Below are 54,175 nucleotides of genomic sequence, written 5' to 3' on the forward strand. Positions count from 1 at the left end.
CTCCCACAAGGGGGAGAAGGGGGAGCCAATCGCGAACGTCAGCGATTTGCGTGACGATGGTGCTGGACGGAGCGCCAAGGCCGGGTAATCTCGACCGATGCCGCATCAGCCCGTCGCTCCGACCAAACGTCGTTTCGCCCGCTCGATGCGCCGCGAGTCAACGGAGGCGGAGGACCGCCTGTGGCACGAACTGCGCGGACGCAGGCTCGACCGCATCAAATTCCGGCGTCAGGTTCCTATCGGCAGATTCATTGCCGATTTCGTTTGCGCCGAGGCCAGGCTGATCGTCGAGATCGACGGCAGCCAGTATGCGGATTCAAACTATGATCGGGAGCGAGACGCCGAATTGAAGGCGAGGGGCTTTCGTGTGCTGCGCTTCTGGAACGACGACGTGCTGCGCGATTTGAACGCCGTCTGCGACACCATCATCGCTTATGTCGGCGACCAGAGTTTGCAGCCGTGGCGGTAATAGGGGAGCCAAATCACTTACGTCGCGGAATCTCGGCAGCGTTCAGCTGTCGTCTTCGCCCGCTGCTGGCACAGCCTGTCCGGCCGCCTTGCGGCGCAGCATCTTGGTCAGCTTCCAGATTGTCGGGCTGTTCTTGACGAAGGCTTTCAGGCGCGCGCCCTGCCGCAGGACAAACACCAGCGCGCGGCCTTTTGCCGTCAGCGGAATCAGGACCTCGAAATGCCGGGTTTCGATATCGCACCACAGCCGCTTGTAGGGTTCGTCGCCGACCGAGAAATCATAGACATCGAACCCCTTCTCGCAGGCTTCCTCGATGTTGTCGAAGAACAGGAAGTCGCCGGGGCTGGCATGGGCAAGGTCGTCGTCGGCAATCGCTCCGAACTCGCAGATCAGGCGTTTTCCCGAGCGGCTCGATCCGGTGACGGCGCGAAGCTTGCCGGCGACTTCGAGACCATGCAGCACGAAGGACGGCTTGTCGTCGGAAAGCGCTTCGACGAACAAGGCGCGGAAGAAAGCGCGAACCTTCGGCTCGCCGAAGACGTTGGCGATGCCCATCTTGCGGAAGCGGAACTCCTTCATCTCGAAAAACGCATCGAGCAGCCTGTTCACCTCGTCCGCCGTCCGGGCCTCGATGCGGCGGTGGCTGCCGACGGCCCCAAACTTGCGCGCCTGCGAGCGATGCCTCTTGCGCCTGCGCTTGCCGCTGGCGCGGGAGAGCAGTGCATCAAAACCTCCCGCCAGGTCGACGGCCAGCGACAGGTTGGGGCTGGGAAAATGCGGGAGGGACAGGAGCGGATTGGCAACGCGGTCGAGATCGGGCAGCAGCCGTTCCAGCGAGACGAGGTCGATGTCCGGCCGCGCCCTGGCGATCGCCGCCAGCATCGAGCGGATCGCCGCGCCCTCCGCCCTGGTCAGCCAGGACGGGTCGGCGGCGGCGAAATTGCCGTTGGCATGGCGGCCGCCCATGAAACGGGCGACGCGTAACGGACCGCGGCTGGTGACTTCCAGCGCCAACCAAAAAACCGGCCGGCCGTCAGCGCTCAGCATCGCCAAGACGGTGTCCGCTTCGGCATGTCTGGCCCAGTTCAGGATCCAGGCCGGGCTCTGCGCCGGCGCGAACAGCGCCGAACCGCAGAACTCGGCATAGGCCGCAAGTGCCGCACCGTCGGCGACCGACACCGACAGGCCGGCATGATCCGCAGGCACCGCGCGCGGCGCCGCCTGCATGGCCTCGAGCCGATTGCCGTCAAATGACGCGGTGGCGTCAACCATACCTCAATCCTTTAGGGCGTATTCACCGCGATTGGGGGCGCGCATAGGCGCATTCCGTGCTTGGATGAGCCTAGGCGCAAAAGGTGAATGAATGATCGACGGGGGCGAGGCAATCCGCAAGCTGGCGCTCAACGTCGTGCGCTATACCGGTCTTGCCCCGCTGGCCAAGCCGTTCGTCGGCGGCATCGGCGCCATCCTGATGCTGCATCGGGTAACCGCCACGCCGGAAAAGCCTGATAGCGTCAACCGGCATCTCAATATCGCGCCTGAGTTCCTCGACGCTGTCATCGCCGACATGAAGGCGCACGGCTATGCATTCGTCACCCTGGACGAGGCGATCGAGCGCATCAAGGCCGGCGGCAAGGGTGGCCAGTTCGCGGCGATCACCGCCGACGACGCCTACCGCGACAACATGACCGAGGCGCTGCCGGTGCTGGAAAAGCACGGCGCGCCGATCACCATCTATGTCGCGCCGGGGCTGATAAACGGCGCCGCCGATCTATGGTGGGAGGTGGTCGAGGACATCGTCAGCGCGCGCAACCGGCTGGTTTTGACGACACCGAACGGTCCGGTGACGATCGACTGCTCGACCCCGGGCAAGAAAATCCAGGCCTTTGCGCGCCTGCACGATTATCTGACGCTGAAGGTCCGCGAAGAGGACCAGCGCGCGGTGCTGCGCCAATTGGCGCGGTCGAACGATATCGAGTTAGGCGCGCGCCAGGGCATGTTGATGAACTGGGACGAGCTCCGCGCCATGGCAGGGCATCCGCTGGTGACGATCGGCGCGCACACCGTCAATCATCGCAATCTGAAGCGGCTTTCCGAAGCCGATGCGCGGCACGAGGTCGACGGCGTCAGGGGCATATTGCAGGCCGAGCTTGGCGAGGCGCCGCGCCATTTCGCCTATCCCTATGGCTATGCCAGCGCCGTTGGCGACCGCGAAGTCGGCTTTGCCCGCGACGCCGGCTATGTCTCGGCGGTGACGACACGCCACGGCGTGCTGCGCGCCGAACATGCCGGCTTCCTGCATGCGCTGCCGCGCATTTCGGTCAACGGTCGCTATCAGAGCGTTGCCCATATCCGCACGATGCTGTCGGGCGTAACGACGCCGCTGGCCAATGCCGGAAAGATGGTCGTCACCATCTAGTGGTCTGACACTCTGGTGGACGGCAAACCCCTTGCGGGCCATCCCTGATGGGAGGTCAAGGGAACGTCGTGACCCAATCAAGTCGCCCAATGAGGCGAGATCGAACGTCTCGAACAGGTATCCCACATTTGGCGGTCACCAAATCAATTAGGTCGTCCGCTTTTGGAAACTGCGAGGATTTCCGCCTAAGGTGGGGCTGGCTGAAAGCTTTGCCCTCGCCACGAGCGCAGATAGGGCGTATGATTACCGATCGCTGGTCGGGGCTTAACGACGAGCCAGCGACTGAGAGCGTAAGACTCCCGCCTTGAGACAGGGCGCGCTCCAAATAGCAATTGTTCGGCGCGCTTCTGAGAATGTCCGCCTTTGCCGGGATCTTTTACCAGATTCCGACCGCGATCATTATTTGCGGTTCGGAGAGCGAGCGTTCGATGCAGATCGTTCAAAATCGCCGCACGTTATTGGGGAGGCCTGAACTCGCGACTCCTCTCGACGATTTGAACCGCGAGCTGCAGATCTAAGCGAGCCGCAGCGCACTCAGTGCTTTTTCCAAGGAGGAGAGCACCATGCAGATCATGCTAAGCCGACGCCGCTTCCTGGCAAGCGCCACGTTGGCAGCCGCCGCCGGACTGGTCGCCACACCGGAATCGTCCGCGGCCGAGGCACCGTTAGAAACAACCACCATCCGGCTGGTAAAGAACAGGGGCATTTGCCTTGCACCCCAATACGTTGCAGAGGAGCTGCTGCACTTGGAGGGATTCACCGACGTCCGCTATGTGGCCGCGGAACCAGGCTACGGTCAGTCGGAGAAGATGGCGCGCGGCGAGGTGGATTTCAGTCTGAATTTCGCTGCGCCGCTCGTTCTTGCGATCGATGCCGGTGACCCGATCACGATGCTGGCGGGCGTGCACCCCGGCTGCTTCGAACTGTTCGGAAACGAAAGCATTCGCGGCATCACGGACCTGAAGGGCAAGACCGTCGGCGTACAGGGCCTTGGTTCAACGCCTTACATATTCGTGACCAGCATGGCCGCCTATGTCGGGCTTGACCCACAAAAGGACATCCGCTGGATCACCAGTCCATCCGTCAGGCCCATGGAGCTTTTCGTCAAAGGAAAAGTCGATGCGTTCCTCGGCTTTCCGCCGGAGCCTCAGGAACTGCGCGCCCGCAGCATCGGCCATGTGGTCGTAAATAGTGCGGTCGATCGTCCCTGGTCGCAGTACTTCTGCTGCATGCTAGCGGGCAATGCGGAGTTCGTTCGGAACAACCCTGTCGCCACCAAGCGCGTCTTGCGCGCCATTCTCAAGGCGGCAGACCTATGCGTGGCAGAGCCGCAGCGCGTCGCGCAACAGATCGTCGATAACGGGTTCACCGCCAACTATGACTATGCCCTGCAGACGATGAATGAAGTGCCTTATGGCAAGTGGCGCGAATACGAGCCCGAGGACACCGTACGGTTTTACGCCTTGCGCCTGCATGAGGCCGGCATGATCAAGACGAGCCCCCACCAGATTATCGCCAACGGAACGGACTGGCGCTTCCTCAACGAGGTGAAACGTGAGCTGAAGACGTGAGCGGGGGGCGGGCACTCAGTGCCTTTCCAGGGAAGGAGAGCACCATGCAGATCATCCAGAACCGCCGCCGCTTCCTGGCCGGCCTCACGGCAGCCGGCGCCGCGGGCCTCACCGGCACGGCGACACAGGCCTGGGCTGAGGCGCCACTGGAAACGACCTCCGTCCGTCTGCCGCGGTACATCGGCGGCGCCTATTGCTGGGCGGGCTTGTACATCGCCGGAGAGATGCTGCGCGCCGAGGGCTTCACCGATGTCCGCTATGTGCAAGGCGACACCAGCGTCGATCATTCAGTGTGGATTGCAAATGACGAGATGGATTTCAGTTTGAACTACGTGCCGATTCATGTGGCGTCGATCGATGCCGGCGTGCCCATCAGCGTGCTTGGCGGGCTACACTCCGGGTGCCTCGAGCTGATCGCCAACGACAGCGTCGAAGGCATCTCGGATCTGCGGGGAAAGCGAGTTGGCGTGTTTAACCTCGATTCGCCGCAATACGTGTTGGTTTCTCTGATGGCCGCCTATGTCGGGCTCGATCCCGTCAACGACATCGAATGGGTCATCGAAGAACACAATTTCGCGGAAGGCTTTGTCGAAGGAAAGTTCGATGCATTCCTCGGCCAGCCGCCCCGTACACAGGAGCTGCGCGCCCGGAAAATCGGCCATACGATCCTCAACTCGACCACCGACCCGCCGTGGTCGCAGCATTTCTGCTGCATGATCTCCGCCACTGCGGACTATGTGAACAAATACCCAGTGGCGACCAAGCATATCCTGCGGGCCATATTCAAGAGCGCCGACCTCTGCGCGTCGGACCCACCATTGGTCGCGCGGCAGATGGTCGATCGAGGTTTCGTCCCTAGCTATGAATACGCACTGCAAACGCTGAACGACATCCGGTACGACCGGTGGCGGGATTATGATGCCGAAGCCTCTTTGCGGTTCTACGCGCTGCGGATGCATGAGACAGGTATGATCAAGTCAATTCCGCAGGCGATCATCGCCGAGGGAACTGACTGGCGGTTCGTCGACGAGCTGAAGCGCGAGTTGAAGACGTGAGCGGGGGGCGGGCACGTATTCTGTTGCTGGCGGCGCTATTTTCCTGGCCAGTGCAGGCGCACGACGCGCCGCAGGATCAGCGCCTGCCGGTGATCGGGCCGGCGCCGGATTTTAACCTGATATCGCAGGACGGCGCGCGCGTGTCGCTTCGCGACTTTCGCGGCAAGGTGGTCGCGGTCACCTTCATCTATGCTTCCTGCACTGACATCTGCCCGATGCTCACCGCCAACATGGCGAACGTGCAGGACAAGCTAGGTTCTGCGTTCGGGCCCAGGGTTGCCTTCGTTTCGATCACGGTCGATCCGGAGCACGATACGCCCGAAGTGCTGAAGCAGTATGCACAGGACTTCGGCGCTGATCTGGACGGTTGGGCGTTTCTTACCGGCGATCCGACGATCATCCGAGAGGTCGGACGCAAGTACGGCATGTTCGCGAGGAAGGTGGCGGAGGGAAACGTCGATCACACATTCCTGACGTCGCTCATAGACCCGATTGGCACCTTGCGCGTACAATATCTCGGCGTCCGGTTCGACTTGGAGGAGTTCCGGGGTGACCTTCTCAGCCTCTTGGATGAATCCAAATAATATCACAAACCGGCTGGTGGGCTGGGTTGCGCGGCTGCCGGCCCGCGTCCAGACCAAGCTGCTGATCGCGTTTCTGTCGATAGTCGGCCTGCTGATCGTGCTCGGGGCCGTCGGGTTGCAGGTGTTGAGCGGGGTCAACGATCAAACGAACGAGTTGATCAAGCTGCAGCGCCGGATCGCAGCCTACCGCCAGGTTCAGCACGATACGACGAACCAACTCTACAGCATCTCGACTGCACTTTTGCTTCAGGACGACCGGATGCTGGATGCAGCGCTGCGCCAGCTCAACCAGTTTGGCTACGACCTCGACCGCATGGAGTTCGTCGCCGAAAGTGAGGTGCAAGTGCTCGGCCAGGTCCGGCAAGAGTACGACCAATTTACGGCCGACGTGACGCATGTAGTGGAGCTCTTCCGTGCCGGCCGTACGGAGGAGGCGCGTACGGTTCAGCAGGCTGAGATCATGCCCTCAGCCGACCGCCTCGAGCGGCTGACCAACCAACTGGTCAACACGGCCGAAGCCGACATGGTGGCGGCAATCGAAACGACTGAGGGGGCGTACGGAACTTCCCGACTGATCGTGGTCTCTTTTGCGGTGGGCAGTATTCTGCTGGCGCTGGGGCTTGGCTACATCATTTCCTGGTCATTGATCGAGCCGGTCAAGAAGATCGAGACGCGATTGCGCCAGATCGCGGCCGGCGATTTTGCTCAACAGGTTGCCGTCGCCAATCGAGACGAGCTTGGAGTGCTTGCCGGCAATGTCAACCAGACCTCCGAGCAGCTGGGGCGGCTTTACCAGGAGGTGCAGGCGCGCACGGCAGAGCTTGCGCGATCGGTCGACGAACTGGAGGCACTCGGGGAAGTCAGCAAGGCGGTCAATTCGACGCTCGATCTCGACACGGTGCTGCAGACGATCGTGGCGAAGGCGGTTCAACTCTCGGACACGGATGCGGGCACTATCTATGTGTTCAGCAGCACCAGGCAACAATTCCGCCCGCGCGCGACTTATGGGATGAGCGACGAGCTCATTGCCGCAATTTCCGACCAGGCCATCGGGCTGAACGATCCGGGGATTGGCGACGCCGCACGGCGCCGTGCACCTGTCCAGGTACCCGATCTCAGCGAAGGCACGCCCTCTCCCGCTCAGAAGATCGTCCTCGACGCCGGATATCGCAGCGTCCTGGTGGTTCCGCTGCTCAGGCCGAACAAGCTCGTCGGCGCGCTCGTCGTCAGGCGCCGCAAGTCAGGTGAGTTCGACCAGCAAATCGTTCATCTGCTGGAGACGTTCGCAGCGCAATCGGTGCTCGCAATCCAGAATGCCAAGCTGTTCCGCGAGATAGAGGAAAAAGGCCGGGAGCTTGAGGCAGCCAGCCGCCATAAGTCTCAATTCCTCGCGAATATGAGCCACGAACTCAGGACGCCGCTCAATTCAGTTCTGGGTTTCACCGAATTGCTGGTCGACGGCATCTACGGCGAACTCCCGGACAGGGCAAAAACGACGGTTGCGCGCGTGCAGGCAAACGGCCGTCATCTCCTGGGGCTCATCAACGATGTGCTCGATCTCTCAAAGATCGAAGCGGGCCAGCTCACGCTGGCGCTGGAGGATTATTCCGTTGGGCAAATTGTTCGATCGACCATTACAGCTGTGGAGCCGCTGGCGCGTTCAAAAGGGCTTTCGCTCGCTGCGACCGTCGGCGAAAATCTTCCGCTGGGCCGCGGGGACGAACGACGCCTGACCCAGGTCCTGCTCAATCTTGCCGGCAATGCCGTCAAGTTCACCGAGACGGGAGCGATCGACATTCTCGCCGACGCGGTCGACGGGCACTTCGAGATCACAGTGCGCGACACCGGCCCCGGCATTGCACCCACAGACCAGGGGCTCATCTTCGATGAATTCCAGCAGGTCGATAGCAGCAGCACCAGGCAGAAGGGTGGCACGGGTCTCGGCCTGGCGATCTCGAAGCGTATCGTGGAAATGCATGGTGGAACCATAGGCGTCGAGTCCGTGCCGGGTACAGGCGCGACATTCCGCATCAAAATACCGGTCCGAGTGGGAGAGGATGTGAAGGCAGCATGAGCAAGCGACTCCTGATGGTGGAAGACACCGAGGACAACCGGCAGATCATACGCGATCTCATCGCCACCACCGAATACGAGCTGATCGAGGCCGCGGACGGTGCAGCCGGTGTCGCTGCCGCGGCAGCGCAGAAACCCGACTTGATCCTCATGGATATTCAGCTTCCGGTGATCGACGGGTACGAAGCTGCTCGCCGCATAAAAGCTGACCCGGCGCTACGGCACATTCCGATAATCGCCGTCACCTCCTACGCATTGTCGGGCGATGAGGCGAAAGCCCTCGCGGCAGGGTGTGATGGCTACATTGCCAAGCCATTCAGTCCGCGCCAGCTGCTTGCCAAGATACGCGAGCTGCTTTCCTAAGGAGACAGGGCATTGCACGATCCGCCTCGCATTCTCGCCGTCGACGACACCCCGGAAAATCTCGAAATCCTGCGTATGCGCCTCGAGGCGAACGGCTACGAAGTGGTGACAGCTGCGGACGGTGAAGAGGGGCTTGCGAAGGTGCGCAGCCTCAGGCCGGACCTCATCCTCCTCGACGTCATGATGCCGAAGCTCGACGGGATAAGCGTCGTGCGGATGCTCAAGGCAGACGTTTCGCTGCGCTCGATCCCGGTTATCCTGGTCACCGCAAAGGCCGATACGCGGGATGTAGTCGAGGGATTGGATGCCGGTGGCGACGACTATCTAACCAAGCCGTTCGACCACAGGGCCCTGGTGGCGCGGGTGCGGTCGATGCTGCGCCAGAAGGCGCTTTACGATACCGTAGAGAGCCAGTCGCGACTCCTCGAAGACCAGGCAGCGCAATTGGCTGCATGGAATCGCTCCCTGGAGCAAACAGTGGCGGAGCAGGTTGCGGAGATCGAGCGGATGGGCCGGCTCCGACGGTTTCTGCCCGCGCAGGTCGCCGACCTTATTGTTGCAGCGGGGAATGGCGACGCGCTTCTTCAAAGCCACCGTCGCGAGGTGACCGTCGTTTTCTGCGATCTGCGCGGCTTTACAGCCTTCGCCGAGACTGCCGAGCCCGAGGAGGTAATGACGGTGCTTGGCGAGTACCATTCCTGTCTTGGCGAACAAATCGTCCGTCACGACGGGACTTTGGAGCGGTTCGTGGGCGACGGCATCGTTGTGGTTTTCAATGATCCGCTACCCTGTGCCGATCACACCGAGAGGGCTGTCTCAATGGCCGCGGCGATGCGTGACGCAATTGACGAGCATTCGGAGCGATGGCGCAAACGGGACTACTTGCTAGGCTTCGGAATCGGCATCGCCCGGGGCCACGCCACCATCGGGCGGATCGGTTTCGATCAGCGCGCGGACTATGCGGTGATCGGCACTGTGTCGAACCACGCGGCCCGATTGTGCGAGGAGGCCAGGTCTCGCCAGATTCTCGTCAGCCAACGGGTTCTTGGTGCCGTCGAATCATTGGTCGAATCCGTTCCAGTTGGCGAACTGACGCTGAAGGGGTTTCGCCGCCCTATGCTGGCTTACGAAGTTGTCCGGTGGCTTGGCCGGTCAAGTTAGGGACGAACGCAGCCCGACTCGCGGGCGGACCGAACGACGGCATGAAGTGACCGCAACGGTGGAAAGCAGTCGTTCCGTCGGCAGCAAGCGAACGGCAACTCTTGGCGCTGCCTGTGCGTTGCGATCGGCGACGCGGCAGGCAGAAAACCATCCTGAGCTGCCTCGGGCGTCAGGCTTTCACCATCTAGGGCGGGGAGCCTCAGTTCTTCGGCCGCGGCGGCTCCAGGATCAGCCATTTGATGATGCCCATGGCCGGCAGCACCCAGAGCATGCCGCTGAGCAGGAAGAACAGGAAATGCGCCCACGGTCCCGATTCCGCCAGTTGGGCAACCGCCACGATCGATGCGACCAGCGCATAGACGATGACCAGCGCCACCAGCAGGATTGTTCCGATCAGCTTTTTCAGGCGAATGGGCATTTCGCGATCCGGTTGATCCCTATCGCTTAGGCCCAACGGAAATGGCACGCAACAGCCAAGAAGCGGCGCGACGGCGTGCCGCGCTGTCCGGTCTTGCCAGTTGGATTGCGATGGTTCACCAATCCGCGACTGCAACCTGCCGGGACAAGACCATGGCTGCCATATCAGCTGCCGCGCCTTTCGTGGCCCGCGACCGCGACCTGCGTAACCGGGCGCTGGTGCGCGGCTGGCTCTACGTCGTGCTCCTGGTGCTGTTTGTGCTGGTGCTGGTCGGCGGCGCCACCAGGCTCACCGAATCCGGCCTTTCGATCACCGAATGGAAGCCGATCCACGGCGTCATCCCGCCGCTCAACGACGCCGAATGGCAGGAGGAATTCCAGCGCTACCAGCAGATCCCGCAATATGCCGAGCTCAACAAGGGCATGAGCATCGAAGCGTTCAAGTCGATCTTCTGGTGGGAATGGTTGCATAGGATCCTGGCGCGCGGTGTCGGCGTGGTTTTCGCCGTGCCGCTGGTGTTTTTCTGGGCGACGCGCCGCATCGAACGCGGTCTTGGTCCGAAATTATTGGGCATTCTTCTTCTCGGCGGCCTGCAGGGCGCGATCGGATGGTGGATGGTGGCGTCCGGGCTGGTCGACCGGGTCTCCGTCAGCCAGTACCGGCTGGCGACGCATCTGACGCTTGCGGCGCTGATCTTCACCGCGACCATGGTGGTCGCGCGGGGGTTGGCCCCGCACTCCGAGCCCGCGGCCGACCGCTCGACCCAGCGTCTGGCCGGCTTTCTGGTGCTGCTGGCGCTGATCCAGATCTATCTCGGCGGGCTGGTCGCCGGGCTCGATGCCGGCCTGAGCTACAACACCTGGCCGCTGATGGACGGCAAGCTCATCCCAGGCGACCTGTTGATCCTCGAGCCGGCATGGCGCAATTTCTTCGAGAGCCCGAAGACGGTCCAGTTCATCCACCGGCTCGGCGCCTACGCGATTTTCGTAGCAGCACTTTGGCACATGATCGTGACGCACCGCCGCCAGCCCGGCGCCACCCATGCGCGCCGCGCGACGCTGCTGTTTCTGCTGGTGCTGCTGCAGGCCCTGATCGGCATCGGCACGCTGCTGATGCAGGTGCCGCTGCACATGGCGCTGACGCATCAGGCTTTCGCGCTTGTCCTGCTGGGCTTTGCCGCAGCGCATTGGCGCGGCACCAAGGGCGCTTACCCCATGCCCAACCAGATCGCCGTCAGAGGCTGAGCCGCACCGTCTTGATCGCCGTGGCAATGGACAATTCGCGGCTTTCGTCGATCGCATTGCCGTCTTCATGATGCCATGACGCCGACAGGCAGCCATAGGCGATGGCATGATCCAGGATGGCTGGCGGCGTCTGGCCGAGCGTTCTGGCGAAAATCTCGGCCATGTCGGCAATCCGCCGGGGATCACGGCAAAGGTCGTCGCGGTCGAGCGGATTGTAGAACATGTTCGCCGCATCGAAGCCGGGATCGCCGAGAACGCCCTTCGGGTCGATCGCCAGCCAGCCGCGCGCTCCCAGCATGATGTTGTCGTGATGCAGGTCGCCATGCAGCGGCAGCACCTCGACAGGATTGGCCAACAGCCGTTCCGCGGTCGCAGCCGCTTCGACGTAAAAGCTCTTCTCGCCAGCGTCGCGATCGATCTTCGCCTTGTTGAACAGACTGGAAAACCGCACCCGCAGCGGCTGAAGGTCTGGTGGGGCAGGGTGGTCGGATGGCGAGAACAGTCTTGCCATCACTTCGGCCGCGATTGCTGTAGCGGCATTGTCGCCCTGCTCGGCGAGAACCTGTGACAGCAAGGTTTCACCGGCATGTTCGAGCAGCATGCAGTGGCCGTCGCGGCCGAGCAGCCGTACCGCGCCTTCGCCGCGCCGCCAGGCGAGGAAATGCTCGCCGCGCAACTCGTCTTCGACGTCGTCGAAAGCCTTGAGAGCCTTGACGATCGCCGGCGAACCGTCCTCGCGAACAACCTTCCAGATGCGGCTGCTGAACGTCTCGGCAATCAGTTCTGGCGCGCTGACCTTCCAGCGGCCTGGGAATGCCGGAGCGTCCATTCAGTGCTTGAGGCCGAGCATCAGATCCATGTTCTGCACGGCAGCACCCGAGGCGCCCTTGCCGAGATTGTCGTAGACGGCGAACAGCAGCGCCTGGGCCCTGTCGTCGTTGGCGAAGACATGGAGCATCATCCGGTTGGTGCCATTGTAGATTTCCGGATCGATCTCCGGCGCGCGCTCCAGATGCGCATAGGGCGCCACCTCGACCACACCGCCATCGATGGCGGCGAAATGGTCGGCGATCGCCGCATGAAGCTCGGCGCCGGTCGGCACATAGTCGAGGCCACCGAGTTGCAGCGGCACCACGGTGATCATGCCTTGCGCGAAATTGCCGACCGCCGGCTGCATGATCGGATCATGCGACAGCTTCGCATAGGTCCTGAGCTCCGGCACATGCTTGTGCTTCAGGGTCAGCCCGTAGGGCAGGAATTCCGACGCTTCCTCGCCCTTGGCGACATAGTCCTCGATCATCGGCCGGCCGCCGCCCGAATAGCCAGTAATGCCGTTGACGGTGACCGGAAAATCCGCCGGCAACAGCCCGGCCGCCACCAGCGGCCTCAGCGTCGCGATCGGCCCTTGCGGCCAGCAGCCTGGATTGGTGACGCGCTTCGCCGAAGCGATCTTGCGACCCTGAGCCTTGTCCATTTCGGCAAAACCATACTCCCAACCTTCTGCCACGCGATGCGCCGTCGAGGCGTCGATAACCCTTGTCGTGTCGTTGCTGATCAGCGAGACGCTTTCTTTCGCGGCTGCGTCCGGCAGGCACAGGATCGCGACATCGGCGGCGTTGAGGAACTCGGCTCTGGCTGCCGGTTCCTTGCGGCGCTCGGTCGGAATCGAGATGATCTCCAGGTCGCCGCGCTCGGCAAGCAGCGCCCTGATCTGGAGACCGGTGGTGCCGTGCTCGCCGTCGATGAAGATTTTCGGTTTCATTTGCCTGCCTGAACTCCCTGATAGTTCGAAATTATATGCCACTTGCCTGGTTCAATCCGGCAACAATGTGATTGCCGTTGTTCAGCTCTTCGAGCCGGGCCTTTCGTTCCGCCAGCAGCCCGAGATAGTGCATGGCCACCGTCGACCCGGCAATTGCCGTTATATCGGCGTGATCATAGGCCGGCGCAACCTCCACGACATCGGCGCCGACGATATCGAGCTGATTGATCTGGCGCAGCACCGACAGGATCTTTGCCGAGGACGGCCCGCCGGCGACAGGTGTGCCGGTGCCGGGCGCGAAGGCCGGGTCGAGGCAATCGATGTCGAAGGTGACGTAGGCCTTCTTGCCGCCGGTGCGGTCGACGATGGCATAGGCGATATCGGACGCGCGCATGTCCTCGATTTCGTGGCCGTACAGGATCTTGATGCCGAAGGTGTCAGGCGCATGGGTGCGGATGCCGATCTGGATCGAACGGTCGGGATCGATAATCCCCTCCTTGACCGCACGGCCGACGAAGGAGCCGTGATCGATGCGCTTGCCGTCGTCCGGCCAGGTGTCCTGGTGGGCGTCGAACTGCACCAGGGCGAGCGGGCCGTGGATGGCGGCATGCGCCTTGAGCAGCGGCCAGGTGACGAAATGGTCGCCGCCGAGCGATAGCAGGAAGGTGCCGGATTTCAGGATCTTTGCCGCCTCGCGCTCGATCGTCCCCGGCGTCTTCTGGTGATTTCCGCTGTCAAGCAGACAATCGCCATAGTCGACCACGGCGAGATGTTCGAACAGATCGCGCGAAAACGGGTATTGCGGGTCGTTGTCGAGGATGGTCGAGGCGCGGCGAATCGCCTGCGGTCCGAAACGCGCGCCCGGCCGGTTGGTGACGGCGGCGTCGAAGGGGATGCCCCACACCACCGCGTCCGCGCCCTTCACGTCCTTCGAGTATTTGCGTCGCATGAACGACAGCGCGCCGGCATAGGTCGGCTCGAAGGACGCACCCGTCCTTGCCCGGGCGGTGAAGGCGTGGTCGATGTTGGTGTTCGGCATGAAGCGATCTCCTGTGCGTCGAGGCGCAACCTTATTGGATATAATTCCAGGAAATGCGACCCCTTCCGAGGGCCATGGCCGTTCGAACTCGGTCACAACTTCTTGCTTGCCAGGTGAGCCCGCATGGCCAACCCGGAATTTGCGTAGATATGCATGAATACAACCGAAAGTAGCCAGCCGTCCTTACGCGGGATGGTTGTCAGCCGGGGAACGCAGCAGATTTCAGCGCGCCAGGCCGGCCACCGACCGCCAGGACGGCGGCATCGATCTCGGCAAGTCGATTGCCGTCGGTTCGAGATTGAAGAACCGGCGCTTCAGCCGGCATTGACCTCACTTTCCGGCATTTGCGAAGCCGGCTTCGTTCACTGGGCTGTCACGCGCGTCGCTTATCCGGGTTTGCATCCGGTAGGAGCGATTCTCATGCGAACGACCTGGCTGAAACTTGTGCTTGCCGCCGCCTCGGTGCTGTTCACTGGCTCGGCATTGGCTGGCGAAACACGCGCCAGGCAGATTCTCGACCGTTTCGAACACGCCAACCAATGGCGCGACCATGTCATGGTGGCGGCACACCGCGCCGGCAGCCTGCAGGCCCGCAAGACGCTCTTTGCCGAAAACTCGATCGCCGCCCTCGAGGCATCGATCGCGCTTGGCGCCGAAATCGTCGAGGTCGACGTCAGGCGCTCGAAGGACGGCGAGTTCGTCGTCATGCATGACAGCTGGCTCGACCGCACGACGAACTGCAAGGGCGAGGTGGTCAAGCGCACGCTGGCCGAACTCAAAACCTGCAAGCTGGTGATCGAGGGCACCGGCGCCGTCACCGACGAGCCGGTTTCGACGCTGCGCGAGATGCTGATGGCGACCAGGGACAGGATCCTCGTCAACATCGACAACAAGCTCGACGTCGACAGCCTGGCCGGCATGATCGCGGTGGCGCGTGACCTTGGCATGGCCGAACAGGTGATCGTCAAGGAGAACCTGTGGAACCCGGCCAGGATCACCGCTGTCAAGGCCGCCATGGGCGCGATCGGCAGCGGTTTCCAATTCATGCCGATCATTGCCGACGACGCGGTTCGCGACGCCGGTTTCGCCGAGAAGGTCAGCGGCGCCTTTTCGCCGCGCGCGGTCGAGATGATCAACTGGCGGGACCGCGCGGAGACGCTGACCGAGACCGGCGGTCCGCTGTTCAGCCCGCGCATGCGCGCGGCGGCGATAAGGGGCGACTGGCACATCTGGGCCAATACCTACGCCATCGTCAACAAACCGGGCGGCTTCCTTGCCGGCGGTCGTGGCGATGAACTGGCGGTGTTCGCCAGCCTGCCGCGCGAGACCTACGGCTTCTGGGCCGAACGCGGCGCCACCATCATCCAGACCGACGAGCCGAAAGCGGCGATCGACTGGCTGGCGGCAAACGGCTACCGCGTGCCATATTCTGATGAGGCGCGCCCGGCGGAGCCGGCGAATACGGCGAGCATCAACTAGTTCCTCTGCACAGTGGATTTGGTTCTTGACCGGCGGTCGCGCTGCCGGCCTGCCTGCAGCCACCATCGCTGACGCTGGGGATTAGCATAAGCCACCACGAGTTCGTCATCCTAGGGCGAAGCAAGGAGCGAAGCGACGCGGCGCAGACCCTGGGATCCATGCCGTTACCTCGGAGCGCTGCTGCGGTGCAGAACCTTTGATCGCGGAGGGACAGCGCCCAGGACAGCGCCCCCCTCTGTCAGAGGGAGGCGCTGTCCCGCCAGCCCTGTCGATCAGGGCGAGATTGGCTCGTTGCCGCTTTCGCCAATCCTCATGCAGCCATCGCCATGCCGTCCAGCTCCCTGACGGCGTCCTCCGGCAGATCGAGTTCGGCTGCGGCGAGGTTCTCCCGCAAATGCGCAACGGAAGACGTGCCGGGGATGAGCAGGATATTGGGCGCGCGACCGAGCAGCCAGGCGAGCGCGACCTGCATCGGTGTGGCGCCCAGGCGCTGAGCGACGCCGGACAGGGTAGACGACTGCAGCGGGTTGAAGCCGCCGAGCGGAAAGAACGGCACATAGGCGATGCCGTCGCGGGCGAGTTGGTCGATCAAGGCGTCGTCGCCCCTGTGCGCCAGATTGTATTGGTTCTGCACGCAGACGATCCTGGCGATCCGTCGCGCCTCTTCGATCTGTGCCGGCGTGACATTGCTGAGCCCGATATGACGCACCAGGCCCTGTCGCTGAAGCTCGGCCAGCACAGTGAACGGCGCCTCGATCGAGCCTTCGGCGGGGCCATGCGCGTCGAACATGATCCTGAGATTGACGACGTCGAGCACGTCGAGCCCGAGATTGCGCAGATTGTCGTGCACCGCCCGGGTCAGCTCTTCGGCCGAGAAGGCCGGCAGCCATGATCCGTCTTCGCCGCGCCGGGCGCCGATCTTGGTGACAATGACGAGGTCGTCGCGATAGGGCGCGAGCGCCTCGCGGATGAGCAGATTGGTGACGTGCGGCCCATAGAAATCGCTGGTGTCTATATGATTGACACCGTGCGCAACAGCCTCGCGCAGCACGGTCAATGCCGCGCCATGGTTCTTGGGCGGACCAAAGACGCCGGGTCCTGCGAGCTGCATGGCGCCGTAGCCGAGCCGCTTAACGGTGCGGTCGCCGAGAGTGAACGTGCCGGAAAGGTCAATGCTGGACATGGTCTATCTCCGTTCAGGATGTGGTTGAGATAGGCGCTGTCCGATCTCACGATAATTGGGTACATTCCGCACGGGCTGTACGGAATGTCGAACAATGAAGATCGACCTCGGAGACCTCAACGCCTTCGTCGCCGTAGCGCGGGCCAAGGGTTTTCGCGATGGCGCCCGCGCCAGCGGCGGCAGTGCGTCGGGCTTGAGCGAGGCGGTGCGCCGCCTCGAGACGCAGCTCGGTGTCAGGCTGCTCAACCGGACGACCCGCAGCGTCGTCCTGACCGAAGCGGGCGCGAGCTTGCTGGCTCGGCTCGGCCCTGCCTTGACCGAGGTGGAATCGGCCCTCGACGTTGTGAATGGCTTCCGCGACAGGCCGGCAGGTACGTTGCGCCTCAACGTGCCGGTCAGCGCGGCGCGGCTGGTGCTGCCCAGCATCGTCCCGGGGTTTCTCGCTGCCTATCCCGGCATCCGGCTGGAGGTGATCGCCGAGGAGAGCTTTGTCGACGTCCTGGCGGCAGGCTGCGATGCCGGCATCCGTTACGACGAGCGGCTGGAACAGGACATGATCGCGGTGCCGATCGGACCGCGCCATCAGTGCTTTGCCACCGCCGCCAGCCCTGCCTACCTTGATCGCCATGGCCGGCCGCAACACCCGCGCGACCTGCTCGGCCACGCCTGCCTGCGCGGCCGCTTCGCCAGCGGGGCGATGCCGCCATGGGAATTCGAGCGCGACGGCGAGGTGGTGCGGGTCGATCCGACGGGGCCGCTTCTCGTGACCCTGGGCGGAGCGGCCGATCTCGCCGTCGATGCAGCCATCGCCGGTACCGGCATTGTCAGCCTGTTCGAGGATTGGCTTCGCTCTTACTTTGAGAGCGGTGCGCTCGAACCCGTCCTCGAACCTTGGTGGCAGAGCTTCCCCGGGCCGTTCCTCTATTATCCCGGACGGCGTCTCGTGCCGGCGCCGTTGCGGGCGTTTATCGAATTCATCAAGGTACCGGCCGATCGTTCCTAAATTTGGGCCAGGTTCACCAAAAGAAAAGGCCGCCCGGAGGCGGCCCTTTCGACCGTCTGCAGCTGAAGCGGCGCTTAGCGCTTCGAGAACTGGAACGAGCGGCGGGCCTTCGCCTTGCCGTACTTCTTGCGCTCGACGACGCGGCTGTCGCGGGTCAGGAAGCCGCCCTTCTTGAGCACGCCGCGCAGCGCCGGCTCGTAATAGGTCAGCGCCTTGGAGATGCCGTGGCGCACGGCACCGGCCTGGCCGGAAAGGCCGCCGCCGATGACGGTGGCGACGATGTCGTACTGGCCGGCGCGGTTGGCAGCGATGATCGGCTGGTTGAGGATCATCTGCAGGACCGGGCGCGCGAAATATTCGGCGAACACCTTGTCGTTGACGACGATCTTGCCGGAGCCGGGCTTCACCCAGACACGGGCGATGGCGTTCTTGCGCTTGCCGGTGGCATAGGCGCGGCCCGACTTGTCGAGCTTCTGGACATGGACGGGTGCAGCCGGCTGCGTGTTGGTGTTGCCGGTGGCAGTTCCGAGTTCTGCGAGCGAGGAAAGCTCAGCCATTTTACGAAACCTTCTTGTTCTTGGCGTTCAGCTTGGCCACGTCGAGCGTGACGGGCTGCTGGGCGACATGCGGATGTTCCGTGCCTGCATAGACGCGGAGATTCTTCATCTGGCGACGGCCGAGCGGACCACGCGGGATCATGCGTTCGACGGCCTTCTCGACGACACGCTCGGGGAAACGGCCCTCGAGCAGCTGGCGCGCGGTGCGCTCCTTGATGCCGCCGGGGTGGCCGGTGTGCCAGTAATAGACCTTGTCGGTGAATTTCTTGCCGGTGAACACCACCTTGTCGGCATTGATGACGATGACGTTGTCGCCGTCGTCGACATGCGGGGTGAAGGTGGGCTTGTGTTTGCCGCGAAGATGGTTGGCGATGACAGTGGCGAGACGGCCGACGACGAGACCCTCGGCGTCGATCAGCACCCACTTCTTCACCACATCCGCAGGCTTCTGCGAAAAGGTTGCCATGGATTGTTGCTTTCGGTTCGGACCTTCCCCATCGACGAACGACAAGGAAAGGCGTTTCTTGTTGCTTGGATTGACGCCGAGCGTTCGCCCGCCGCCAATAACAAAACGGCGGCCTTTGCGGGCCGCTGTTCCGTGAGGGCTTATAGGCGAGGGCGGTTATCGCGTCAAGGCGAACTGAAAGACGAGTATCGCAGAAAGGGTAGAAAAAACAAACGTTTGGGTTTGAGGTATTATTTTACCACATAGATTTACTCGGCACCGAGACCAGAAAGGCTCCTTCGGCGAGGGCGTTGCTTACGTCCGGAAGCGCGACAATCGCTTCGTGGCTGGACGGCTCCGGAATGGGCATATCTTCCGCCCACAACTGCAAGGCTTCCACGGCATTCGGCACGATGTCTTCCGCAGCGTCCGCAGCCGAAAAGCAGCCGGGAATGTCCGGAAAGCGGATGCCGAATGCGCTGCCGGGATCTTTGTCGACCAAAGCGAAATAGTTCTTCATTGCAGTCTCCAAGCGTCTCAAGACAGCGACCGCTTCGGCGGGATCGAATAGGTTCCCGTGGCGTGCGCCACCGTGTGTCCATCCGGTCCGGCGACGATGTCGATTTCGAACACCATCAGGCTCTTGCCCAGCTTCAGGATACGGCAATGGCCGTCGATCGGTCCGGCCTCGGCCTTGCGGACGAAATTGATGTTGAGGTTGGTGGTGACCGAAAGCGCATCCGGCCCGGCATGCGAAAGCACGCAGACATAGCCGCCAATGTCGGCCAGAGTGAACAGCGACGGGCCCGACACGGTTCCGCCGGGGCGCAAATGCCGCTCGTCGGCATTCAGGCGCACCGTGCAGCCGCCCGCAAACACCTCGATCGCCTCGTAGAAGGTGAACTGGTCGTTGAGCTGCGGGTAGACGGTCTCCATCAGCGCATTGACCTGCGCCGCGGTCAGCACCGGCTTAAAATTGTTTTGGGCAGGCATAGGCGGTTTCCTGGATGTGCCGTGGCCTGAGAAAACACGCCTTAAGCCTGTTCTTCAATCGGCAGCGTGCTAGTTCTTTTGTTCCATGCCCGCGAATCCGATGCCGCTGGCCAATGATGAGGGTGGAGACATGGGAAGAGGTTTGAAAAATGGCTGAAATCGTCGCCATCAAGCCGGCTGTTGCCGAAGGTCCTGTCGTCGCGAGGCTGGACAAGGGCGTGCTCCGCCTGACGCTTGCCAATCCGCCGGCCAATGCGCTGTCGCTGGCGGTGATGGCGGCGCTGACGGCGGAACTCGACCGCGCCAAATCAGACAGATCCGTCCGCGTCATCATCCTGGCGGCCGCCGGAAAAATGTTCTGCGCCGGACACGACCTCAAGGAAATGACCGCGCGCCGCACCGATGCCGATCGCGGCAAGGCGTTCTTCGAGGAGACGTTTTCCGCCTGCGGGGCACTGATGCAGGCGATCGTGCGCCATCCCAGGCCGGTGATCGCCGAGGTCGATGGCCTGGCGACGGCGGCCGGGGCACAACTGGTCGCGAGCTGCGATCTGGCGATCGCCTCGCACGAGGCGACCTTCTGCACGCCGGGCGTCAATATCGGGCTGTTCTGCTCGACGCCGATGGTGGCGCTGTCGCGCAACGTTTCGCGCAAGCACGCGATGGAGATGCTTTTGACCGGCGAGACCATCGATGCGGCGACGGCAAAGGAATTCGGCCTCATCAACCGCGTCGTGCCGCGTGAATATCTCAATCAGATTGTCACCAAATACGCGCAAACCATTGCCGCCAAATCGGCTTTGGTCGTCAAGACCGGAAAAGAAGCCTTTTACGCGCAAGCCGAAATGGGATTGGCCGACGCCTATGCCTATACCGGACGCGTCATGGTCGACAACATGCTGGCGCGCGACGCGGAAGAGGGCATCGGCGCCTTCATCGGCAAGCGCAAGCCGGAATGGACGGAGGAATAGGGACGGAGAATAGACATGGAGCCTCGCATCTCCATCATCACCATTGCCGTCGACGATCTCGAGCGCGCCACGCGCTTCTACGAGGCGATGGGCCTCACCCGCCATGCCGGCATCACCGAGGGCGTCGCCTTCTTCCAGATGGGCGGCGTCATTCTCGGCCTTTTCCCGCGCGAAAGCGCCGAAGCGGATTCAGGCATTACTTTCGGTAAGGCGCCGTCGGCGATTTACCTCGCCTACAACACCCGCTCCGACGCGGAGGTCGATGACGTGCTGACGATGGCCGAGAAGGCCGGCGGCCGCATCGTCAAGCCGGCCGGCCGCGCCTTCTGGGGCGGCTGGTATGGCTATTTTGCCGACACCGAAGGGCATGTCTGGGAAGTGGCGCACAATCCGGCTTTTCCGATCGCGGAAGACGGCAGCATCTCGCTGCCGGGCTGACCACGATACCGGTCATTTCCGCATGATGCGCAGTTTCTGCAACGACCCGGATGGTTTTCTCGCCGAAGCTCTGTATGAGGACGAGGCATGAACCACGCCTACGACAATGCCTATATCGCCGGCATCCTCAATTCGGTGAAGACCATCGCCATGGTCGGTGCGTCCGCCAACGATGTGCGGCCGAGCTACTTCGTGCTGAAATACCTGCTGGGCAAGGGCTTTTCGGTGTTCCCGATCAACCCCGGCCAGGCCGGCAAGGAAATCCTTGGCCGGATGACCTATGCCAGGCTCGCCGATGTTCCCGAGCCGATCAACATGGTCGACGTGTTTCGCGGCTCCGCGGCGGTGCCGGGCGTCGTCGACGAGGTCTTGCGGCTCGATCCGTTGCCGAACGTCATCTGGATGCAGCTTGGCGTGCGCCATGACGAGGCAGCCGCACGCGCCGAGGCCGCCGGCATCAAGGTGGTGATGAACCGCTGCCCCAAGATCGAATATGGCAAGCTGTCGGGCGAAATCGGCTGGACCGGCGTCAACTCAGGCGTGCTGTCGTCGAAGAAGCCGCTGATGCGGCCGGGATTCCAGAGTTTTGGCGTCCGCCGGAAGTAGGTGGTGAATGGTGAATAGTGAATGGTGAATAGAAGGATTTTTCCGGAAGGCGGCCACAGCGGCATATGAGCCGCTTGCAATCAGGATGAGGCTGGCCGACCTTGCCATCACCATTCACCACTTAGCATTCAGCATTCAGGGGAGGTAATCCATGACCCGCACGCCCGGTTTCAACACGCTCGCCGTCCATGCCGGCGCCAAGCCCGATCCGGCGACTGGCGCGCGTGCCACGCCGATCTACCAGACGACCTCCTTTGTCTTCGATGATGCCGACCATGCCGCCTCGCTGTTCGGGCTAAAAGCCTTCGGCAACATCTATACCCGGATCATGAACCCGACGCAGGCGGTGCTGGAAGAGCGTATCGCGGCACTCGAAGGCGGCACGGCGGGGCTGGCGGTGGCGTCCGGCCATGCAGCGCAGGTGCTGGTCTTCCACAACCTGATGCAGCCCGGCGATAATTTCGTTGCCGCAACAAAGCTTTACGGCGGCTCGATCAACCAGTTCGGCCACGCCTTCAAGAATTTCGGCTGGCAGGTGCGCTGGGCCGACACCAACGATATCTCGACCTTCGAAAGCCAGATCGACGAAAAGACCAAGGCGATCTTCATCGAGAGCCTGGCCAATCCGGGCGGCGTCTTCGTCGACATCGAGAAGATCGGCGACATCGCCCGCAAACACGGCCTGCCGCTGATCGTCGACAACACGCTGGCCTCGCCCTATCTGGTGCGGCCGATCGAGCATGGCGCCGACATCGTCGTGCATTCGCTGACCAAGTTCATCGGCGGCCACGGCAATTCGATCGGCGGCGCCATTGTCGACGGCGGTACCTTCGACTGGTCGAAATCCGGCAAATATCCGATGCTGTCTGAGCCGCGCCCCGAATATGGCGGCCTCGTCCTGCACGAAACCTTTGGCAATTTCGCTTTCGCCATTGCCGCGCGCGTGCTCGGCCTGCGCGACATGGGCCCGGCGATCTCGCCCTTCAATGCGTTCCTGATCCTGACCGGCCTGGAAACCCTGCCGCTCAGGATGCAGCGCCATTGCGACAATGCGGTCACCGTCGCCGCGTGGCTGTCCAACCACCCAAAGATCGCCTGGGTGTCCTATCCCGGCCTGCCCAGCGACAACAACAACGCGCTGCAGAAGAAGTATTCGCCGCTTGGCGCCGGTGCGGTGTTCACCTTCGGCCTGAAGGGCGGCTATGCGGCGGGCATCGCATTCGTCGAGGCGCTCGAACTGTTCTCGCACCTCGCCAATGTCGGCGACACCAAGTCGCTGGTCATTCATCCGGCATCGACCACCCATCGGCAACTGTCCGACGAGCAGAAGGTCGCCGCGGGCGCTGGGCCGGATACGGTCAGGCTCTCGGTCGGCATCGAGGATGTCAACGACATCGTCGCCGATCTGGAACAGGCTCTCGCCAAGGTCTGACCCCGCTGGAAGGAGTTTCCATGACCGCGCCGAAATTTCTCTCCGTCGATATTGAAAGCGTCGAGCCGGAACCTGGGGCGCCGGCGCCGGATCGCCTGATTTCAGGCGATCCAAAATTCCGCACCTGGAATGTCGAGGAACGCGACGGCGGCCTCTATGCCGGCATCTGGGAGGCGACGCCGGGCAAATGGCGCATCGAATACGGCGAGTGGGAGTTCTGCCACATCCTGTCGGGCGTCTCGGTGATCTCCGAGGAGGGCAGCGAGGCGCGCACCGTCAGCGCCGGCGACAGTTTCGTGCTCAGGCCGGGCTTTAGGGGAAGCTGGGAAGTGCTTGAAACGACACGCAAGGAGTATGTGATCAAGCTTTGATCATTGTGCAGTGTGCACGACGAGTCTTTCCAGCCCGTGGAAATGATAGGTGTCGCGAAAACGCGGCTGTTCGGCCAGATGGAGCCGCGGCAGCCGGTCGAACAAGGTTTTCAGCGATACCTGCAATTCGAGCCGGGCGAGCGGCGCGCCGATGCAGAAATGAATGCCGGCGCCGAACGAGACGTTCTTCTGGTCGGCGCGATCCGGCCTGAAGGCGAAGGGTTCGGCAAAGGCCGCCGGGTCGTGATTGGCCATGCCGAGCAGCAGGCCGATCGTCTCGCCCGGCCGCACCAGAATGCCGGGAACGAACTCGATGTCTTCATAGGCATAACGCGTGAACATGTGCAGCGGCGCGTCGAAGCGCAGGCATTCCTCGACCGTGGCGGTGGTCGTTTGTGGCGAGGTGAAGAAGCGGCGCGGGTCGCCGCCTTGCGCGAGAATCGCGCGCACCGCATTGCCGGTCTGGTGGACGGTCGCCTCGTGGCCGGCATTTAGCAGCAGGATGGCCGAGGACACCAGTTCGTCCTCAGAGAGTCTTTGGCCATCGTCTTGCGCCGAGATCAGCAGCGACAGCAGATCGTCGCCGGGGTTTTTGCGCCGCTCGGCAACATGGCCGCGCAGGAAATCCGAAAAATCATGTGCTGCGCGATTGGCCGTTTCTTCCGTTTCGCGGGTGCGGCCGTGCATGTACATGGCGACCATCCGATGCGACCAGTCGAGGAGTTGCTGCCCCATCTCGACCGGCACGCCGAGCATCTCGGCAATGATGGTGATCGGCAAAGGCGAGGCGAAGGCCGGCAGCAGGTCGACCTGGCCCGGCTCGAAACGGTCGATCAGTTCGTTGGCCAGCGCCTCGACGCGCGGCCTCAGCCGCTCGACCTGACGCGAGACGAAGGCGCGGTTGACCAGCGTTCTGAGCCTGGTGTGAACGGGCGGTTCCAACTCCAGCATCGAATTGGCCTCGATGCCGTCGAAGCTGCTGAGATGGATGCGGTCCTCACCGACGCCGCTTCTGTCAGGGATGCCGGCCGGGTTGTGGCGGCCGAAGCGGCGGTCGCGCAGCAGCCGGCTGACGTCGTCGAAGCCGCCAAAGCACCAGAAGCCGAACTCTTCCCAGAAGAAGACATTCGATGCGCCATACATGAAGGCATAGGCCGCGTAGGGGTTCTGGAAGAAAGCCGCCTCGTGCGGATCGAGCCGCACATGGCGGGTGGCCGGATTGAAGGCCAGGTAAGTCGGTGGCACCAAATCGGTCATTGTGGATCATTAGCGCGGCTTGCCAGCTTGACGCCAGACCGTATGTTGGCGCCCGGTGATCCTTCGTGTTGGCCGGCGGCGCGGCTGCGGAAAGAGTGAGTTGATGAATGTGATCGTGGTTGGCGCAGGCATTGCGGGACTGTCGACGGCCTGGTCGCTGGTCAAGGCAGGGCACCAGGTCTCGATCGTCGAGCAGGGACCGATTCCCAATCCGCTTGCCGCCTCAGGCGACCATCACCGCATCATCCGCCGCGCCTATGGCGCAGCCTCGGGTTATGGCCGGCTGATCACCGAAGCCTATGAGGCCTGGGACGAGATGTGGGCCGATCTCGGCGAGCACCATCTCGACCCGCGCGGCTTCATCTGCATTTCGCGCGAGCCGGGAGACGAAGCCGAGGAATACCGCGAGGGCATGAAAGCCGGGAACTACCCGATCGAACTGTTCGAGTCGGACGCCGCGGCCAAGCGCTGGCGGTTCCTGCAGCCCGGCTCGTTCCGCTACGCGTATTTTTCGCCGGAGGGTGGTGCGCTGCATTGTCGCAAGATTGCCTCCCGCCTCGCCGAATGGCTGCGGAGAACCGGCGCCAATGTCTACGAAAACAGCAAGGTGACGGAGGTCGACGCCAAGGCTGGCCGCCTCGTGCTTGAAAGCGGCGAGACGATGCAGGCCGACCGCATCGTCGTCACCGCCGGCGCCTGGGTGCTGAAACTATTTCCGGAACTGGGCGGCGACCTGAAGACCTGGCGCACCGCGCTCGCCTATGTCGAACCGCCGGCGGATCTGAAAGCGGCATGGCATTCGGCCCCGGTCATCCTCGACGTCGGCGGCGCTGTCGACGGCTACGTGATCCCGCCGTCCGGCGGCGCCGGCATGAAATTCGGCTCAGGGCTGCACAGGGTGCCGACCAGCGATGCCGACTGGAACCGCCAGCCGGTGGCGGGCGAGGGCGAGGCGATCCGCGACCTGTTTTCGCCCCCGATCGCCCGTGTCGAAGAATACAAGGTCACCGAGGTCGTCACCTGCGCCTACACATTCACCGCCGACGAAAGGTTCCTGGCGCATGAGAAGGGCAAATGCCTTGTCGTCTCGGCCTGCTCCGGCCACGGCTACAAGTTCGGCGCGGCGGTCGGCAGGCGTGTCGCAGCGACCGTCGGCAATGGCGATGTCGGCGGCTTGAAGGCGTGGCTGCGGGCCGAAGCGGTCTGACCTAATACCGGCAGTGCCGCGGAATTCGCACCTGCCGCCAGCGCGACGAGCCCTCGCGGACCAGAACCCGGCGCGCCACTGTCTGGTAGGTGGCGGGAAAATTGACGATCCGCCGCTGCTCGGGCTGCACCAGAACCTCCTCGGCGATGCTCTCATACTCGGCGGGACTGACGACGCGCCGTTGGCGCTCCGGCTGCACCACCGCGGTCTCGGCCACCCGTTGATAGCGCGCCTTGTGCCTGATCTTGCACAGCACCTTGCGGCCGTTGATGACGCGCCATTCCCAGGAGTAGCCGCCGTCATCGACCTTCACCGTGCGGTAGATGGTGCGGGTGATGGCAGGCACGATCTCGTAGCTGACACGCGCCGGTGCGATCTGCACCACCCGTTCGCGCGTCCCGTAGATCGCCGGAACGTATTCCACGTGCTGACCGGCCGGGCTGACGAGCACGTTTTCGTAGACGGTCTCGTAGACGGCCGGCCTGTGGACCTGCTCGTAGCACTCGACGGCGCGCCCGCCGGCAGCCGTTTCGGACACCATGCCGAGGACGGCGAGGCTGGCGATGGCCGAGGAAGCCGTTTTCCCGATCATTGCGCTCCCCCCTGTTTGAACCTTCCACGCAAGCTCAACGTTGAATTGTAGGGGAAGCCGTGTCCCGGGAAAGCGGTTTCGGCACATTTCGTTAAGCGACGCGGTTAAGAAACTGTTACCCGGCAGCGCAGCCGCGCCGCTCCAACAGCAGCCGGCGCAGCTTCGGGCGAATTCTGTGCAGAAACCTTGATTCGACTTAACCGGATGGCTAGGAGGGGCGGCCTTGCGCTAGGGTGAGCCGACATCCTATTTACAGGGATAACGATCCAGAACCGATTCTGCCCGACTTGCTCATCTCCGGCGCCGGAATCCCATCTTCAATAAGGGATAGTCCATGAAGAACCCCGTCGAAACCTACATGAACCTCGTTCCGATGGTGGTCGAGCAGACCAATCGCGGCGAGCGGGCCTACGACATTTTCTCGCGGCTCCTGAAAGAGCGCATCATTTTCATCACCGGTCCGGTCGAGGACGGCATGGCGACGCTGGTCTGCGCGCAGCTCCTGTTCCTCGAAGCGGAGAATCCGAAGAAGGAAATCAACCTCTACATCAATTCGCCCGGCGGCGTCGTCACCTCGGGCATGGCGATCTACGACACCATGCAGTTCATCAAGCCGGCGGTGGCGACGCTGTGCATCGGCCAGGCCGCCTCGATGGGCTCGCTGCTTCTCACCGCAGGCGAGAAGGGCATGCGCTTCGCCACGCCGAACGCCCGCATCATGGTCCACCAGCCTTCCGGTGGCTTCCAGGGCCAGGCTTCCGACATCGAGCGCCACGCCCAGGACATCATCAAGCTGAAGCGCCGCCTCAACGAGGTCTATGTCAAGCACACCGGCAAGAGCTACGACGAGATTGAAAGGACGCTGGACCGCGACCATTTCATGACCTCCGACGAGGCCAGGGAATTCGGCCTCATCGACAAGGTCATTTCGTCGCGTGAGCCGGTCGAGGGCATTGCCACATAAGCCCGGTGGCGGTTGGATGGCGGGAAAACACGCTTTTGATCCCGCTTGCGGCATTTCGGCCACAATTGGCTGTTCCCTCGACGGGAGCGATTGCCTACGTTAAGCCTATGTTGATTTTCGACGGCTTAGCTTTGTGCGGGGTTGATGCGAATCATTGCGACGTTTTCTGATATGTGTTTCGTATGGAATGCGTTGCGGGAGCCGGACTACTGGCGGCGGCGATTTCCCGCGATAGATTGAGTTATGCGCCCTTTCAACCAGACCATCGGCGGGCGGCTATGAAAGGACATGAAAATGAGCAAGGTCGGCAACAGCGGCGGTGATTCCAAGAACACGCTTTATTGCTCGTTTTGCGGCAAAAGCCAGCACGAAGTGCGCAAGCTGATCGCCGGCCCGACGGTGTTCATCTGCGACGAATGTGTCGAGCTCTGCATGGACATCATCCGCGAGGAGAACAAGACCTCGATGGTGAAGTCGCGCGAGGGCGTGCCGACCCCGCAGGAGATCCTCAAGGTTCTCGACGACTACGTCATCGGCCAGCCCTACGCCAAGCGCGTGCTGTCGGTGGCCGTCCACAACCACTACAAGCGGCTCGCGCATGCCGGCAAGAACAACGACGTCGAGCTGGCGAAGTCCAACATTTTGCTGATCGGCCCGACAGGTTGCGGCAAGACACTGCTTGCGCAGACGCTGGCCCGCATCATCGACGTGCCGTTCACCATGGCCGATGCGACGACGCTGACCGAGGCCGGCTATGTCGGCGAGGACGTCGAGAACATCATCCTCAAGCTGTTGCAGTCGGCCGACTACAATGTCGAGCGTGCCCAGCGCGGCATCGTCTACATCGACGAGATCGACAAGATCTCGCGCAAGTCGGACAATCCTTCGATCACCCGCGACGTGTCGGGCGAAGGCGTCCAGCAGGCGCTGTTGAAGATCATGGAAGGCACGGTCGCCTCCGTGCCGCCGCAGGGCGGCAGGAAGCATCCGCAGCAGGAATTCCTGCAGGTCGACACCGCCAACATCCTGTTCATCTGCGGCGGCGCCTTCGCCGGGCTGGACAAGATCATCTCGGATCGCGGCCGCAAGACCTCGATCGGCTTCGGCGCCACCGTCGCGTCGCCCGAGGATCGCCGCACCGGCGACGTTTTCCGTCTGGTCGAGCCTGAAGATCTGTTGAAGTTCGGCCTCATTCCTGAGTTCGTCGGCCGTCTGCCGGTCCTGGCGACGTTGGAGGACCTCGACGAGCCGGCGCTGATCCAGATCCTGACCGAGCCGAAGAACGCGCTGGTCAAGCAGTACCAGCGGCTGTTCGAGATGGAGAATGTCGACCTGACCTTCCACGAGAATGCGCTGTCGGCCATCGCCAAACGCGCCATCGAGCGCAAGACCGGCGCGCGCGGCCTGCGCTCGATCATGGAGGCGATCCTGCTCGACACGATGTTCGAGCTGCCGGCCTTGGAAGGCGTGCGCGAAGTGGTTATTTCGGAAGAGGTGGTGTCCGGCAACGCCAGGCCGCTCTACATCTATTCCGAGCAGAAGGAAAAGAAGGGCAACGTCAGCGCCTGACGTCAGTCCTGTAGTGGAGTTCTTCAAACGGCGCCGCAAGGCGCCGTTTTGCCGTTTGCGGATCGGCAGGCTATGATGAACGGCCCGACTTGTGATGAATGGATTATGACGGATTGGATGAACGGTTTCGTGTCGACCCTTGATCTTTGCCTCGCGTGCCTCCAACTAACGGAAGAAGGCCGTGGCGCCGAATTCTGTGCTGTAAAACTCCCGTCACAAACGGTGGTAGGCGGAACCATCCCCGGTCGTTAATATGAGAATCGCGGTTGGCCGATTGGCGGTCGCGACATGAAAGGTTGGACAATGGCCAAAATATCCAAGGCTCCCAGCGACGGCGTCTTCGCAGTCCTCCCACTGCGCGACATCGTGGTGTTCCCGCACATGATCGTTCCGCTCTTCGTTGGGCGTGAAAAGTCGATCAAGGCGCTGGAAGAGGTGATGGGTCAGGAAAAGCAGATCCTGCTTGCGACCCAGATGAATGCCGCCGATGACGATCCCGAGTCCGATGCGATCTTCGACATCGGCACGCTCGCCAATGTGCTGCAATTGCTGAAGTTGCCGGACGGCACCGTGAAGGTGCTGGTCGAAGGTGCCTCGCGCGCGAAAATCGTTTCGTTCACCGACCGTCCCAACTTCCACGAGGCCCGCGCCGCGGCGCTGGTCGAACCGGATGAGGAAGAGGTCGAGGTCGAGGCGCTGGCCCGTTCCGTCGTCACCGACTTCGAGAACTACGTCAAGCTGAACAAGAAGATCTCGCCCGAAGTGGTGGGTGCCGCCAGCCAGATCGACGACTATTCCAAGCTCGCCGATACGGTCGCCTCGCATCTTGCCATCAAGATCCCCGAGAAGCAGGAGATGCTGGCCACGCTTTCGGTCAAGGAGCGGCTGGAAAAGGCGATGGGCTTCATGGAAGCCGAGATCTCCGTCCTGCAGGTCGAGAAGCGCATCCGCTCGCGCGTCAAGCGCCAGATGGAGAAGACCCAGCGCGAATACTACCTCAACGAGCAGATGAAGGCGATCCAGAAGGAGCTCGGCGAGGGCGAGGACGGCCGCGACGAGGCCGCCGAGATCGAGGCGCGCATCAAGAAGACCAAGCTCTCCAAGGAGGCCCGCGAAAAGGCGGAAGCCGAACTGAAGAAGCTGCGGACGATGTCGCCGATGTCGGCTGAATCGACCGTCGTGCGCAACTATCTCGACTGGATCCTGTCGATACCGTGGGGCAAGAACTCCAAGGTCAAGCAGGATCTGGCCTTCGCGCAGAACGTGCTCGACACTGACCATTTCGGCCTCGACAAGGTCAAGGACCGCATCGTCGAATATCTCGCCGTGCAGAGCCGCCAGAAGAAGCTGAAGGGGCCGATCCTGTGCCTCGTCGGACCTCCCGGCGTCGGCAAGACCTCGCTCGGCAAGTCGATCGCCAAGGCGACCGGCCGCGAGTTCATCCGCATGGCGCTGGGCGGCGTGCGCGACGAGGCCGAGATCCGCGGTCACCGGCGCACCTATATCGGCTCGATGCCCGGCAAGGTCATTCAGTCGATGAAGAAGGCGAAGAAATCCAACCCGCTCTTCCTGCTCGACGAGATCGACAAGATGGGCCAGGATTTCCGCGGCGATCCGTCGTCGGCGTTGCTCGAGGTGCTCGATCCCGAGCAGAACTCGACGTTCATGGATCACTATCTCGAGGTCGAATACGACCTGTCGAGCGTGATGTTCGTGACGACGGCGAACACGTTGAACATCCCGGCGCCGTTGATGGACCGCATGGAGATCATCCGTATCGCCGGCTACACCGAGGACGAGAAGATCGAGATCGCCAAGCGCCACCTGATGCCGAAGGTGATCCGCGATCACGCGCTGCAGCCGAAGGAGTTCTCCGTCGGCGAGGACGCGATCCGCGGTATCATCCAGACCTACACCCGTGAAGCGGGCGTCAGGAGCCTGGAGCGCGAGCTGATGAAGCTCGGCCGCAAGGCGGTGACCGAGATCCTGAAGACGAAGAAGAAGACGGTCGACATCACGGCGGACAATCTCGCCGATTACCTTGGTGTTCCGCGCTTCCGCTTCGGCCAGGTCGAGGCCGACGATCAGGTCGGCGTTGTCACCGGGCTCGCCTGGACGGAAGTCGGCGGCGAGCTGCTGACGATCGAAGGCGTCATGATGCCCGGCAAGGGCCGCATGACGGTGACCGGCAATCTGCGCGACGTGATGAAGGAATCGATCTCGGCGGCGGCCTCCTATGTCCGCTCGCGGGCTCTCGATTTCGGCGTCGAGCCGCCGCTGTTCGACAAGCGCGACATCCACGTCCACGTGCCCGAAGGCGCAACGCCCAAGGACGGACCGTCGGCGGGCGTGGCGATGGCGACGGCGATCGTCTCGGTGCTGACCGGCATCCCGGTCAGAGCCGACGTGGCGATGACCGGCGAGATCACGCTGCGCGGCAGAGTGCTGCCGATCGGCGGGCTCAAGGAGAAGCTGCTTGCAGCACTGCGCGGCGGCATCAAGAAGGTGCTGATCCCGGAAGACAACGCCAAGGATCTGGCCGAGATTCCGGACAACGTCAAGAACGGTATGGAGATCGTTCCGGTCGGGCGGGTCGGTGAAGTCTTGCGCCATGCGCTGGTGCGTATGCCGGAGGCGATCGAGTGGGTCGAGCCGGTCAATGCGCCGGCTGCGGTGGATGCCGGAGACGACGCCAGCAAGTCGCTAGCTCATTAGCACGTGCTAAAGTTGCAATGCACAACGGAGAGCCGGGCCTGGCGCCCGGCTCTTTCATGTGAAAAACCCCGGAATTCCGGGGTTTTTTCGACTCTTTTGACGCTTTTCGACTTGGTTGCGGAAGCGCTTCTTTCTAAAGTCCGTTTCCTGCCGGATGAGTCGTACGTTCCGGTTTCTCATGGAAGGGAATTTTTATGAACAAGAACGAACTGGTGTCCGCTGTCGCCGATGCCGCGAGTATTTCGAAGGGTGACGCGCAGTCGGCGGTCGATGCGGTGTTCTCCGTCATCACCGGCGAACTGAAGAAGGGCGGCGATGTCCGGCTTGTCGGCTTCGGAAATTTCACCGTGTCAAAACGCGCTGCATCGACCGGCCGCAATCCGCAGACCGGCGCAGAAGTGCAGATCCCGGCGCGCACCGTGCCGAAGTTTTCGGCCGGCAAGGGCCTCAAGGACGCAGTCAACTAAGCGCCTTCGTACCCTTTTCAGAGACCAGAAAAGCCGGGCATGCCCGGCTTTTCTTTTGCGCCTTCCTTCTATCTTGTCGGCCAGCAGCAGGCGGCTCTATGCCGTCGGCGCATCGGCGCGCATCAGCCCTTCCTGCTTGAGATCGGCCCAGAGTGCTGATGGCAGCTTCGCGTCGAGCAGCGACCGATTGCTTTCGACCTCGCTCGGCCGCTGGCCGCCGGGGATCACCGACACGACCGAAGGGTGCAGCAGCGGAAATTGCAGTGCGGCCTCGATCAGGCGCACACCGTGGCGTTTGCAGATGGCCTCGATGCGCGTGACGCGGTCGAGGATGTCCTGCGGCGCCTCGGTATAATTGTAATAGGCGCCGGGCTTCGGTCCGGTTGCCAGGATGCCGGAATTATACGGCCCGCCGAGAACGATGCCGATGCCGCGCTTCTGGCATAGCGGCAGGAAGGATTGTAGCGCCTCCTGCTCCAGCAGCGTATAGCGCCCGGCAAGCAGGAACAGGTCGAAGTCGCCGCGCTCGGCAAGTGTCTGGGCAACCTGCCATTCGTTGATGCCGCCGCCGAACGCCTTGATGATGCCCTGGTCACGCAGGGACAGCAGCCCGTAATAGCCCGAGCGCATGAACTCCTCGATGCGCTGGTCCGCGGCCTCCTTGCTGCCATGGGTGAAGACGTCGACGTCATGCACGAAAAGAATGTCGATGCGGTTGACGCCGAGGCGCTCCAGCGAGGCTTCGAAGGAGCGCATGACGCCGTCATAGCTGTAGTCGTAGACCTCGCGGCGCGACGGCGTGTCGAAGAACTTGCCGATGCCGGTGCGCTGGTCCGGCGGGCAGGCGCGCATGATGCGGCCGACCTTGCTCGACAGCACATAGTCGTCGCGCTTTTTCGAGCGCAGGAACGGATTGAGCCGCGTTTCCGACAGGCCAAGCCCGTAGAGCGGCGCGGTGTCGTAGTAGCGGCAGCCGACCCGCCATGCAGCCTCCAGGGTGGCGTTGGCATCCTCGTCGGAGACGGCACGATAAAGATTGCCGAGCGGCGCCGTGCCGAAGCCAAGTTCCGTGAACGCGATGCCGCCATTGCCGATGCGGTCGAAATGCCGTGTCTTCATATACTGCCTTTTCCTCATTTCTAGCGCGGTTCTTCCTTCTCCCCTTGTGGGAGAAGGTGGCCGCGCAGCGGCCGGATGAGGGGTGTTCCAGGGAACACCAACGCCTCATTCCGTCCAGCACCCCTCATCCGTCTCGGCGCTGCGCGCCGATCCACCTTCTCCCACAAGGGGAGAAGGAAGAACGGAGCTGCTACTTCACCGCGCCTGCGGTCATGCCCATGATCAGGTAACGCTCCAGCGCGATGCCGATGACGGCGAGCGGCGTGATCGCGGCGGTGGCGAGTGCGGCCATCGACCACCAGTTGATGCCCTGCGAGCCGGTCTGGCTCGCCACCATGACGGGGATGGTTTTTGCGTCGGTCGAGGTCAGCAGCGCGGCGAAGAAATACTCGTTCCAGCACAGCACCATCGCCAGGATGAAGGCCGCGACCATGCCCGGCAGCGCGATCGGCATGACGATGCGGAAGAAGGCGCCCCAGATCGACAGGCCGTCGACGAGGGCTGCTTCCTCCAGTTCGACCGGGATCGAGTTGAACTGGTCGCGCATGATCCAGATGACGATCGGCAGCACCATCAGCGTGTAGAGCAGGATCAGCCCGATGCGGGTGTCGAGCATGCCGACTTCCCGGTACAGCACGAGAAAGGGCAGGGCGAGCACCACCGGCGGCAGGATCAACTGCGACAGGAAGAAGAAGGAGATGTCCTCGTTCTTGAACCAGGCGAAGTGATAGCGGAAGCGGGTGAGGCCGTAGGCGGCGAGGCTGCCGATGACGATGGCGAGGCTCGATGCGCCGACCGAGGTGATGACCGAATTCATGAAGCGCTTGATGAACTCGTCGCGCACCGTCGAGGTCCGGAAGATCGCATCCGGCGACAGGCCGAGCGAGCGCCAGCCCTTCCAGTCCGGCTGGAAGTCGACGAACGGGATGAGATGGCCCTGGGTGACGTCGACCGCGGTCTTGAACGAGGTGGTTATCGTCCAGTAGATCGGGAACAGGCAGATGAAGGCCCAGAACACCAGCGCGCCATAGATGAAGACGCGGTTGGCGAAAAAGCTCGCCGGCGAGCGGATTTCGGAAGCGGCGTAGTCGGTGGTCTGGACGCTCATCTGGCCGCCTGTCAATTGACGTTGCGCACGAAGCGATTGGCGAATTTCAACAGCCACGTCACGAACACGATGATTATGATGAGGTAGGCCATCGCCAGCATGGTGCCGTAGCCGACATTCGAGCGGTCGCGATACTCGCGGTAGATGAAGCTCGACACGGAATCGGTCGCGCCGCCCGGGCCGCCCGAGGTGACGGTGATGATGATGTCGGCCAGCTTCAGCTTGAAGATGATACGCAGGATGATCGCCGTCACCGATACCGGCAGCATCAGCGGGAAGGTGACCTGCCAGAACGTCTGCCAGGCATTGGCGCCGTCTACCCTGGCCGCCTCAAGCACCTCGCGCGACATCGCCTGAAGCCCGGCGAGCAGCATGATCATCATGAACGGGATGAACGTCCAGGCATCCAGCACCATGATCGAGATGCGGGCGGTGATCGGGTTTGAGAAGAAGGCGGGGTTTTCCCAGCCGAACTGGCGCGCCAGCGCCGCGGCCGGCCCGAAGCGGTATTCCATCAGCGATTTGCCGATCATCCACGACACCGCGACCGGCGACAGCATCAACGGCATGAGGAAGACGACACGGAAGAATTTACGCGCTCGGATCTGTGCGTTGAGCAGCAAAGCGAGGCCAAAGGCGATGACGTATTCGACCAGCACCGCCAGCACATAGAGCACCATGTTGAACAGCGCGTTGCGGTAATAGGGATCGGCCAGCATCTGCCAGAAATTGTCGAGCCCGTTGAACTTGCGGCCGGAGAAGGAACTGAGGTTCCAGTCGGTCAGCGCAATGTAGAAGCCGAACAGCGTCGGGAAGATCACCATGGCGATGGTGAACAGCAGCGCCGGCAGCAGGAACAGCGCGCGCTGGCCGTCTTCGCCGCGTGTCAGCACCTGGCCGACGCCGAGTGCAACACCCCACAGCACATAGGCATAGACGACCGGCCGCCAGGTCTCGAAGCCGATAGTGTTGACCTCTGACTTGTAAAGGATCTGGACTGCGATCACGGCCAGCAGGCCGAGCGTCGCAGCGGCCATCAACGCCCGGCCGAGCCGCTTGCGGCCCGGCGATATCAGATCGGATGGAGCGGCGTTTGCCGGCCACGCACTGGTGGGCAAGGTCTGGTCAGCCACGCGTCCCGTCCGTTCACTGAAGGCTGCTATGACCGGCAGGCCGGTCAAGTTGTTATGACCGGCTGGCCGGTCAAAGCTGCAGTCCGGCGGCTTTGCGTCGCCGGACCACGGTTCCTAGAATCTCAACCTACATGCCGAGCGAGGCCTTGTAGAGCTTGACCTGGTTTTCGCGGCCGATCTGGTCGGTCAGCTTCTCCCAGGCGGCCGCAATGGCGTCGGCGCCTTCCTGCGCCGTCATCTTGCCGGCAAATGTATTGGCCAGGATGTCCTCGGCGGCGCTGTAATATTGGAAGATGCCGGGGATACGCGGCTCGATCGCGGCGTTCGGATGGTTGTAACTGTCGGCCTCCGATTTCAGATACGAGGTGATGAAAGCCTCGTCGTAACCGGCCGCCACCCATTCCGGAATGTCGAAATGCGAGTTGCGGTAGGGTTGGAAGCCGGACGGATATGCTGCGCACCAGAGCGACAGGTCCTTGCCGCCGAGATGGGCAGCGGCCGACCAGGCCGCCTTCTTCTTCTTTTCGTCGCTGTCGACCCGTGCCATGACGTAGACGCCCCAGCCGAGATAGGCGCAGTTCGGCGAATAATTCGGGCCGCTGGCGAGCTTGTCCCACTGGCCGGTCTTGGAATTGTAGACGTCATCCGAGCCGGGCAGGATCGAGAAGCCGGTGACGTCGCCGACAACAGAACTGTCGTTGGTCTTGACGTTGGAGCCGACGTCGCCCCACCAGGTGACCATCGAACCGGTGCCGGCCAAGAACTGCTGGAAGGCGGTGGTATTCGGGTCGGCGTTGATCTGGTCGGCAGGCTCGGACGGCAGCGCGTCGATCACGTCCTGGATCGCCCGCACCCAGGCCGGATTGTTGATGCGCGGCTTCATCGTATCGGCATCGAACAGCCAGGCCTTGTCGTCGGGATGCTTGGCATAGGCGCTGGCGCGGCTGCCGAGGAAATAGAAGCCGAAGCCGCCCCACGCCTTGGGCGCGTCGAGATAGCCAAAAACGTCCTGGCCCTGGAACTGCTTGCCCTTGAGGAATTTTGTCACCGCCTGCACCTGCTGCCAGGTCTTCGGCACGCCCCATTCACCGCCACCGCCGCCGTCCTTCCACGCCTTGGCGAGGTCGGCATCGGCAAACACGTCGGTGCGGTAGTTGAAGTTGTGCGCGTCGCCATCGACGGTCACGCGGTACTGCTTGCCGTCCCAGGTGCCGACCGGTGGCTGCAGATAGGCCACGACGTCCTTCATGTCGATCTGGTCCTTGACCCAGTCCGGCATTTCGGACGTGAGACCCTTGCCGCAGACGTCGCCTTCGAACGGCGCGCCCATCTCGATGATGTCGAAATCGACGGTGCCGGTGGCGATCGACTGCTGCAGGCGGGCGTTGTAGTCCGCCTGCGCCAAGTCGATCCAGTTGATCTTGGCGCCGGTATAGGTCTCCCACGGCTTCAGGAAGCCGCGAAACAGCACATTGTGCAGGTTCTGGTTGTTGAGCCCCATGAAGGTGAGCTGGACGCCGGCGAATTCGCCTTCCTTGACGCTGGCCTTGGTCGCCTCAAGGCAAAGCTCGCCGACCTGCTGGAAGTCGGCATCGGTCGGCTGGCCCTTGCCGACACCGGGGATCTGCAGGATCTGCGCGCGCAATTCGCTTGCCGCGGAAGCCGGGCGCGTCAGCGCGCCAAGCCCGGCGCCGGATGCCGCTGCGATCGCGGCCATGCTGGCCGCGCCCTTGAGGACATCGCGGCGAGTGGCACCCGCGCGCATGAATTGGTTGTAAAGGCTGACTTTCATTTCGTTCCTCCCAGAATCTTATGTGCTTGAATCTCTATGGTGATTGTTCGGGTGTTTGGAGCGCTGGAAATGTTCCCCAACAACAGCGGCTCCCAGAAATAGCGGCCCAAGTTTTCCTCCGCAACGCTTCGATTTCCGTGGTCCGGACCAGCGTGCCGGCGCGCCCGGAACAGGGTCAAAACCCGAGCCCCTTCACTATTCTCACAACCAGGTGCCGTGTCAAACGAGAACGGGGTTTTTTATCTATAAAAGACTGACTTGCCCTCGCTGTTTGCGTTGTTTAGCTTCACCGCAACGAAAGGGGGGCCAATGGCTCAAGTCGCGATCAGCAATGTGGCCAAGGCGTTCGGAACCGTCAAGGTCCTGCACGGTGTCAGCGTCGACATCGCCGACGGGCAGTTCGTGGTGCTGGTCGGCCCTTCGGGGTGCGGCAAGTCCACGCTGCTCAGGATGGTGGCGGGGCTGGAGACCGTTTCCGGCGGCACGATCGCCATCGGCGACCGTGTCGTCAACCATCTGCCGCCGGCCAAGCGCGACATCGCCATGGTGTTCCAGAATTACGCGCTCTATCCGCACAAGACGGTCGAGCAGAACATGGCCTTTGCGCTAAAACTGCGCAAGACCGATCCGGCCGATGTCGCCGAGCGGGTCAAGCGCGCCGCCGATATCCTCGATCTCAACCCCTATCTCAAGCGCTATCCGCGCCAGCTCTCGGGCGGCCAGCGCCAGCGCGTCGCCATGGGTCGCGCCATCGTGCGCAACCCGCAGGTGTTTTTGTTCGACGAGCCGCTGTCCAACCTCGACGCCAAGCTGCGCGTGCAGATGCGCACCGAGATCAAGGAACTGCACCAGCGGCTGAAGACCACCACCATCTATGTCACGCACGACCAGATCGAGGCGATGACCATGGCCGACAAGATCGTCGTGATGCGCGACGGCCGCATCGAGCAGGTCGGCGCGCCGCTGGAACTGTTCGACCGGCCGGCCAATCTGTTCGTCGCAGGCTTCATCGGCTCGCCGTCGATGAACCTGCTCAAGGGCGTGGTGCGCAAGGGCGACAAGCCCATCGTCGAAATCGCCGGGACGCCGTTCCCGATGGCTGCGAGCAGCAAGGTGGAGGACGGGCGCAATGTCGTCTACGGCGTGCGGCCCGAGCATCTCGAAATCCACCCCGACGGCGTGCCGGCGAAGATTTCCGTCGTCGAGCCGACCGGTTCCGAAACGCTGGTGTTTCTGCGTTTCGGCGAGGGCGAGATGGTGGCGCTGTTCCGTGAGCGCCACGACTTCAAGCCGGGCGACACGCTGCATCTGAAACCGCGGCTCGACCAGGTCCATCTCTTCGACGCAGAGACCGGCAATCGTCTCTAAAACACTTTGAATTGCGCATGATCTTGTCCGAAAACCGACAACGCTTCGGGATCATGCGCCAGGCTTGGCATCAAAAAAGCCCGTTCGGGAGGGAACTATGCTCAAAGGGATCAATCCGCTGCTCAATGCCGACGTGCTTCAGGCGCTGCGGGCAATGGGCCATGGCGACGATCTGATCATCGCCGACACCAACTTCCCCTCCGATTCGGTGGCCCGCCAGACGGTGCTCGGCCGGCTGCTGCGCATCGATGCACCGGCGGCTGACGTGGTCAAGGCGGTGCTGTCGCTCTATCCGCTGGACACTTTCGTCGACGATGCCGCTGCCCGCATGGAGATCGTCGGCAAGCCGGACGAGATTCCCGCCGTGCAGCAAGAAGTGCAAGGCGAGATCGATGCTGCGGAGGGCAAGGCCTGGCCGATGATTTCGGTCGAGCGCTACGCCTTCTACGAACGTGCCAAAAAGGCCTATTGCGTCATCCAGACCGGCGAGCGCCGCTTCTATGGCTGTTTTGCCTTCCGCAAGGGCGTCGTTCCTCCCGACGCGGAGTAGCGAGATGCCAGGCAAGCCTGTGGTCATCAAGCCTGTCGTCATATTGGGCGTCTTCGTCGCCGACACCGCCTACCGCGCCGCCCGCCAGCCGCGCATGGGCGAGACGATCCTTGGAACATCCTTCACGCTCGGCCCGGGCGGCAAAGGCTCCAACCAGGCGGTCGCGGCCGGCCGTCTCGGCGCCGACATCACTTTCCTGACGCGTCTTGGCGTCGATCCCTTTGCCGACATGGCCAGGCAAACCTGGACGCAGGCCGGGGTGAAGAGCGCCGTCATCGACACGCCGGAGAGTTATACGGGTGCGGCCTATATCTTCGTCGAGGAGACGAGCGGCAACAACGCCATTATCGTCAGCCCGGGTGCGGCCATGCTGATTTCCCCCGACGACATCGAGGCCAACGCCGGCCTGATCCGCTCGGCCGGCGTTTTCGTCACGCAGCTCGAGCACCCGATCGAGGCGGCGATGCGGGCTCTGGAGATCGCACGCGGGGCAGGGGTGACGACCATCCTCAACCCGGCGCCGGCAGCAAAGCTTCCTGACCGCATCTACACGCTCTGCGACTATGTCACGCCCAACGAGACCGAGGCCGAGGAACTGACCGGCATCAAGGTGTCGTCCATCGACGACGCCCGCCGCGCCGCCGATCGTTTGCTTGGAAAAGGCGCCGGCGCGGTTATCGTGACGCTCGGCGAACAGGGCGCGCTGCTGCACACGGCCAGCCGATCCGACCATGTCGGCGCGATCAAAGCCGGTCCCGTGGTCGAGACCACCGGCGCCGGCGACGCCTTCAATGGCGGCCTGGCCGCAGCACTTGCGAGAGGCGTGGACCCGCTGCAAGCGGTCCGCTTCGCCTGCGCCGTCGCCGGCATCTCGGTCACCCGTCCGGGCACGGCGCCGTCGATGCCGACGCTGCAAGAGGTCGAGGCGCTGCTCGCCAGGGGGTGACGCATCCGGCCCGCTGCCAATGCGGATCGCCGTACGACTCTAGTTCCTCTACACAGGGGTTTGGTTCTTTGACTGACGGTCGCGCTGCCGGCCGGCCTGCAGCTGCCAAACTCCAACCTCTGCGATTTGCCAAATCCCACCACGCCTTCGTCATCCTAGGGCGAAGCAAGGAGCGAAGCGACGCGGCGCAGACCCTAGGATCCATGCCGTTACCTCGGAGCGCTGCTGCGGTGCAGAAGCCTTTGATCGCCGAGGGACAGCGCCCCCCTCTGTCCTGCCGGACATCTCCCCCACGAGGGGGGAGATCGGCAGCTTCGCGGACAGCGTCCTTTTTGCAAGGCTGGTTGTTGGCGAAATCATTGATGAAGGCCAATCTCCCCCCAAGTGGCCCCAAGTGGCCCCAAGTGGGGGAGATGTCCGGCAGGACAGAGGGGGGTGCGAAGGATCGCTACAGAGCGCTCTTATTCCGGGCCGGATGCGGCGATCATCCACCAACACGCCAGGAACCATGTCGGGAGCAGCGGGTTTGGCTTGGACGACCTGTTCCACCATTCTCCAAAGGAGAATACGATGACATCAGCAAGCAAAACCACAGCAGTTGCCGCGGCGTTGGCTATGCTGGCCTCGCCGGCGCTATCCCAGACGAGCCCACCTGCGCCCGCCGCCCCTGCGCAGGATCAAGGTTCACAGCCGTTGCCAGGCGGAACAACCGAAGACTCCATGCGCCAAACGATGCGTGAGATGATGACTGAGATGCTGGAGGAGAGAATGCAGGAGCATCGCCGCCCCCGAGCAGAACGGCGAGGTGACGACCGTTGGCATCGCGATTTCCGAAGGCATGACGGGCGCCATATGGGGGGCAGGATGATGCATGGCGCACGGATGCGAATGATGTTCGCCATAGTCGACGCCGACGGCGATGCTGCGCTTTCTCAAACCGAGGTTCAGGATTTTGTCGAGCGGATATTCAACGCCGTCGACGAGGACGGCGATGACAGCGTCGACAGGGAGGAAATCCGATCCTTCTTCCACGGAGGTGCCGACGAAACGGGTGAATAATCCGCAGGCCGACCGCTGCAGGCGGTCCGCTTCGCCTGCACGGCATTTCGGTGATGCGGCCGGCCCGTCGATGTTGATGCTGCAGGAGGTCAAGGCATTGCTCGCCAAGGGGTGGGGCCGCGCAGCGCCGGCGCTCTCGATTTAGTCCATTCCGACCACGGTGACATATTAGCCACAGTTAATATGAATCGGCAAACCTGGCTTGCGTCTTTCCCATAGGTGTCCCGTAATGGGTCGCAGGGTCTGGCACCGCAATTGCAAGGTCAGCAATGCCGGGGGGCAACCTTTGACCTGGCAATGGGGGGAATTGGGGGGGGCCGCCGCTTCGCAAATGGAGCGGCGGGCTCTTTCACGGCACCACGCCATCAGAAGTTGCCGACGGATAGGAATGGCCGTTCTCGCGGAGGCGATCTAGCCGCGAACGCCGGACAATTCGCGGACCTCCGCCCGCAGCGCCTGTAACTCCGCCAGGATCATGGCCTGATCGCTGTGCAGCGTCGCCCTGTCGGCCGATTCCACGGCTTCATGCTCGGCCTCCATCGCCGAAACGATCACGCCGATGAACAAATTGAGCACGGTGAACGAGGTCGCGATGATGAACGGGATGAAGAACAGCCAGGCGGCCGGATAGACCTCCATGACCGGGCGCACCACGCCGTCCGACCAGCCTTCGAGGGTCATGACCTGGAAAAGCGTGAACAGCGATTTTGGTATGCCGCCGAACAGTTCGGGAAAGGACGAGCCGTATAGCTTCGTCGCCATCACCGCAAAGACGTAGAACACCAGCCCGAGCAGCAGCATGATCGAGCCCATGCCGGGCAGGGCGGTGATGAAGCCGGTGACGACACGGCGCAGCGAAGGAACGATGCTGATCAGGCGCAGCACCCGCAGGATGCGCAGTGCCCTGAGCACCGAGAGCGAGCCGGTTGCCGGGATCAGCGCGAAACCGACGACGAAGAGGTCGAAGATGCGCCATGGATCGCGGAAGAAATGCGTTCTGTAGACGACCAGCCGGATCGCGAGTTCGAGCACGAAGACGCCGAGGATTGCGCGGTCGATGGCCGTCAGGAGCGGGCCAAAAGCCGCAATCGCGTCGGGCGAGGTTTCGAGGCCGAGCGTGACGGCGTTGATCAGGATCAGGACCATGATCGCGAGGTCGAAGCGGCGCGATTCGATGAGCGATTTCAGGGCATCCAAGGCTTCTTCTCCGTTAGAGCATCGGACCCGAAAGTGGGAACCGGACCTGGGAAAATCCAATGCTCAAACGCATATGGCCAGCTTGTGACGCACCGAGTACTACAAAAGTTGGAACTCTCAGGAAACTGAAAGTTGAAACTTTTGTACGAAAGGACTTGAGCCATTCAAAAAGAATGGCGCGAGTGACGGGGCTCGAACCCGCGACCTCCGGCGTGACAGGCCGGCACTCTAACCAACTGAGCTACACCCGCGCAAGACGAGCACGGTCAGCCGTGTTCGTCGTTGGGGCGGTGGATAAGGCGTAAGCCACCGGGTGTCAAGCGGAGCGCGACAGCATAACAGCAAACAGGAGAAGGTTTTTTGACAAGCCGGATTTTGCCGCCGAAAACGACCAGCGGCGAGGGCGTTGTGCGCTCATTTGGCCTTGCGAACCCCGTCCTAACTGCTTAAAGGTCCGCCCCGGAGCGGGCGATTAGCTCAGTTGGTAGAGCGCTTCGTTTACACCGAAGATGTCGGCGGTTCGAGCCCGTCATCGCCCACCATTCCAATCAAAGAGGGTAGCGCTCCTCCACTCCCAAAAACGCTGATAAATCAGTTGCTTGCGCAATCTACGACGTTTTCGGTCGAGCGTCAAACAAGTTGACGACTGAGCTAATCGCCCGCTCATTCGGGCCGGGAGAAGCCGTCCGTTGTGACACCAGTGTGACCGGGGTAGCCCTGCCGGGGGTACAAGGGGGGACGCCCCCCGGCTCATACTGAAGGTATGGCCCCACGAGAATTTTACACAGAAATTCCTAGAGTTGGGACCTTCTGTCACAACGAGATGTGACCGGGGAGGCAAACCCTTGTCCAGTACCCGGCGGCCATCCTCCGGGGATCGACAAAAGAAGATGGTCATAGAGTGTTATCACTAAAGGCACAGCTACCTTAGTCGACCTGCGGTGCTAGGATTCAACATAAAGGATTAAACCTAGAGGTTCCACCTGCCTACCGGAGGTCGACTAGAGGTTTGATCCTCAAGTGATGAACCTAGAAGAGTGACCAATCAAAAGCACCTGTCCAATATTTCGTCTACCCTACGCGAGATCAGTACACCTAGTATCGCAATAGGTGCTAGGCGTAGTGAAACCATTCTACTAGACCTATAGAAAGAAATCACTACACCCTTGATCCTGATCTTCTTTCGTCGAACCACACAAGGTGGTAACCTCTTGCCGTTGCGATCACTACGCGCACCGGAAGACGCCGGGTTTGCCGGGTGCCTGATCTAGAACAATCCGCTCTTGCCCCATGAACCATTTGAAATCAGGGTGGTCTGCAACACCGTTCTTGAAGTTGGCCCGATCCATCCCAAGCTTGTTCCGGACTTCGGTCGTCGTGATGGTCCGCCCTGACTGAAGTGCGGCACGGACTGTCTCGGCAGCATCACCGGCCTTGCCCGTCAGCACTACCTCGACTAGGCCTTCTGGCTTCCAATCTAAAATATCGGCATTCGGAAAGATGACCTTCAGTTGCGCTTGCGGGAAGCCGCCCTTGCCGATCGTCGAGAAGACCATGTAGAGATGACAGCCTTCAGGACATCCACCATTGACCGTCTTACGGATCGATCCCCGTCCAGCAGCTTGGAAGATGTGGTGGCTGATCTCACCAACCCGCATCTTCTGTAGCTCTTCGGCAGGGAACACGTCCATGACATCGGCCTTCTTGGCACCACGCCCGTCAGCCTCGTATGAGGCGTCGTCGTATTGAAGTAAGCCAGCCAGAATGACGTGCTTGAAGTCCCTGTAGTCGTTCGTAGCCGTGTGCCTGCCGTAATGGAGATATGCGACGAATGGGACGCGCGCAGGGTTAAGGCGCTTCTCGACCAGAGCCGGCAGCGTGTGGTCTTTCGGACGGTCCTCATCTGTCTGACGATGGCGATACGTCTCCCATTTGTGTGTGATCACCAAGACCCTTTCACCAGAGGGTATCTCAGCAATTATCTTCGCGACATCATCGGCGACACGTTGAGCCTGTTTGTTGTCCTTCCCCTTCCTGGAGCTAAACAGATGCTTGCCAGCCGCCGTGTTGTCGTGATGGATCGTGAGCCCCTTGTAGGACTTCTTAGGCGAGGGTAGCCGCACAAGCGTCTGTCGATATCGCTCCCAGAAATCATATGTCTGTCTGAGATCGCCAGACGCATCAAGGACCAGCATCGGTGCCAGATCGGGCGGAAGAAGTTCGTTGTAACCAAGCGTGATGTTGTTGTTGCCGTCACGCCTGACGTTCACCACATGGCCCGACAGTGAGTAGAGTGCCTGTGCCGTCGCCCTTTGCTCTTCGGTCTGGAACAAGCCCTTGAAGTCGACGAGTTCCATCCCCGCTGTGTGCTTCTCGATGTCAGGCATCGTGATACGCTCGCCTACGTGGTCCTTGAGCGAGTGTGCAAAATTAAGAATCTCGTAGGCCAAATCAGACGACAGCCTTCTCAATCCCGACGACAACCCGGCCAATAGGAATTGATCGGCCTTGAGTGTCAGGCTCGGCAATATGGCTTCATCCCACACCCGGACCTGCCTAGGCTGTCCACGGAAGTGAAATGCATCCATGTCAGCAAAAGAGTTGCCGCCGCTCGCGTAATCCTCAAGCCGCTTCTGAGTTGTAAAGAGCACACGGGCGTTTTTGACGTCTGGCTTGTCATAGGTGTCCAGCCGACCAAGCTTGTTCACCTCATCATCCGCCGTAAGGACAGCAAAGGTCCCCGGCTTCAAATCCATCCGGTTGACCGCGTCTACGATCTGGTCACGTCTCGACAAGAAATAGACGACCGACACGCCCTCAAACTCAGGGTTAGCCAAAAGAGCTTTGGTGCTTTCGATGGCGACTGTCGTCTTCCCCATGCCTGTCGGCAATGACGAGATGAAGAACCTCTTATCAGCCCAGCCTTCTGCCATCTGCTCATATACGGAGATGATCGAATCCAGCCCGCGCCATTGCGGCCCGTCAGGGTCGTGATCGTTGTCCTTGAAGAAAGAGACTGTCTCGTCGTGGGCCTTCGTTCCTAGCCGCCCGAGTTTGACAGGTTCGTTGCCCTTCTCGGCGGCCTTTAGCCACTCTTGGTATTGCACCCATGTCCCGGCAATCTTGTGGTGCTGCTCCTCCGTGATCTCGACGCCACCCACCCGATAGATAACCTTGCGATCCTGAGGGGTATTGCCCTCCTCGCTTCGTTCGTCGAAGCTAACTTCCTCGACCTCAACCTCGACCAAAACCGGCTTGGCCTCTGTCATCTCCAAAATGTTCTCTACGTCGTCAAACCTGTTAATCGCCAACGGGGTTGTCCTCCTTTCTCTAGGGCAGTTGCTCAGGATGAAGCCAATAACCTAGCTTCTTCTCCGGTAGGGTTTGGTCGTCTGACTTAGATGCGTGTTTCGATTTGAGTGTAAACAGTGCGGTGAATGCCCCGTCATCGATCTTGCCCAACAGGTCGCGAGCGCTGTCCCAAAGCTCCCGCGCTGAGCCGTAGGCCCTGAAGTCTCGGCCATTCCGTTGGAGGACGAAGGAGCCGTCCCGTAGGACGACCCCCCAGACCTCATTTATTCGAGCGAAGGCCATCACGGCTAAATCCACTCGGGCAGTGCTTCGACAGTTTTAAGGCTTGCCTCCCCGATCTCGCCCGCATGGTCACGGATGCTTCGGACAAGACCTCCCTTCGACCGGCAATAGCTCCGACCTTTCCAAGCGGGCTTCCCTTCAAACTGGCCCTTCCGACGCTGTAGAATCCACTGGATGCCGTCTTTGCATTGGATGACACGCCAGTCTCGATTGAGAACCGTGATTACAGCTTGGTAGTCGTAAGCTTTTTCACCGTTCCTGGACTCAAAGACAGGTCCCACAGCGGGTTCAGCAACTTCCGGGTAGAAGGACGTCGGAGCGTGATGAAAACTCATCGTGAGACCGCTCCCTGTGTCTGCACTGAAGACGACACGACCCTTGCGGCGAGATTTCTCCACCCTGTCAGGCCGGAAGATCACAGGTTTCCGGAAGCGCGGATGATAGGAACCGGCTTCCTTGGCTAAAACGTTCTGCTTCTCCAACTCAGCAGCCGCCTCTACCAATAGGGCGCGATCATGCTTGCTCGACCCTCCCCATGCTTGTAGCCCGAGATTATTTCGCCGGAGATTTTGCGTGTTATTATCAAGGTAGACGACGCGCTGTCCGGGCCTTGCGTCTGTTAGAACGCGAGCTATCAGGACCTCAGTACCAAACGGTGCCAGCGCCCCCACCTGCCCACCTCGCAACTGCCAATTCCTCGAAAGCTTCAGCCCTACGAGTTCGTTGTAGTCGTCGAGATCAACGGTGGCTTCATCGGTGCCTGACCGCCCGAGAGGAACATGAATTAGAAAGCCGTCTTCTTTGCTCCCGGTTATACGAATAGGGCGGGCTTTCAAAAAGCGCTCCGTCGCGATCCCTGTTTCGCGAAGATCGATCCCGCAGCCTTCTCTGGCAGGTCAGCCTCGACGGCATCAATCGCACGCTGGACCGTTCCCTCAGGGACTACGCCTCTGTTTTCGAGAATCTGAAGCGCGACAATCTCGTCATTGAGACCGCTCCCGGCTATGGCTTCGGCCGCCTGAGAAGCACGGATTTTGAGAAGCTCCCTTTCAGGGGCAGACATCTTATTGAGCGGTTTGGCAAGCTCTTATCGAGAACATGGAATGAAGCAGACATAGAAATACCTTTCGAAATGTATGGCTAAAAATGGATTGAATGAAATGTATTCGGTGGAAATGAAAACTGAAAATGTATTAGCGTTTAGATTGCAGAAATATTAACGTCTAGTTTGTCGCCTGTTCGAGACGAGACGTGTGACATCTCGATCTTCCAGCCGTTCTTCTCTGACCAATCGGTAAGAGCATGGACTAGACCGTTTCGGGTAGTAAACGTACCGAGATTCTGGTTATCAACCCCGATAAACTCGGGCTCATAAAGGCTGTGAGGGGTTTTGTGGAGTTTGACGAAGCCCTTCTTCGTGCCTTTCTGAATGCTGATCACAGTCAAATCATAGGGATCAGGGTGATTGCCGACGTAGTTGAGTTCTTTCGTTCCTATGGATGCGAAGTCGGGTAGTGCAATGCCGTTCATAAAATTCTTTCTTGTTCGCTTTGATGGGCAGTGGGGATGAGTTTCTGTTTGATTAAATGAAAAGGACACAGATGAACTATATCCTCACCCCTAGTATGCACCATTTTTAAGTAATTGTCAATATTTCCGGAGCGTGTTGAGAAAATAAATCGGAGTCAAATCTTACAACTAGTTGATAAATAAGGCTTTAATCCCCAAACAAAAAGGCTCTTAAAAGCGGAGGCTCCTGTAATCTGGATCAAAAGTCAGTCTTCCGGCTTATCCATCTCTTTCTTGATCAACCTGTCGAGTTCGCATATCCGGACTTTGAGCCTTCGGCTTTCATCGACGAGACGTTCAATCAATTCCAGGTCAGGATTATCTTGCGGAAGCAGGCGTGAGCGCGAGACCCTGTAGAAGTCTATGACGGTAGCCATTCGGATACTTCCTTCCTGTCGCCAAAAATCGTTGGCGGTTGCGTTGCGTGACGCGATGAGCGTAGCGGCATCAATGTATGGGAGGTGAGGTATCCGGCTGGCTCGTCTAGTCCGCTCGTGTATCGGGGGACGTCATCGACGTAGGTGCCAGCGGGTGGCCGTCAATCCTTAGACGATACGATTATGGCCAATCTTTGAGGCCGGACGAAAAGGCCTCAAAAAAAGAAGCCCCGATTAAGAAAATAAATGAGCTAATGCGACTATCAAATATACCTATTGAGATATCTATTCACGAAGGCGATCAGGTTATGGCCAGCAAATCTGGCGGGAGTAAGTACAGCATCGCTGAATTATCTGATGGAGAAAGGAATGCCCTTCTAATTGCTGCTACAGTCCTGACCGCTAAGGCCGGAGAAATTCTTTTCATAGACGAGCCGGAGCGTCATCTTCATAGATCAATGATATCCCCCTTGTTGACTCTGCTATTTGATCAGCGGCCCGACTGCGCATTTGTCATTTCAACGCACGACGTTTCCCTTCCTCTCGACAGCCCAAGCGCACAAACATTGCTCCTGAGGGGATGCACCTATGAGGGTCAGACTGTCGTGGGATGGGACGCAGATATTGTTCCCTCAGACGCAGTAATTGATGACGACTTAAAGCGCGACATTTTGGGGGGGCGGCGGAAGCTACTGTTCGTCGAGGGGACTGAGCGCAGCCTTGATAAACCCCTTTACAGCCTGATGTTTCCGCAGGTCTCTGTCGTGGCGAAGTCTGGATGTCGAGACGTTGAACATGCGGTTTCCGGCATTCGCGACGCTGCGGACGTGCATTGGGTTCAAGCCTATGGGATTGTAGACAACGACCGCCGAACACGGGACAGCATCAACAAGCTAGAAGGCAAAGGCGTATACGCTGTAGAGGCCTTTTCCGTTGAGTCGATCTACTATCACCCAACTATACAGAATCGGCTGGCTGAGCGACAGCGTGCCCTAACTGGCCGCGACCCGGTTTCCTTGCTTAACGACGCGAGGAGGGCAGCAATAAACGCAGTAGCTGGCCACGTTCAGCGACTTAGTGAGCGAGCGGTTGAGTCGTCATTGCGGGAGGAACTGATGAAGAAGCTCCCGAAACGTCAGGAGATATCCGCCGCACAGCCGATTGAGGTAACGATCGATGTGCCGGGGGCTGTCAGACAGGAAATGGGTCGCCTTCAGGCAGCTTGCGATCAAGAGGACCTCACCCTGATCATTGCTCGCTATCCCATTCGGGAAACTCAAGCGCTAGGTGAAATCGCAGCGCGACTGGGATTTCGCGATACGGGGCAGTATGAAGACGCGGTACGAAAATTATTGATAGATGATCCTGAGACGCTCGCCTTCGTGAGGGATTTGTATGGGCCTCTGTACATGGATATCTCGACAGCTTAGGTCAACCGCAGCAGTAATTTCGCGCGATCGGACATTTTCGGCATCCACTAGTTCGAAGATTGTGATACTCGTTCTGTGTGCCCCATAGTCGTCCTTCCAGCGAGATGTTAACTGTTTGTCGTAATTGAGCATACTTGCTTCGGTAGTCTTTTTTGCTTGTGGGGAGAGAGTGATCGCATTGGATTCAAGCCACGTCTGCCTATGAGCGGATATCCTGCGGGCCTTTCCCCGATGTGCCGAATAGAACCTTTGCACCAAGCTGGACTTTCCCACGCCATTTGCGCCTAACACATAAAGAACACCGCCGACGCCGATCACGACATTGAGCGCGCCGTCAGTTGTTGGAAGAGACAGGTCGAAGCTCACCGATGCAATCCTCAAATGTTAGGAGTATTGCCAATCGTTATAGATGTGAGTCCAGCCGCAAGATAGCGCTCGGGCAGTATCTCCAACAGGATATTGCTGCGAGGTGAGGTCGACCCAAAGAAAAGGCCCAAGACAGGTGCAAGGGCCTAGTAGGTACGATTAGCATTCCGATGGGTCCGAAACGTCTATTTTTCAGTCGGTTAGCTCTGCTAAGGGGAGCGCGTTCATCCGGCCGATACCAGAGAGCTTCGCTCTAACAGCCTCTTGGTTGGCGTGCGAGTATCTCATTAACTGAGCAAGCGTCCTATGACCTGATATCGAGGCGACCTCAGGGACCGTCAGTCCGAGTTCGAATAGCCTAGAGATGGCTTCGTGTCTGAGGTCGTGGAAGTTCAGACCGTCGATACCGGCTCGCCTTGTCAGCCTGTCCCATTGGAGCCGCAAGGCTATTGGCGTGATAGGAAAGGCGAGGTCGTTAGGCTTGGCGTCGGCTTGTCGGATAGCCCCTAGGATCGCTACTGCCCTTGCTGTCAGTGGGATCACTCTCGAATAGCCCGACTTTGACTCAGGGATGACCAAGGAGTGGCGTTCGAAATCGACGAGGCGGAACTGGATCGAAAGCATCTCGCCGCGCCTCATGGCCGTCTCTAGGGCGAACAGAATGATAGGAGCGACAAACTTGTTCCTGCCCTTTGTCGTCGCTTCAAGGAGCCGTTCTAGCTCACCCGAATGGAGCCTCCGTTCCCGCTTGTTATCGACCACTCTGAGCTTCAATCCGTCGAGCGGGTTCCTCAAGGGAATTTCCCATTCGACCAGTGCGTGGCGGAACATATGGGAGAGGGGAGAAAGCTCACGCTTCAACGATTTGGGAGTGACTGGCTTGTCTGATCGGTACTTAGGTTCCGTCAGCCGTTGGTCTCTGTAAGCCGCAAAGTCAGCCGTGCTGAGGTCATAGAGTGTCTTCTGACAGATCGGATAGCGGAGGAAGCGGTTCAGCAAGATCGTCTCGACGGCGGAGCCCTTCTTTTTGGGGACGACTTCGTCCCGGTATCGGGTGACGAGATCGGCTAGGGTGATCGTCTTCAATGTCTTTCTGTCGGGTCCAAGCTCTTGCCTGTCGTGCTGTCGTTCAATCGCCCTGGCCCATTCGTTGGCATCTGCCTTTGAGACAAAAGAACGGGATTGGACGGGAAAGCCGTGACGTCTGACTTGGACCTGCCATTTGCCGTTACGCTTGCGAAGAGTAGCCATTCTAAAAGCTCCGGTTTGGCACAGGACTTGAAGTCCGTGTGACTGTGCTGTGACAGCAACCAATCGGTCAGCTTTTGAGGTAGTGAGAGAAAGAGCTATGTCTTTGATTTTGTGAGGGGATTATCCTTAGAGGATTAAGCCCTTTCGGAATGAGCGCTTCGTTTACACCGAAGATGTCGGCGGTTCGAGCCCGTCATCGCCCCACCAAATTTCTTAAGGAAATTCACATAGTTACCAGATTCCAGTTCCCGGTGACCTCGGCAACCGCCACCGAAACCGCCACCGATATAAGCCTTGAAATGGTGGCGATGGTCCAGCGTCCTTGACTGGCAACCCGCTAGCCGTGATCTTGCATCCGGGACGCTACAGGTAACTGGGCATGGCTGGCGGGCAGACAGGGCATACGGAGAAGCTGAAAAAGAGGCCTACCACAAGTGGCGGGCCTCCCTGACGCGTACGGAACCTCCAATGGCAATGGGCGCGCTGGCGACATTTCGTTGCCGGGGCCGCGACGGCCGGCTCGTGGGGGCTCGTCTTTGGTGGTTGTTCGAATAGGCCTCAATCGCCGATGGCGGTGTACTCGCCGAGCATATCGAATTTCCCGCACCGGTCGTCGTTGATATAAAAACCGACACTGCCGTTGCCGAAGGACAGAATCCAAACGAGCGGGTCGTCGCCGTAAGAGCCGGACAGAGTCCTCATACTGTTCCGTCGCGGTGAAACTCAAAGGTCCCCTTTCCATCGGGATATCCGCCCGACAGAGGACTTTGGAGGCATCCACGCGGTCGGCGGCAATGAAGCGGACGTTGTAGGTCTTCCCTTTCCTCTTCTCGATCTCAAGCCAGCACTGGGCTTGCGGGCACTCCATGCTGTACTCGCCGACATAGGGGTCGCGGCCGGCGGCGTGGATGGTCGCAAGGCCTGCCGACATGGAAAAGAGAACGGCAGCCGCCGAGAGTTTCCAGCGGCGCATGTCAGCAAACCTTTGCCGTATTGTCGCTGACACCGAGTGAAGCGAACTTCCGTTTCACTCCTGCAAGCACGCCGTGAAGCTCGAAAAGCTGATAGAAAATGTACGCAGGAACCAGCGTTGCTATTGCGGCGGCGATGGAACTGCGCGTTACCGTGACCGCAATACCGAGCGCTATGAAGGCAAGCCATGGAAGGAAATAATGAATCGGTGCCGCCGTCTGAACCACGTAGCCCCCGTCCTCGGCAAAGCCAAGAAGCTGATTTTGGCGCTTGAGCAGTCCGGAGTTGACGAAGGCTAGACAGCCCGATGCGCCAATCCGAATTCTAGGAACAACGCTGGCTTGCGCGCTCACATTGTTGAGTGCTATCGAAGCCAGATGCTTAATCGGATTTGGATTTTCGGACGTGGCCGGACGACAGTATTGCGCAAGCACGTTAATCGGTGCCTGAAGGACTTTTGCTCACCGCTGGGGGCAAAAACGGTTCTCAATCTCGGCGCGAAGCCAAACCACATAGACAAGGAAGGCCGAGTTTACGAAGACTATTTCCCCGGCGCGGATTTCAGAACCTTGGACTTGGCCCCGCATGATGACCCCCGCCATATCCACGGGGACTTAATGAATCTTCCGGCAGATGCCGGAACCTACGATTTGGTAATCGCGAACTCGGTCATCGAACACATCGACAGGCCGTGGGTTGCCGCTCCGAACATAACCGGCCTCATTCGGCCCGGCGGCCACCTTTTCATCGCTATGCCCTGGTTCTACCCTGTTCATGAAGGCCCGTATTTTGGCGACCATTGGCGGGCCACCCCTTCCGGGATGCGCTTTCTTTTTGGGGACATGAAAGAGATCAGGCACGACTTTTCGCCATCCAGTATCCTTGCGGTTTGGGACCGTAAGAAATATTGGAATAAGACGAACAGCACATCTGCCGGCTTTTGTATGCTGATGAGGCGGGAATAGCTTGTCTAGGAAACCTACAGTCAGTCTCTTCGCCAAAATTCGACGCGGGTATAAATTTCAATCTCGGAATAGCCTGCCGCCGCACCCAAACAATCCGTTCCTCAGGTGCTGGTGCAACGGTGTTCCACCCTATAAGCCTTTCCAGCCTCGACGGGACATGCACCTATGCTTGTAACGGTAATGCCAGCGCCATTGCTGGCGTAGCCCGCAGTCCCGACTGCCGCCACGGCCCCGTCTGTAACGTTGTAAAGCCGGCTCTTATGCTGGTCTGCAAGGGCGGGAGCATTGTTTACACCGAAGATGTCGGCGGTTCGAGCCCGTCATCGCCCACCAGTTTTTCTCAAGGGTTTGAGGTTTTCCGGTTCAGCAGCCGCCACGAAACCCGTATCGAACAGCCGCTTTGCGGACCGAATCGGCCCGTTCGCGTTCAGTGATGTACCGCGGCTCCAGGTCGCCCGGTTCAACGCGAGATGGTATGCTCGTCATATTATCGGCGAGGGAGGTTCGGCATGCCTGTAACGGTTGGTGCGCACCATCTGACGCTGTTCACACACGACATGGACCGTTTCATTCGCTTTTATGAAAAAATCTTCGACGCGGAAACGAAGTTCGATCTGTCCGAGCCCGGTCCCGGTGGCGGCACTCTTCGTCATTCACTTATCGACTTTGGAGGTGGCTTTGCCCTTCATCCGTTCCAAATGCCGGAACCAACGGGGTATGAAGATGGGTCGATGCAGATGGGCAAGAGAGGTCACATAGATCATCTTGCGCTGAAGGTAGACGATGAAGAACGCTTGCAGGAAGTCAGGCGACGTCTGGTGAAGGCAGGCGCTTCGGATGGGACCATTACAGATTTCGGCGCTGTCCGTCTTGTGACCTTCAAGGACCCCGATGGAATGGAGGGCGAGGTCGCACGGTGGACCGATAGCAAACGCGTGCTCGGCTTTGAAGAACGCAAGCAGGAGCTTTGGC

Annotated in this window: 54 protein-coding genes and 3 tRNA genes; 31 read left to right on the plus strand and 26 right to left on the minus strand. The window is 60.9% G+C overall.

Going from position 1 to position 54,175, the window contains the following annotated elements:
• The first annotated feature begins 97 nt into the window (after nucleotides 1-97).
• On the plus strand, nucleotides 98-469 hold the full coding sequence (locus tag M727_RS0127270) for an endonuclease domain-containing protein (protein ID WP_027155290.1): 372 nt from the start codon (nucleotides 98-100) through the stop codon (nucleotides 467-469).
• A 42-nt stretch (nucleotides 470-511) separates the two neighbouring features.
• On the opposite strand, the gene M727_RS0127275 is transcribed toward M727_RS0127270, so the two are convergent.
• Nucleotides 512-1,741 (minus strand): GNAT family N-acetyltransferase, encoded by a 1,230-nt coding sequence (locus M727_RS0127275; protein WP_027155291.1) that lies wholly within the window; start codon nucleotides 1,739-1,741, stop codon nucleotides 512-514.
• Between the two features lie 91 nt (nucleotides 1,742-1,832).
• Between M727_RS0127275 and M727_RS0127280 the strand changes: the two genes are divergently transcribed.
• The 8 genes from M727_RS0127280 (at nucleotide 1,833) to M727_RS0127315 (ending at nucleotide 9,695) form a co-directional block, all read left to right on the plus strand.
• Nucleotides 1,833-2,888 carry a polysaccharide deacetylase family protein gene (locus tag M727_RS0127280; RefSeq protein ID WP_027155292.1) on the plus strand — a complete coding sequence of 352 codons (1,056 nt, stop codon included), beginning with the start codon at nucleotides 1,833-1,835 and terminating at the stop codon, nucleotides 2,886-2,888.
• Nucleotides 2,889-3,241: 353 nt separating this feature from the next.
• Entirely contained in the window at nucleotides 3,242-3,406 is a 165-nt protein-coding gene (locus tag M727_RS41815) for a hypothetical protein (RefSeq protein ID WP_156941644.1), read from the plus strand.
• A gap of 90 nt (nucleotides 3,407-3,496) precedes the next feature.
• Nucleotides 3,497-4,459, plus strand: coding sequence for an ABC transporter substrate-binding protein (locus M727_RS0127290; RefSeq protein WP_245269019.1), 963 nt, complete (start codon nucleotides 3,497-3,499; stop codon nucleotides 4,457-4,459).
• Nucleotides 4,460-4,503: 44 nt separating this feature from the next.
• Nucleotides 4,504-5,514 carry an ABC transporter substrate-binding protein gene (locus M727_RS0127295; RefSeq protein WP_027155294.1) on the plus strand — a complete coding sequence of 337 codons (1,011 nt, stop codon included), beginning with the start codon at nucleotides 4,504-4,506 and terminating at the stop codon, nucleotides 5,512-5,514.
• A gap of 23 nt (nucleotides 5,515-5,537) precedes the next feature.
• Nucleotides 5,538-6,098 carry an SCO family protein gene (locus M727_RS37660; RefSeq protein ID WP_051505766.1) on the plus strand — a complete coding sequence of 187 codons (561 nt, stop codon included), beginning with the start codon at nucleotides 5,538-5,540 and terminating at the stop codon, nucleotides 6,096-6,098.
• A complete protein-coding gene (locus M727_RS37665) occupies nucleotides 6,085-8,172 on the plus strand; it encodes an ATP-binding protein (RefSeq protein WP_051505767.1) in 2,088 nt (695 codons plus the stop codon). The genes M727_RS37660 and M727_RS37665 overlap by 14 nt, the downstream gene beginning before the upstream one ends.
• A 14-nt stretch (nucleotides 8,173-8,186) precedes the next feature.
• The gene (locus tag M727_RS0127310) at nucleotides 8,187-8,534 is read left to right on the plus strand and encodes a response regulator (protein WP_245269020.1); all 348 of its coding nucleotides are present in this window, start codon (nucleotides 8,187-8,189) and stop codon (nucleotides 8,532-8,534) included.
• Between the two features lie 12 nt (nucleotides 8,535-8,546).
• Nucleotides 8,547-9,695 (plus strand): response regulator, encoded by a 1,149-nt coding sequence (locus M727_RS0127315; protein WP_027155296.1) that lies wholly within the window; start codon nucleotides 8,547-8,549, stop codon nucleotides 9,693-9,695.
• 199 nt (nucleotides 9,696-9,894) lie between these two features.
• Here M727_RS0127315 and M727_RS0127320 read toward each other — a convergent pair whose 3' ends face one another.
• Nucleotides 9,895-10,113 (minus strand): DUF2842 domain-containing protein, encoded by a 219-nt coding sequence (locus tag M727_RS0127320; RefSeq protein WP_023798362.1) that lies wholly within the window; start codon nucleotides 10,111-10,113, stop codon nucleotides 9,895-9,897.
• Nucleotides 10,114-10,265: 152 nt separating this feature from the next.
• Between M727_RS0127320 and M727_RS0127325 the strand changes: the two genes are divergently transcribed.
• A complete protein-coding gene (locus tag M727_RS0127325) occupies nucleotides 10,266-11,357 on the plus strand; it encodes a COX15/CtaA family protein (RefSeq protein WP_027155297.1) in 1,092 nt (363 codons plus the stop codon).
• On the opposite strand, the gene M727_RS0127330 is transcribed toward M727_RS0127325, so the two are convergent.
• The 3 genes from M727_RS0127330 to speB are packed head-to-tail and all read right to left on the minus strand — an operon-like array spanning nucleotide 11,347 to nucleotide 14,158.
• Nucleotides 11,347-12,186 (minus strand): aminoglycoside phosphotransferase family protein, encoded by an 840-nt coding sequence (locus M727_RS0127330; protein ID WP_027155298.1) that lies wholly within the window; start codon nucleotides 12,184-12,186, stop codon nucleotides 11,347-11,349. The two genes, M727_RS0127325 and M727_RS0127330, sit on opposite strands and share 11 nt — an antisense overlap.
• Nucleotides 12,187-13,119: an N-acetyl-gamma-glutamyl-phosphate reductase gene (gene argC, locus M727_RS0127335; protein WP_027155299.1), complete on the minus strand. Its 933-nt coding sequence runs from the start codon at nucleotides 13,117-13,119 to the stop codon at nucleotides 12,187-12,189.
• A 31-nt stretch (nucleotides 13,120-13,150) separates the two neighbouring features.
• Nucleotides 13,151-14,158: an agmatinase gene (gene speB / locus M727_RS0127340; RefSeq protein ID WP_027155300.1), complete on the minus strand. Its 1,008-nt coding sequence runs from the start codon at nucleotides 14,156-14,158 to the stop codon at nucleotides 13,151-13,153.
• A 196-nt stretch (nucleotides 14,159-14,354) separates the two neighbouring features.
• Between speB and M727_RS43855 the strand changes: the two genes are divergently transcribed.
• Nucleotides 14,355-14,486, plus strand: a complete 132-nt coding sequence (locus tag M727_RS43855) for a hypothetical protein (RefSeq protein ID WP_280944179.1) — start codon at nucleotides 14,355-14,357, stop codon at nucleotides 14,484-14,486.
• Nucleotides 14,487-14,578: 92 nt separating this feature from the next.
• On the plus strand, nucleotides 14,579-15,637 hold the full coding sequence (locus M727_RS0127350; RefSeq protein ID WP_027155301.1) for a glycerophosphodiester phosphodiesterase family protein: 1,059 nt from the start codon (nucleotides 14,579-14,581) through the stop codon (nucleotides 15,635-15,637).
• Nucleotides 15,638-15,947: 310 nt separating this feature from the next.
• Here the strand turns inward: M727_RS0127350 and M727_RS0127355 are convergent, their stop codons facing one another.
• Nucleotides 15,948-16,820 carry an aldo/keto reductase family oxidoreductase gene (locus tag M727_RS0127355; RefSeq protein ID WP_027155302.1) on the minus strand — a complete coding sequence of 291 codons (873 nt, stop codon included), beginning with the start codon at nucleotides 16,818-16,820 and terminating at the stop codon, nucleotides 15,948-15,950.
• Between the two features lie 94 nt (nucleotides 16,821-16,914).
• On the opposite strand from M727_RS0127355, the gene M727_RS0127360 reads away from it, so the two are divergent.
• Nucleotides 16,915-17,823 (plus strand): LysR family transcriptional regulator, encoded by a 909-nt coding sequence (locus M727_RS0127360; RefSeq protein ID WP_027155303.1) that lies wholly within the window; start codon nucleotides 16,915-16,917, stop codon nucleotides 17,821-17,823.
• Between the two features lie 74 nt (nucleotides 17,824-17,897).
• On the opposite strand, the gene rpsI is transcribed toward M727_RS0127360, so the two are convergent.
• The 4 genes from rpsI to M727_RS0127380 all read right to left on the minus strand — a co-directional run bounded on the left by rpsI (nucleotide 17,898) and on the right by M727_RS0127380 (nucleotide 19,818).
• Nucleotides 17,898-18,380, minus strand: coding sequence for a 30S ribosomal protein S9 (gene rpsI / locus M727_RS0127365; RefSeq protein ID WP_027155304.1), 483 nt, complete (start codon nucleotides 18,378-18,380; stop codon nucleotides 17,898-17,900).
• Nucleotide 18,381: 1 nt separating this feature from the next.
• Nucleotides 18,382-18,846 carry a 50S ribosomal protein L13 gene (rplM, locus tag M727_RS0127370; protein ID WP_023798353.1) on the minus strand — a complete coding sequence of 155 codons (465 nt, stop codon included), beginning with the start codon at nucleotides 18,844-18,846 and terminating at the stop codon, nucleotides 18,382-18,384.
• A gap of 235 nt (nucleotides 18,847-19,081) precedes the next feature.
• The gene (locus M727_RS37670) at nucleotides 19,082-19,345 is read right to left on the minus strand and encodes a type II toxin-antitoxin system HicB family antitoxin (protein WP_084646910.1); all 264 of its coding nucleotides are present in this window, start codon (nucleotides 19,343-19,345) and stop codon (nucleotides 19,082-19,084) included.
• A gap of 17 nt (nucleotides 19,346-19,362) precedes the next feature.
• The gene (locus M727_RS0127380; RefSeq protein ID WP_027155305.1) at nucleotides 19,363-19,818 is read right to left on the minus strand and encodes a PaaI family thioesterase; all 456 of its coding nucleotides are present in this window, start codon (nucleotides 19,816-19,818) and stop codon (nucleotides 19,363-19,365) included.
• A gap of 149 nt (nucleotides 19,819-19,967) precedes the next feature.
• On the opposite strand from M727_RS0127380, the gene M727_RS0127385 reads away from it, so the two are divergent.
• From M727_RS0127385 to M727_RS0127405, 5 genes are all read left to right on the plus strand, one after another.
• Nucleotides 19,968-20,789, plus strand: a complete 822-nt coding sequence (locus tag M727_RS0127385) for an enoyl-CoA hydratase (protein WP_027155306.1) — start codon at nucleotides 19,968-19,970, stop codon at nucleotides 20,787-20,789.
• Between the two features lie 15 nt (nucleotides 20,790-20,804).
• Nucleotides 20,805-21,227: a VOC family protein gene (locus M727_RS0127390; protein WP_027155307.1), complete on the plus strand. Its 423-nt coding sequence runs from the start codon at nucleotides 20,805-20,807 to the stop codon at nucleotides 21,225-21,227.
• An 87-nt stretch (nucleotides 21,228-21,314) separates the two neighbouring features.
• A complete protein-coding gene (locus tag M727_RS0127395) occupies nucleotides 21,315-21,833 on the plus strand; it encodes a CoA-binding protein (RefSeq protein ID WP_027155308.1) in 519 nt (172 codons plus the stop codon).
• A gap of 151 nt (nucleotides 21,834-21,984) precedes the next feature.
• Nucleotides 21,985-23,265 carry an O-acetylhomoserine aminocarboxypropyltransferase gene (locus tag M727_RS0127400; protein WP_027155309.1) on the plus strand — a complete coding sequence of 427 codons (1,281 nt, stop codon included), beginning with the start codon at nucleotides 21,985-21,987 and terminating at the stop codon, nucleotides 23,263-23,265.
• 20 nt (nucleotides 23,266-23,285) lie between these two features.
• Entirely contained in the window at nucleotides 23,286-23,636 is a 351-nt protein-coding gene (locus M727_RS0127405; RefSeq protein WP_027155310.1) for a cupin domain-containing protein, read from the plus strand.
• Here M727_RS0127405 and M727_RS0127410 read toward each other — a convergent pair whose 3' ends face one another.
• Nucleotides 23,637-24,893 (minus strand): cytochrome P450, encoded by a 1,257-nt coding sequence (locus tag M727_RS0127410; protein ID WP_027155311.1) that lies wholly within the window; start codon nucleotides 24,891-24,893, stop codon nucleotides 23,637-23,639. It lies immediately after the preceding gene.
• Between the two features lie 103 nt (nucleotides 24,894-24,996).
• Here M727_RS0127410 and M727_RS0127415 point away from each other — a divergent pair, with 103 nt between their 5' ends.
• Nucleotides 24,997-26,100 carry an FAD-dependent oxidoreductase gene (locus M727_RS0127415; RefSeq protein ID WP_027155312.1) on the plus strand — a complete coding sequence of 368 codons (1,104 nt, stop codon included), beginning with the start codon at nucleotides 24,997-24,999 and terminating at the stop codon, nucleotides 26,098-26,100.
• Nucleotide 26,101: 1 nt separating this feature from the next.
• Here M727_RS0127415 and M727_RS0127420 read toward each other — a convergent pair whose 3' ends face one another.
• A complete protein-coding gene (locus M727_RS0127420) occupies nucleotides 26,102-26,692 on the minus strand; it encodes a hypothetical protein (RefSeq protein WP_027155313.1) in 591 nt (196 codons plus the stop codon).
• 334 nt (nucleotides 26,693-27,026) lie between these two features.
• Here M727_RS0127420 and clpP point away from each other — a divergent pair, with 334 nt between their 5' ends.
• The 4 genes from clpP (at nucleotide 27,027) to M727_RS0127440 (ending at nucleotide 32,407) form a co-directional block, all read left to right on the plus strand.
• The gene (gene clpP, locus M727_RS0127425; RefSeq protein WP_027155314.1) at nucleotides 27,027-27,656 is read left to right on the plus strand and encodes an ATP-dependent Clp endopeptidase proteolytic subunit ClpP; all 630 of its coding nucleotides are present in this window, start codon (nucleotides 27,027-27,029) and stop codon (nucleotides 27,654-27,656) included.
• A 294-nt stretch (nucleotides 27,657-27,950) separates the two neighbouring features.
• The gene (gene clpX, locus M727_RS0127430) at nucleotides 27,951-29,225 is read left to right on the plus strand and encodes an ATP-dependent Clp protease ATP-binding subunit ClpX (RefSeq protein ID WP_027155315.1); all 1,275 of its coding nucleotides are present in this window, start codon (nucleotides 27,951-27,953) and stop codon (nucleotides 29,223-29,225) included.
• 303 nt (nucleotides 29,226-29,528) lie between these two features.
• Complete coding sequence (gene lon / locus M727_RS0127435) at nucleotides 29,529-31,940, plus strand: endopeptidase La (RefSeq protein ID WP_027155316.1); 2,412 nt, start codon at nucleotides 29,529-29,531, stop codon at nucleotides 31,938-31,940.
• Between the two features lie 194 nt (nucleotides 31,941-32,134).
• Nucleotides 32,135-32,407 (plus strand): HU family DNA-binding protein, encoded by a 273-nt coding sequence (locus M727_RS0127440; RefSeq protein ID WP_023798342.1) that lies wholly within the window; start codon nucleotides 32,135-32,137, stop codon nucleotides 32,405-32,407.
• A gap of 96 nt (nucleotides 32,408-32,503) precedes the next feature.
• Here M727_RS0127440 and M727_RS0127445 read toward each other — a convergent pair whose 3' ends face one another.
• The 4 genes from M727_RS0127445 to M727_RS0127460 all read right to left on the minus strand — a co-directional run bounded on the left by M727_RS0127445 (nucleotide 32,504) and on the right by M727_RS0127460 (nucleotide 37,559).
• Entirely contained in the window at nucleotides 32,504-33,526 is a 1,023-nt protein-coding gene (locus M727_RS0127445) for an aldo/keto reductase (protein ID WP_027155317.1), read from the minus strand.
• 190 nt (nucleotides 33,527-33,716) lie between these two features.
• On the minus strand, nucleotides 33,717-34,634 hold the full coding sequence (locus M727_RS0127450) for a carbohydrate ABC transporter permease (RefSeq protein WP_027155318.1): 918 nt from the start codon (nucleotides 34,632-34,634) through the stop codon (nucleotides 33,717-33,719).
• A gap of 11 nt (nucleotides 34,635-34,645) precedes the next feature.
• Nucleotides 34,646-35,767 (minus strand): sugar ABC transporter permease, encoded by a 1,122-nt coding sequence (locus M727_RS0127455; RefSeq protein ID WP_027155319.1) that lies wholly within the window; start codon nucleotides 35,765-35,767, stop codon nucleotides 34,646-34,648.
• A gap of 127 nt (nucleotides 35,768-35,894) precedes the next feature.
• On the minus strand, nucleotides 35,895-37,559 hold the full coding sequence (locus M727_RS0127460; protein WP_027155320.1) for a sugar ABC transporter substrate-binding protein: 1,665 nt from the start codon (nucleotides 37,557-37,559) through the stop codon (nucleotides 35,895-35,897).
• A 309-nt stretch (nucleotides 37,560-37,868) separates the two neighbouring features.
• Here M727_RS0127460 and ugpC point away from each other — a divergent pair, with 309 nt between their 5' ends.
• The 3 genes from ugpC to rbsK all read left to right on the plus strand — a co-directional run bounded on the left by ugpC (nucleotide 37,869) and on the right by rbsK (nucleotide 40,423).
• Nucleotides 37,869-38,927: a sn-glycerol-3-phosphate ABC transporter ATP-binding protein UgpC gene (gene ugpC / locus M727_RS0127465; protein WP_027155321.1), complete on the plus strand. Its 1,059-nt coding sequence runs from the start codon at nucleotides 37,869-37,871 to the stop codon at nucleotides 38,925-38,927.
• A 97-nt stretch (nucleotides 38,928-39,024) separates the two neighbouring features.
• Complete coding sequence (locus M727_RS0127470) at nucleotides 39,025-39,477, plus strand: RbsD/FucU family protein (protein WP_023798333.1); 453 nt, start codon at nucleotides 39,025-39,027, stop codon at nucleotides 39,475-39,477.
• A 4-nt stretch (nucleotides 39,478-39,481) separates the two neighbouring features.
• A complete protein-coding gene (rbsK, locus tag M727_RS0127475; RefSeq protein ID WP_027155322.1) occupies nucleotides 39,482-40,423 on the plus strand; it encodes a ribokinase in 942 nt (313 codons plus the stop codon).
• A gap of 684 nt (nucleotides 40,424-41,107) precedes the next feature.
• Here the strand turns inward: rbsK and M727_RS41820 are convergent.
• From M727_RS41820 to M727_RS0127490, 3 genes are all read right to left on the minus strand, one after another.
• Nucleotides 41,108-41,590, minus strand: a complete 483-nt coding sequence (locus tag M727_RS41820) for a hypothetical protein (protein WP_027155323.1) — start codon at nucleotides 41,588-41,590, stop codon at nucleotides 41,108-41,110.
• A 303-nt stretch (nucleotides 41,591-41,893) separates the two neighbouring features.
• Nucleotides 41,894-42,679 (minus strand): ion transporter, encoded by a 786-nt coding sequence (locus M727_RS0127485; protein WP_027155324.1) that lies wholly within the window; start codon nucleotides 42,677-42,679, stop codon nucleotides 41,894-41,896.
• 174 nt (nucleotides 42,680-42,853) lie between these two features.
• Nucleotides 42,854-42,930, minus strand: a tRNA-Asp gene (locus tag M727_RS0127490).
• 215 nt (nucleotides 42,931-43,145) lie between these two features.
• Here M727_RS0127490 and M727_RS0127495 point away from each other — a divergent pair.
• Nucleotides 43,146-43,221: transfer RNA gene (locus M727_RS0127495), tRNA-Val, on the plus strand.
• Between the two features lie 684 nt (nucleotides 43,222-43,905).
• Here the strand turns inward: M727_RS0127495 and M727_RS0127500 are convergent.
• The 4 genes from M727_RS0127500 to M727_RS41825 form a co-directional block, all read right to left on the minus strand.
• Nucleotides 43,906-45,990 carry a hypothetical protein gene (locus tag M727_RS0127500; protein WP_027155325.1) on the minus strand — a complete coding sequence of 695 codons (2,085 nt, stop codon included), beginning with the start codon at nucleotides 45,988-45,990 and terminating at the stop codon, nucleotides 43,906-43,908.
• 288 nt (nucleotides 45,991-46,278) lie between these two features.
• Entirely contained in the window at nucleotides 46,279-47,109 is an 831-nt protein-coding gene (locus tag M727_RS0127510) for a hypothetical protein (protein ID WP_027155327.1), read from the minus strand.
• Between the two features lie 364 nt (nucleotides 47,110-47,473).
• Nucleotides 47,474-47,803, minus strand: coding sequence for a hypothetical protein (locus M727_RS0127520; RefSeq protein WP_027155329.1), 330 nt, complete (start codon nucleotides 47,801-47,803; stop codon nucleotides 47,474-47,476).
• Nucleotides 47,804-48,048: 245 nt separating this feature from the next.
• Nucleotides 48,049-48,219, minus strand: a complete 171-nt coding sequence (locus tag M727_RS41825; protein ID WP_156941645.1) for a hypothetical protein — start codon at nucleotides 48,217-48,219, stop codon at nucleotides 48,049-48,051.
• 194 nt (nucleotides 48,220-48,413) lie between these two features.
• Between M727_RS41825 and M727_RS37675 the strand changes: the two genes are divergently transcribed.
• Nucleotides 48,414-49,649 (plus strand): AAA family ATPase, encoded by a 1,236-nt coding sequence (locus M727_RS37675; RefSeq protein WP_198032705.1) that lies wholly within the window; start codon nucleotides 48,414-48,416, stop codon nucleotides 49,647-49,649.
• Between the two features lie 558 nt (nucleotides 49,650-50,207).
• Here M727_RS37675 and M727_RS0127535 read toward each other — a convergent pair.
• Nucleotides 50,208-51,266, minus strand: a complete 1,059-nt coding sequence (locus M727_RS0127535; protein WP_027155330.1) for a site-specific integrase — start codon at nucleotides 51,264-51,266, stop codon at nucleotides 50,208-50,210.
• Between the two features lie 115 nt (nucleotides 51,267-51,381).
• Between M727_RS0127535 and M727_RS0127540 the strand changes: the two genes are divergently transcribed.
• A tRNA-Val gene (locus M727_RS0127540) sits at nucleotides 51,382-51,473 on the plus strand.
• Nucleotides 51,474-51,824: 351 nt separating this feature from the next.
• Here the strand turns inward: M727_RS0127540 and M727_RS41830 are convergent.
• Nucleotides 51,825-51,968 carry a hypothetical protein gene (locus tag M727_RS41830; RefSeq protein ID WP_156941646.1) on the minus strand — a complete coding sequence of 48 codons (144 nt, stop codon included), beginning with the start codon at nucleotides 51,966-51,968 and terminating at the stop codon, nucleotides 51,825-51,827.
• A 272-nt stretch (nucleotides 51,969-52,240) separates the two neighbouring features.
• Complete coding sequence (locus M727_RS37680; RefSeq protein WP_198032706.1) at nucleotides 52,241-52,672, minus strand: hypothetical protein; 432 nt, start codon at nucleotides 52,670-52,672, stop codon at nucleotides 52,241-52,243.
• Here M727_RS37680 and M727_RS39320 point away from each other — a divergent pair.
• Complete coding sequence (locus tag M727_RS39320; protein ID WP_027155332.1) at nucleotides 52,661-53,203, plus strand: methyltransferase domain-containing protein; 543 nt, start codon at nucleotides 52,661-52,663, stop codon at nucleotides 53,201-53,203. The genes M727_RS37680 and M727_RS39320 overlap by 12 nt on opposite strands.
• 509 nt (nucleotides 53,204-53,712) lie before the next feature.
• A partial coding sequence (locus M727_RS37690) for a VOC family protein (RefSeq protein ID WP_084646912.1) occupies nucleotides 53,713-54,175 on the plus strand: 463 nt, incomplete at its 3' end.

The organism is Mesorhizobium sp. WSM2561, assembly GCF_000513915.1.
Classification (GTDB): Bacteria; Pseudomonadota; Alphaproteobacteria; order Rhizobiales; family Rhizobiaceae; genus Mesorhizobium; species Mesorhizobium muleiense.

Coding starts and splice junctions, on each gene's coding strand:
- M727_RS0127270 (WP_027155290.1), top strand. CDS start 98: ATGCCGCATCAGCCCGTCGCTCCGACCAAACGTCGTTTCGCCCGCTCG.
- M727_RS0127275 (WP_027155291.1), bottom strand. CDS start 1,741: ATGGTTGACGCCACCGCGTCATTTGACGGCAATCGGCTCGAGGCCATG.
- M727_RS0127280 (WP_027155292.1), top strand. CDS start 1,833: ATGATCGACGGGGGCGAGGCAATCCGCAAGCTGGCGCTCAACGTCGTG.
- M727_RS41815 (WP_156941644.1), top strand. CDS start 3,242: ATGTCCGCCTTTGCCGGGATCTTTTACCAGATTCCGACCGCGATCATT.
- M727_RS0127295 (WP_027155294.1), top strand. CDS start 4,504: ATGCAGATCATCCAGAACCGCCGCCGCTTCCTGGCCGGCCTCACGGCA.
- M727_RS37665 (WP_051505767.1), top strand. CDS start 6,085: ATGAATCCAAATAATATCACAAACCGGCTGGTGGGCTGGGTTGCGCGG.
- M727_RS0127310 (WP_245269020.1), top strand. CDS start 8,187: ATGGTGGAAGACACCGAGGACAACCGGCAGATCATACGCGATCTCATC.
- M727_RS0127320 (WP_023798362.1), bottom strand. CDS start 10,113: ATGCCCATTCGCCTGAAAAAGCTGATCGGAACAATCCTGCTGGTGGCG.
- M727_RS0127325 (WP_027155297.1), top strand. CDS start 10,266: ATGGCTGCCATATCAGCTGCCGCGCCTTTCGTGGCCCGCGACCGCGAC.
- M727_RS0127330 (WP_027155298.1), bottom strand. CDS start 12,186: ATGGACGCTCCGGCATTCCCAGGCCGCTGGAAGGTCAGCGCGCCAGAA.
- argC (WP_027155299.1), bottom strand. CDS start 13,119: ATGAAACCGAAAATCTTCATCGACGGCGAGCACGGCACCACCGGTCTC.
- speB (WP_027155300.1), bottom strand. CDS start 14,158: ATGCCGAACACCAACATCGACCACGCCTTCACCGCCCGGGCAAGGACG.
- M727_RS0127350 (WP_027155301.1), top strand. CDS start 14,579: ATGCGAACGACCTGGCTGAAACTTGTGCTTGCCGCCGCCTCGGTGCTG.
- M727_RS0127355 (WP_027155302.1), bottom strand. CDS start 16,820: ATGTCCAGCATTGACCTTTCCGGCACGTTCACTCTCGGCGACCGCACC.
- M727_RS0127360 (WP_027155303.1), top strand. CDS start 16,915: ATGAAGATCGACCTCGGAGACCTCAACGCCTTCGTCGCCGTAGCGCGG.
- rpsI (WP_027155304.1), bottom strand. CDS start 18,380: ATGGCTGAGCTTTCCTCGCTCGCAGAACTCGGAACTGCCACCGGCAAC.
- rplM (WP_023798353.1), bottom strand. CDS start 18,846: ATGGCAACCTTTTCGCAGAAGCCTGCGGATGTGGTGAAGAAGTGGGTG.
- M727_RS37670 (WP_084646910.1), bottom strand. CDS start 19,345: ATGAAGAACTATTTCGCTTTGGTCGACAAAGATCCCGGCAGCGCATTC.
- M727_RS0127380 (WP_027155305.1), bottom strand. CDS start 19,818: ATGCCTGCCCAAAACAATTTTAAGCCGGTGCTGACCGCGGCGCAGGTC.
- M727_RS0127385 (WP_027155306.1), top strand. CDS start 19,968: ATGGCTGAAATCGTCGCCATCAAGCCGGCTGTTGCCGAAGGTCCTGTC.
- M727_RS0127390 (WP_027155307.1), top strand. CDS start 20,805: ATGGAGCCTCGCATCTCCATCATCACCATTGCCGTCGACGATCTCGAG.
- M727_RS0127395 (WP_027155308.1), top strand. CDS start 21,315: ATGAACCACGCCTACGACAATGCCTATATCGCCGGCATCCTCAATTCG.
- M727_RS0127400 (WP_027155309.1), top strand. CDS start 21,985: ATGACCCGCACGCCCGGTTTCAACACGCTCGCCGTCCATGCCGGCGCC.
- M727_RS0127405 (WP_027155310.1), top strand. CDS start 23,286: ATGACCGCGCCGAAATTTCTCTCCGTCGATATTGAAAGCGTCGAGCCG.
- M727_RS0127410 (WP_027155311.1), bottom strand. CDS start 24,893: ATGACCGATTTGGTGCCACCGACTTACCTGGCCTTCAATCCGGCCACC.
- M727_RS0127415 (WP_027155312.1), top strand. CDS start 24,997: ATGAATGTGATCGTGGTTGGCGCAGGCATTGCGGGACTGTCGACGGCC.
- M727_RS0127420 (WP_027155313.1), bottom strand. CDS start 26,692: ATGATCGGGAAAACGGCTTCCTCGGCCATCGCCAGCCTCGCCGTCCTC.
- clpP (WP_027155314.1), top strand. CDS start 27,027: ATGAAGAACCCCGTCGAAACCTACATGAACCTCGTTCCGATGGTGGTC.
- clpX (WP_027155315.1), top strand. CDS start 27,951: ATGAGCAAGGTCGGCAACAGCGGCGGTGATTCCAAGAACACGCTTTAT.
- lon (WP_027155316.1), top strand. CDS start 29,529: ATGGCCAAAATATCCAAGGCTCCCAGCGACGGCGTCTTCGCAGTCCTC.
- M727_RS0127440 (WP_023798342.1), top strand. CDS start 32,135: ATGAACAAGAACGAACTGGTGTCCGCTGTCGCCGATGCCGCGAGTATT.
- M727_RS0127445 (WP_027155317.1), bottom strand. CDS start 33,526: ATGAAGACACGGCATTTCGACCGCATCGGCAATGGCGGCATCGCGTTC.
- M727_RS0127450 (WP_027155318.1), bottom strand. CDS start 34,634: ATGAGCGTCCAGACCACCGACTACGCCGCTTCCGAAATCCGCTCGCCG.
- M727_RS0127460 (WP_027155320.1), bottom strand. CDS start 37,559: ATGAAAGTCAGCCTTTACAACCAATTCATGCGCGCGGGTGCCACTCGC.
- ugpC (WP_027155321.1), top strand. CDS start 37,869: ATGGCTCAAGTCGCGATCAGCAATGTGGCCAAGGCGTTCGGAACCGTC.
- M727_RS0127470 (WP_023798333.1), top strand. CDS start 39,025: ATGCTCAAAGGGATCAATCCGCTGCTCAATGCCGACGTGCTTCAGGCG.
- rbsK (WP_027155322.1), top strand. CDS start 39,482: ATGCCAGGCAAGCCTGTGGTCATCAAGCCTGTCGTCATATTGGGCGTC.
- M727_RS0127520 (WP_027155329.1), bottom strand. CDS start 47,803: ATGAACGGCATTGCACTACCCGACTTCGCATCCATAGGAACGAAAGAA.
- M727_RS41825 (WP_156941645.1), bottom strand. CDS start 48,219: ATGGCTACCGTCATAGACTTCTACAGGGTCTCGCGCTCACGCCTGCTT.
- M727_RS0127535 (WP_027155330.1), bottom strand. CDS start 51,266: ATGGCTACTCTTCGCAAGCGTAACGGCAAATGGCAGGTCCAAGTCAGA.
- M727_RS41830 (WP_156941646.1), bottom strand. CDS start 51,968: ATGAGGACTCTGTCCGGCTCTTACGGCGACGACCCGCTCGTTTGGATT.